Source organism: Kribbella sp. NPDC000426, from assembly GCF_040300265.1.
Lineage (GTDB): Bacteria > Actinomycetota > Actinomycetes > Propionibacteriales > Kribbellaceae > Kribbella.
The window spans coordinates 56,494-111,508 of sequence record NZ_JBEPDK010000002.1; the positions used below are offsets into that span (position 1 = coordinate 56,494).

Here is a 55,015-nt window from a genome sequence, read left to right on the forward strand (position 1 = left end):
CCGCGACGCGGTTGGCCATCTGCTGCGCGGTGCCGAACACGCCGCCGTGCTGCCGCTCCGGTGCACTACGGATCGCTTCGAGTGCCTTGGCCAGGGTGATGTCGGCGGAATCCCGCAGCACTTCGGGCTCGGTGGAGTTCACGTTGGTGAGCCACGAGTAGACGCGCTGCTGATCGGCTGCCGGGGGCTGCAGCGAGCAGCAGGCAGGTGAGCAGCAGCATGCCGGCGGAGTCGAAGAACGCGTCAGCGCGGGCGTCGGCGGCCCGGGAGGCGTAGACGAGCGGTGGGCCGCTCGCGGGCGGTGTCGTCGTCGACGACATAGCTGAGGGGTTGCATGACCAGGTGGGTTCCTCGCTGGCGACCTGTTGCTGGCAGAACTGCAACACCCCCATGGCATTTGTCTTGGTTGCGAGATTCGCGGTCGCCTCGGTCGGCGTCGAGGGCGATGCGTGTATTGGAGGTGACGATGACCGTGTCGGACGCCTCGACGATGGTAGGCGCGGCGTACTCGCCGGTCTTCCCACTCCGTGGCCAGCGGATGACGTCGATCACGTCCTCATAGGAGCTGAACGCTCCGGGCGTTGGCGATCAGGCCGAGCCGTTACAGGGTGCCTCCGATAGCTGCGCTACGGCGGAGCTGTGTCGTGTGACCTGCTCAGGCCAGCTGGAGATTCGCGCCGGGGATCCAGGTGATGTGGCCGTTCTCGTCTCGGACGCGGCCTAGCCATTCGCCGTTGTCGCGGATCCAGACGTCGAGTTCGCCGGTGGACCAGGCGGCGCGCTGTACCTGCTGAGCGGGGTCGACGTGGCGGATTGCGTCCGGCGGGCGCGGGCTGTGGGCGTCGTACTGGACGTCGAGGTCGGAGGCTAAGTCGTGTGCCCTCTTCTCGTCGTCGATCCCTGTTGCACGCCACCCGTTGACCGCACTGTCCCAGACGCCGAACCTGTCAGATCCGTCGTCGGCCGGGCGAACCGTGAACCGACCAAGCATGGGTTCAGAATAACCTCTCTTCGAACATATGTTCTAGTCGACTGGGCTAATGGAGCTCCGTCTCTGCTCCGTCATAGCTCCGTAAGATGACGGCAAGCGGTAGTCAAAGTCGCGAGTTGACGAGTGGTGACGCATGACCGCAGCCGGAACAGGTCGGCGACCTGGTCCAGCTGCTCTGAGAGTGGAAGTGGTCAGTTTTGCGAGGCTTTGAGCTCGTTCTTGTGCTTGTCGAGCCACGTCACGAAGGACTCCAGCTCCGGATTTAGCTCGCGAACCTTCGCCACGTCGCGGTCGCCGGTGAAGCGGGTGTGGTCTTCGGCGTAGAACTGGAACTTGTCCGCTGGTCACAGTAGGTCGGGGTCGTCGAAGGCGTGTTCTAGGGCTTGGGCGGCGGCGGGGTTGGCGGCTTGGCGGTGGAGGTAGATGTCTTGGGTGATGGAGACTTTGGCTTGGCCTAGTTGGTCGGCGATTTGGCGGGCGGTGTGGCCTGCTTGGTCGAGGGCGGTGGCGGTGGTTTTGCGGAGGGCGTGGGAGCGGATCCAGGCGAGTTTGTCGGAATCTGCGGGTTGGGTGGCTTGGTCGACCTGGGTGACTAGGTCCGGGTGGTCATCGAGGGTGATTCGGTAGGCCGTGAGCAGCTCGGTGACGAGTTGGTGGTCGACTTTGATGCGGCCGGTCTCGGCAAGCTCGATGCGTGTCTTTGGCCAGGCGAGCGTGTTGGCGACCTGTTCGCGTGAGAGGCCGGCTTGTCGGCGGAGGGTTCGGAGGGTGGTGCCTAGGTCGCGGCGGGCGGTGTTGCCGACGGGGGAGAGAGCGGTGCGGAGAGCTCGGCGGGTGTTGGAGGGGTCGCGGTAGCTGCCGATCATGTCGGCGAAGACAGGGTTGTCGAGGCGGATGCCGGCGGCGTGGCGGGTGCGGAGCATGGCGATGGCCCAGTTGGGGAGGTGCAGGACGCGTTCGCCGGCCTTCGATTTTGTGCTTTTGCGGATGAGGCCTTCGCCCTTGATGCGGGCGATGGTGTGAGTGATGGTGACTGCGCCGGTTTCGAGGTCGACTTGGTGCCACAGCACGGCGAGGGATTCGCCGATGCGTACGCCGGTTGCAAGCATGAAGGTTGCGAGGTCGGGGAGGTCGGCCTCGACGGCTCGGTCGTCGGCGGCGAGGCTCTTGCGGAGGAGGCTGACCTCCTCTCCGGTGAGGGCGCGGGGCGGGTTCTTGGGCGCCGCTTCGATGGTGTCGACCTCGCGGACGGGGTTGACGGTGAGGGCGCCGTAGCGGACGGCGAGTTTCATGGCGCCGGAAATGATCGCTCGGCAGGTCTTGGCGGTCGGGGCGCCGGCCGCGGTCTTGATCTTGGTCAGGACGGTGTCCAGGCGCGGGGTGGTGGCTTCGCCGATGCGGAGTTCGCCGAGGGCCGGGCGGATGTGGTTCTTGAGGGAGCGCCTGTAGGTGTCGAGGGAGGTGGGTGATCGTTTGCCGTCAGCGATCAGTCCCTCGAATCTCTTCTCCCAGAGGTCGAGGAGGTGGTTGATCTTGTGCATCGCCGTGAGTTCGCCGGAGGTGTTGGTCCTCGCTCGGTCCTGGAGTTTCTGGAGCAGCCTGCGTTCGGCTGCTGTCTTGGTCTTGCCGAATGCGGTCACGTCTCGGACGTGCCCGTCGTGGTCGCGGAAGTTGGCCTTCGAGAGGTAGCTAACGGCTTTGCCCTTGGCGTCGGTCTTCTCGATGCGCGTGGAGATGCTTCCCCAGGTTCCGATCGGCAGTGGCGCTCTCGACATGTCATGCCTCCAACCGGGGTGATGGTTGGCTGCTCAACGCTGCTCGCAACGCCGATTCCGAGAAGTCGGCAAGGATGCGAATCAGTGTGATGTGACGCACAGTCACGATCACTTGAGGATCAGTCTGCTGACTTGACAGGTCGGTCTGCGGCCGACTTCTGGCAAAGAGGGACGTAAAAGGGACGTTGCAGACATGAAGAAGCCCAGGACACTCTCGTGGCCTGGGCTTTTGTGCGCCGCCAGGGACTCGAACCCCGAACCCGCTGATTAAGAGTCAGCTGCTCTGCCAATTGAGCTAGCGGCGCATTTCTTGCTCTCGAACGAAGAGGATCGTAGCAGGGCTGTGGGGGAGAAGCGAAATCGGTTAGCGGGTGAGGATGGTCATGGCTGCGTTGTGGCCTCCCAGGCCGGAGACGGCGCCGCCTCGGCGGGCGCCGGAGCCGCAGATCAGGAGGTTGGCGACGTCGGTCTCGGTGCCCCAGCGGCCGGCTTCGGAGGGGTCGGTGACCCAGGGCCATTGGAGGTCGCCGTGGAAGATGTGGCCGCCGGGCATACCGACGGATGCCTCGATGTCGTACGGCGTTTTGGCCTCGATGCAGAGGTTGCCGTCGGCGTCGCGGGCGATGCAGTCCTCGAGCGGCTCGGCGAGGTACGACTCGAGGCCGGCCAGGACCCGGCGGGTGGCTTCGGCGCGTACCGAATCGTTGTCTGAGGCAAACAAGCGGGCCGGGAAGTGGACGCCGAAGACCGTCAGGGTCTGGTGGCCGGAGGCAATCAGTTCGGGGGACAGGATCGTCGGGTCGGTGAGCGAGTGGCAGTACACCTCGGACGGCGGCACGGCCGGCAGCTCACCGCGCAGAGCGGACTGGTACGCCGACTCGAGCTGGCTGTAGTCCTCGTCGATGTGGAACGTACCGGCGAACGCGCGTGCTGGGTCGTCACCCGTCTTCAGGGCCGGCAGGCGGCGCAGCAGGAGGTTGATCTTCAGTTGCGACCCCTCCGGCTTCTCCACGCCGGTCTGGCCACGCAGCGCAGCCAGTGTCGACGGTGCGACGTTCGACAGCACCCACGAGCAGTCCACTGACCGCTCACCGTCGCCGCCGAGCCAGGTGACCGAGCCGCGGACCCCGTCCACCTCCACGGCGGTCACTGACGAGTTGGTGACGAGTGCGGCGCCCGCACGCCGGGCCGCTGCGGCCAGCGCATCGGTGACCGCGCCAATGCCGCCGACAGGTACGCGCCACTCACCAGTGCCGTTGCCGATGAGGTGGTACAGGAAGCAGCGGTTCTGGATCAGCGACTTGTCGTGCAGGCCGGCGAACGTACCGATGACGCCGTCCGTCGCGACGACCCCACGGACGGTGTCGTCGGTGAAGCGCCGTTCGATGGCCTCGCCGAGTGGCCGCTCCACCAGTTCGTCCCAGAGCGCACCGTCCACGCGAGCGCGCATGTCAGCGGCGGTCTGGAGCGGCTCGAGCAGAGTGGGTGCTACGGCCTCGGCCAGCAAGCCGACAGAGCCATAGAAGTCCGCCCAGGCCTCGTACTCGGTGTCTCCGCCCGTCAACGCCCGGAACGACTCGCGTGTGACCGGACCCTCCGGCCGCTCGACCATCAGCCCGACGTCGCGGCCAGACCGGCGTACCGGGGTGTACGACGCGACCGCGCGCGACCGGAGGTCCAGGCCGAGGCCGAGGTCAGCGACGACCTTGTCGGGCAGCAGGCTGACCAGGTACGAGTACCGGGACAGGCGGGCGTCCACACCCGGGAAGACGCGCTCGCTCACCGCTGCGCCACCGGTGTGCGCCTGCTGCTCCAGTATCAGCGTGGACAGCCCGGACTGGGCCAGGTACGTGGCGGCGACGAGGCCGTTGTGCCCACCGCCGACTATGACGACGTCGTAGAAGTCCTTCATCCCACCGGCCAATCGAGCTCGTGATAAGCGGCGTCCCAGAACATCCATTCGTAGCGGCACGTCATCGCGAAGTGCTGGTGACAACGGTCCCGCTCCGCGGCTCCCACGTCCAGTCCGTCTGTCACGGCGAGCACCTGCTCGACGACCGCGTCGAACTCCTCCGAGCCGTACGTCTCGATCCACTTCCGGTACAGCGGGTCCGGTGAGGACCGCTTGAGCAGCTCCCGCCCGACGTCGCGGTAGATCCAGTAGCAGGGCAGTACGGCGGCCACGGCCTCGGCGTACGTGCCGGTGGCACACACAGCCGTCAGATAGGACATGTACGCCGTTGTGGTCGGACCGGAGCCGGCCGCGTCGACGTCCTCGGCGGTGATGCCCAGCGACTCCAGGAGGGACGTGTGCAGCTCCCGCTCGACCGCGATGGCGTTGGCGGCGTGCAGCGCGAACATGCTGACGGCGTCGTCGTCCGGAGCACGCCCCGCGACCAGGCTGAGCGCCCGGGAGTACGCGCGGAGGTAATGGCTGTCCTGGATGATGAAGTACCGGAACGCATCGTGATCGAGGGTCCCGTCGGTCAGGCCGGTGATGAAAGGGTGCCGGACTATCTCGTCGTACACGGAGGCGGCACCGCGGTCCCACAGCTCGCCGGAAAACGTCATCCCAACTCCTCGCCGTTGACTGCGACCGACCTTATCCACAGACGCGGCGGCGGTACGAGACGAATGTCACGTACGCGCCTTACTCTGAGGCATGAGTAGCCAGGGGGAGATGCCGCCGGATACGCCGCTGCTGCGGCGGATCCGCGCGTCGGTAATCGGTGACGACCAGGTCATGCCCGGGCCGTACGGTCCGCGACGGGTGACGTACGCCGATTACACCGCCTCCGGGCGCGCGCTGACCTTCCTTGAGGACTTCATTCGCGACGAGGTCCTGCCGCGGTACGCGAACACGCACACCGAATCGAGCGGGACCGGTCTGCAGACCACCCGCTTGCGCGAGGACGCCCGTCGGATCATCCACAACAGCGTCGGCGGCGACGACGAGACCGCGCTGATCTTCTGCGGCTCCGGCGCGACCGGGGCGATCGACAAGCTGATCGGGATCATGGGGCTGCGGATCCCGGCCGAGCTCGACGACATGTACCACCTGACCGATCAGATACCGCCGGACCAGCGACCGGTCGTCTTCATCGGGCCGTACGAGCACCATTCGAACGAGCTGCCCTGGCGTGAGTCGATCGCCGACGTGGTCGTGATCAGTCAGGACACCGACGGTCACATCGACATCGACCAACTGGAGTCGAGGCTGCAGGAGTACGTCGATCGGCCGGTGAAGATCGGATCGTTCTCCGCGGCCAGCAACGTCACCGGCATCGTCAGCAACACGCAGCGGGTCTCGGCGCTGCTGCACCGGTACGGCGCTTTGTCGTTCTGGGACTGCGCCGCTGCCGCGCCGTACGTCGAGATCGACATGTACGGCGGACGCGAGCAGGACCCGTTGTCGTACAAGGACGCGATCTTCCTCAGTCCGCACAAGCTGATCGGCGGGCCGGGGACTCCCGGCGTACTGGTCGCTCGGCGGGAGCTGCTGCGGAACCGGGTGCCGGACGTGCCGGGCGGCGGGACTGTCGCCTATGTGAATCCGCTCGAGCATCGGTATCTGGACGACCCGGTGCATCGCGAGGAGGGCGGGACGCCGGCGATCATCGGGTCGATCCGCGCCGGGCTTGCGTTCCAGCTGAAGCGGGCGGTCGGGATCGACGTGATCCGGGCGCACGAGGATGCATACCTGCGGCGCGCGGTCGAGGCGTGGACGGCGGAGCCGAATCTGCAGATCCTCGGCAACCTCGGCTCTGAGCGGCTGTCGATCGTTTCGTTCGTCGTGAAGGCTCCCTCCGGGCGGTATCTGCATCACAACTTCGTGGTCGCGCTGCTGAATGACCTTTTCGGCATCCAGTCGCGGGGCGGGTGCTCGTGCGCCGGGCCGTACGGTCACACTCTGCTCGGGATCGACATCGATCGTTCGCATCTGTTCGAGGAGGAGATCCTGCACGGCTGCGAGGGGATCAAGCCGGGCTGGGTGCGGGTCAACTTCAACTACTTCATCTCTGAAGCCGTGTTTGCGTACGTCGTCGAGGCGGTGAAGCTGGTCGCCCGCGACGGGTGGCGTCTGCTCGGCGACTACCGCTTCGACCCGTCGAACGGTCTGTGGCGGCATCATCGGGGGCCGGTCGAGCCGCCCATGCGCCTGTCGCAGGTCGGGTACGACGCCGACGGCAAGCTCAGGTATCCGCGCCACGATCACACCGCACCCGAGTCCGCGCTCGACGACTACCTCGCTGAGGCCCGGGATCTGCTCTCGACGTGTCAGCAGGTGAGCGATCCCGAGGGCCAGGTGAATACCGATTTCGATCACCTCCGTTGGTTCGACCTTCCGTCGCGTTGCCTGATCCGTGACTAGCCGGGTGCTCGGGGTTGATGCCTGCAAGAAGGGGTGGATCGGGATCGCGGGAGATCTGCGGGCGTACTTCGCTGTGACGATCGACGAACTGGTCGAGCGGGCTGAGGTTGATGGGTCGCTGGCTGTGGTCGGGATCGACATTCCGATCGGGCTGCCCGTGAGCGGAGCGCGCGAAGCGGACGTGTTGGCGCGGCGGGTCGTGGGGAGGCGGGCGTCGTCGGTGTTCGCGACGCCTGTGCGGGCGGCGTTGGAGGCCGGGACGCATGCGGAGGCGACGGCGTTGAACTTCGAGGCGACCGGGAAGGGCGTGAGTCAGCAGGCGTTCGCGTTGGCCAAACGGATCCTTGAGGTCGATGCGTGGGCGCCGGGTGCGCGCTGTGCGGTGATCGAGGTACATCCGGAGGTGTGCTTCGCGACGATGGCGGGTCGGCCGTTGTCCCATGCGAAGTCCACGTGGGCCGGTGGGGAAGAGCGGCGGCGGTTGCTCGCCGGCGTTGGGATGGGTGTGGTCGGGGATATCGGGTTGGCGGGTGAGGTGGCGGGCGTCGACGACGTACTCGACGCGGCCGCGGCTGCGTGGTCGGCCGGACGGTACGCAGACGGCCGAGCCCGCGCGTACCCGAGCCCACCAGAGAAGTTCCCCGACGGCCCGTCAGCCGCCATCTGGGCCTGACTCCCTAGCCAGCTGCTAGCTGGGGGCGGGGTGGGGTGGTTAGTGGGCTCCTGCTCTTTGGAGGGTGGTGGCTATTTGGGTGTAGTTGTGGGAGATGGCGTGCTGGAGGGGGGTTACGCCGTTGGCGTCGGGGAGGTTGGGGTTGGCGCCGGAGTCGATGAGGATCTGGACGATTTGTTGCCAGGGCTTGGTGCCTTTGCCGAGGATGATCGCCTCCAGGAGGGCGGTCCAGCCCAGGTTGTTGACGTGGTTGAGGTTGGTCTTGGTTTTGACGACGCGGCGGACGTAATGGACGTGGCCGCGTTCGCTGGCTGGAATGACTGAGATGCCGCCGAAGCGGTTGCGGAGGGTCAGGTCGGGGTTGGCCGGGAGAAGGGTCTCCAGCATCGCGACGCTGCCGGTGACGCCGGTGACGAGCCATGCGGAGTCTTGCCGGTCGTCCTGTGCGTCAGGGTCGGCGCCGAGCTGGACAAGCAGGCGGGCCGCGTCGACGTGGTCGTTGAGCGACGCGAGCAGGAGCGCGGTACGGCGGTGGCTGTCGCGCGACTCGAGCGGCGCGCCGGCGGCCAGCGTCACCGCGACCTTGTTCGCGTCTCCCGCGGCCGCAGCGCTGAGGAGCGCTTCGCTGGAGGATGGCGCAGGGTTGGTAGTTGCGGCGGGGGGTCGTTTTGTATCTAGGGCGGCGCTGACTGCGGTTTGGCCGCGGTCATTGGCGGCTTGTAGCGGGGTGGTGCCGTCGGTGGCGGCTGGTTTGGTGGGATCTGCGCCAGCGGCGATGAGGAGGCGGACGGTGTCGACGTACTGAGGTGTGCCCTTGCCGAGGATGACTGCCTCGTGCAGGGCGGTCCAGCCGAGGTTGTTGACATGGTCGACCGGTACGCCGGCCTGGATGAGGCGGCCGACTACCGCGGCGTGACCTCGTTCGGCGGCGCGGATCAGGGCGGTGCCGTGGTAGCTGTCGAGGCTGCGGACGTCGCCGCCATTGGCGAGGGTGAGATTGAGGAGCTCCAGGTGACCCTCGCTCGCGGCGATCAGGAACGCGCTCTGGACGGTGTCGTCGACTGCATTGACGTTCGCCCCCGCAGTGATCAGACGACGAGCCTCGGGGACATTGTTCTTCCACGCGGCGGCGATGAGCTGACTGTCAAGCGTGGACGGCACAGACGTGCTCCTCACTGGGGAAGGCGTAGACGACGAAGGCGACGCGCTGGGCGCAGTGCTGGTCTCAGTGGAACACGCGGTGGTCACCGCCATCAGCAGGACAGCGGCCACGGCGATCGGCCGGCGCTTCATCGCCGCGGCGGGGTCAGCGTGATGACCTGGTACGGCGGCACCGCGGTCGTCTCGTCGAACATGCTGTCGACCACCAGCAGCCGCCCCTGCGCAAGCTTAGCCGTCGTCAGCACCCGGTCGGGATCGGTCGGGGTCGCCGACACGAGCCGTGCGGTCCGTCCATCGGCCGAAAGATGCAACGTGCTCAGGACGCGGGAGAAGTTGCGCACGACCCAGAGGCTGTTGCCCTGCTGCACAAGCCCGTCCGCGTTGACCAGATCGGCCCCGACCGTATCGACACCGGTCACCGCACCGGTGCGGAGGTCGAAGCGCCACAGCTTCCCAACGTTGCCCTGGGCCACAACCAGCGCTCTGCGGTCCGGTGACAGCACGATGCCGCCCAGGTTGAAGCCCGTCGCCACCGGGATCGTCGCGGTCGCGTCCGCCCAGGTCTGGATGGTCCACTGGCCGTGCCGCTCGGCGACGCGGAAGATCTGCGGGGCATTCGAGTTCGTCACGTATGCCGCGCCGTCCGGTCCGATCACCAGATCGTTCAAGAACGCGTTAGGTACGCCGGTCCGCAGCGCCGCGAGCAGCCGGCCGTCGTGGTCGTACACCCACAGGTCCGGCGCGCCGGGGTGGTCGATCCCGTTCGGACCACCGGCGACGTAGACCCGGCCGCGGGCGTCGACGGTCACGCCGCGCGCGGTCCAGCGACTGTCGGTGCCGTCGCCCTTGAGCCACTCGGTCGCGGTCGTGGAGCGCAGCTGGCCGCGGTGGATCTCACCGCCGGTCGTCTCGGACACGTAGTAGCTCTGCGTACGGGCGTCGTACCCGATGCCTTCGAACTTCGATCCGCCGGCGTCACCGGGCAGCTCGTACGTACTCGGTCGAGTGGCGGAGGCAGTGGACGCGCCCACGCCGAGGAGTGTGGCTGAGAGCGCGAGGGTGGCGGAGACGGAGCGGACGGACATGCGGACCTCTCAAACGGTCGTGGATTTCGGTCTGCGCCAAGCTTCCGTCCGCGGGGGAGGGCGGTACGACGGGTGTTTGGCCACCATCAGATAGCCGAACGGATGATTCGGATCGCGGTCCGCCGGGCCTAACATCAGCTGAACCATGACCAGTACAAAGGCGATCCTGAGCCAGGTGAACCGACTGGCGACCGCACTGCATGCGGCGCTGGTCGTGCTGGTGCTGGCGTCGGCTGTCCGTTACCTGACGGGTCACGGCTTCGGCGACCGGGCGCCGTGGGTGCTTGCAGGAGCCGGACTGCTGCTGGCGACGTACGCGGCGTACCGGGTGCTGCCTGCCAAGGTGTGGCTCGCGTTGCTGGTTCTTGAGTGGTGCGCACTGGTCTTGCTGGCGCCGTCGTTCGCATGGTGCGCCGTGCCGCTGTCGTTCGTTGCTCTGCGCGTGCTGCCGTTCCGTGCGGCCTGCGTGGTCGTTGCGGGCATGGTGGTCGTCACCGTGGTGCAGTGGAGCCGCATGGCCGACCGGCTCGATCCGACGATCGTGCTGGGACCGGTCTGCATCGCCGTACTTGCCGTAGGCGCCTATCGGGCATTGGAGCGGGACGCGCTGGCCAGGCAGGCGCTCTTGGACGAGTTGCATGCGGCAGAGGGTGACCTGGCCGACGCACAGCACCAGGCCGGTGCTCTGGCGGAGCGGGCGCGGTTGTCACGCGAGATCCACGACAGCGTGGCGCAGGGGCTGTCGAGCATCAATCTGCTGCTGCAGGCGGCCGAGCGCGAGTGGGACGACAGACCGGAGGCAGCGCGTGGGCATGCGGCTCAAGCCGCAGCCACGGCACGTGATGGCTTGGACGAGGTACGGCGAGTTGTCCGCGACCTTGCGCCGGCCGAACTGGCCGCAGGTCTACCGGACGCTCTCCGGAAGAGCTGCGAGCGCCTGTCTGCCCACAGCGAGACCACGGTTCGCGTCGTGGTGCACGGTGAGCCGGTCGCTCTCGGGTCGGAGATGGAGACCGCGTTGCTGCGCACGGCACGCGGTGCGCTGGCCAATGTGCTTGAGCACGCGGAGGCGACCGAATCCGTTGTGACGTTGACGTATCAGCCAGATGCCGTCGTTCTCGACGTTGTGGATAACGGACGAGGCCTTCCGCGGATTTCAGCCAAGATGGACTCCGATCGCGGCCACGGATTGGCCGGGATTCGTGAACGGCTGAAACAACTGGGAGGAACGCTCGTGCTCGAAAGCGAACCGGGAGAAGGCACTGCCCTGGCTGCGTCGATCCCACTGATTAGTTCATCGAACTCTGCGTTGAAGGATCCGCTGCAGGATCCGTCCCAGACTCGACCTGCGGAGCAGCCGTGATCAAGGTAGCGCTCGTCGACGACCATCCTGTCGTGCGCGCGGGGGTCCGGGCAATCCTTGAAGGGCAGGAGGACCTGTCCGTGGTTGGTGAGGCGTCCGATGCGCGCAGTGCGGAGCAGCTTGTCGCCGCGTTGCACCCGGACGTCGTGCTGATGGATCTCAATCTTGGCGCGGGGCCGGGCGGCGCTGAGACGACTGCGCGGTTGCGCTCGTTGCCTGAGCCGCCGTATGTGCTTGTGCTGACGACGTACGACACCGAGGCCGACATCATGAGCGCGATCGATGCGGGGGCGTCTGGGTACCTGCTGAAGGATGCTCCGCCGGACGAGTTGTTCCGGGCGATTCGCGGTACTGCTCGTGGGGAAACCGTGCTTGCTCCGGCTGTTGCCGCTCGGCTGGTACGACGGTCAGGGCCGACGTTGACTGATCGCGAGGTGGAGATCCTTGGTCTGCTCGCGATGGGGATGTCCAATCGCACGTTGTCTCGCAAGCTGTTTGTCAGTGAGGCGACGATCAAGTCTCATCTCGCGCACATCTATTCCAAGCTGGAGGTCGATACGCGGGCTGCCGCGGTGGCTCGTGCGATTGAGCAGCGCATCATCCGTCCCGAGGGGCGGGCGGAGTGAGGGTCAGGGTGTGGTCCGGCGGTGCTGCTCGTCGAGGGTTGACTGGATCAGTGAGCGTGCGGCCCAGGTGGAGGCGTGGGTCTGGGCGTCAGGCGCGAGACCGCGCAGGTCCTGGAGGACGATGAGGGCTTCCCAGCCGACTACCATCGCGATCCCGGAGACGAGCTGCTCGAAGAGGTCGTCGTCCAGTTCGGCGCGGAGCGGGTCGAGAGCCCGCTCGATCCAGGCGATCCGCCGATAACCCCGCTTCGGCGCGCCGGCGTGCTCATCGCTGGTGACGGCGGTGGGGTTGCCGGGCGTGCTGTCGCCGACGGTGGGGTCAGCGGGGCTCGTGTCGTCGCGGGTGGTGGGCGTGGTGTTGCCCACGGTCGTGGCGCCCGAGGGTGAGTCGGTGGCGGGGGTGTCGATGGTTAGGCGGATGAGGGAGCGGCCGAGGGGGAGGGAGGAGGCGGCTGCGTCGGCCAGGGCTCGGATCATCGCGTCCACGCGGGCGATGGCGTCGACGCCCGCAGGTGGATTGGCGTGCGCGGTTGGGTCTGCGGGGCCAGGTGTGTCGGTGTGGGCGGAGGCTTCGGCTTGGTGGGAGGCGGCTTCTATGGCTGCGTCGATGTTGGTTTGGGTTAGTAGGCCGAGGGTTGCGTCTAGCAGCAGTTGGTCGAGGGTGGGGAAGTACTGGTAGATCGTGCGGCGGGAGACGTCGGCGGCTTCGGCGATTTCGTTGATGCCGGGTGAGGTCTGGCCCTGGCGGAGGAGGTCCGCGGCGGCGTTGACGATTGCGGCTCGGGTCCGGCGTCGCTGGCGAACGCGGCCGGACTCGGCTGCGGCACCGAGCGTCTGGTTCCGTACGCCGCCGTTGTCGCTCACCGGTTCCTCGATTCCTCTTGACGGGTGATGGCAGATGTGAGTATACCGGAGTGCAGTCATTGCACACCAGTGCAATAAAGGGGAGGAGTGGACATGAATCAGATGTCGGCGGAGCAGCGGATCGCGCCTACGGGGGACGGGCTGGTCACGTTGATGAATCGGTTCGCGGTGCGGCCAGAGCGGGACGAGGCGTTTCAGGCGCTGTGGACCGAGACCAGCAAGTACTTCATGGCGCAGCCGGGGTTCGTGTCGTTGCGTCTTCACCGGGTGATCTCGTCCGACGCGGAGTACCGGTGGGTCAACGTCGCCAACTGGCGGTCCGAGGCGGACTTCCGGGCGGCGCACGGGACCGACGAGTTCCGCCGTGTCGTGACCCGGCCCGAGTGGGCCGAGTTCCCGAGCGCGCCACTCTTGTTCGAGGTCGTCACGGCAGTCGGGTAGACCGCCGGCGGGGCATTAGTGTCGTGGTGTGAGCACCGAGGACGAGGCGGTCGGGAGCGAAAGCCTCCTGACAGTGCTGGTAGCGCTGTGCGCGAACCTGTTGATCGCAGCCGCGAAGTCGGTGGTCGCCGTGATCACCGGGTCCGCCTCGATGACGGCCGAGGCGGCGCACTCCTGGGCCGACACCGGCAACGAGATCTTCCTGCTGGTCGGGGAGCGGCGGGCGCAGAAGCCGGCCGATCAGACGCACCCGCTCGGGTACGGGCGGGTCGGCTACATCTGGTCGATGTTCGCCGCCTTCGGCCTGTTCACGGTCGGCGCCGCGGTCTCGGTCTGGCACGGCATCCAGTCGCTCCAGCACGGCGAGGCGGACGGTACGTCGTACGGCTGGGCGTACGCCGTGCTCGGGGTCTCGTTCGTGCTCGAGGGGATCTCGTTCACACAGGCGTTGAGGCAGACGAAAGCCGGTGCGCTGGAGCGGATGATCAGGCCGTGGCGGTACGTTCGACTCACATCGAACCCGGTACTGCGGGCCGTGTTCGTCGAGGACCTGTCCGCGCTGATCGGCATCCTGATCGCCGCGCTGGCGATCCTCATGCACCAGCTCACCGGCAACGCGGCCTGGGATGCGGTGGGGTCGATCGTGGTCGGCATCCTGCTCGGTGTGGTCGCGCTGTTCCTGATCAGCCGGAACATGGACTTCCTGACCGGCGAGGCGGTGACGCCGCTCGCGCGGAACCGGGTGCTCCGCGCGCTGCTCGCGCACGAGGACATCGAGCGGATCACGTTCCTGCACATGGAGTGGGTCGGCGCCGACCGGATCTTCATGGTCGCCGCGGTCGACGTCACCGGCAACGAGTCCGAGTCCGAGGTCGCCGCCCGCCTGTACGCGATCGAGGACGCGCTCAACGAACGCAAGGAGATCCAGCAGGCGATCCTCACGCTTTCCCGGCCCGGCGACGCCACCAGTCTCCAGCCGAGCCAGCTACCAGCCTGGTACGTCGACCCCGCTTAGGGCACGCTGGCGAGGAAGCGCTCGCGGTCCACCACGACCCGTTCCAGCTCGCCGTCCGCGATGAGCTGGCCGGCCGAGTTCGTGGCCCGGACCCGGAAGAGCAGTTGGCGGCCGTCCACAACAGGATCGTCCGCGACGATGTTCACGGTGTCGCCGACGCGGGTCGGCAGCCGGTGGCGGATGCGAACCGCCGTACCGACCGAGGTCTGAGCAGGATCGAGCACGCGCAGGGCGAGCTGGGCGGTCGCGTACTCCAGCCAGGTCAGCAGGCGCGGTGTGGCGAGGACCTCGACGTCCCCACTGCCGACCGCGAGCGCGGTGTCCGCGGGTGTCACTTCGTGGCGCACGGCAAGCTGCCCCTTCTCGGCCCGTCGACGGGTGTACGCTCCCGCCCGTGGAGCCCGTACACGTGGCAATTTCAGCGTTGGCTGCATTGTTGCCGATCACGAATCCGATCGGCGCGCTGGCCACCTTCGCGGGTCTGACCGAAGGCGTCGGCCGCGCGTCGATGAGGCGGCAGGCGGTGATGACCGGGGTCTACGTGCTCGGGATCCTGACCGTGTTCGCGCTGCTCGGCACGCTGGTGCTGGAGGGGCTCGGCATCGGCCTGCCGGCGCTGCAGATCGCCGGCGGCCTCGTTGTCGCGCATTCCGGCTTCGGGATGATCGTCTCCCGCGAGACGCTGACCGACGACGAGAAGACGCACGGCGTCGCGAAGCCCGACGTGTCGTTCTCGCCGATGGCGTTGCCGCTGATCGCCGGGCCGGGCGCGATCGGCGTGGTGATCGCACTGACCGCGCGCCACCCCGGGATCACGAACCGGCTGAGCGTGATCGTCGCGGGCGTCGTCGTCGCCGGTCTCGTCGCCGTCCTGCTGCGTTTCGGTACGCCGTTGGTCGACAAGCTCGGCCCGACGGGACTCGGCGCGCTCAGCCGGATCATCGGGTTCCTGACCCTGGCGATCGGCGTCGAGCTCGTGACGCACGGCGTACTCGCCGTGAAGTAATTCGCATTAGCATCGATTCCGGTGCAAGGCTGGTGGGATGACGATCGAGTACGACCGGCTTCAGGACGATGTGGCGCGTGGCTGGAACACCTGGGACACCCGCAGTGTGCTCACCCAGGTCCTGCTCCCGGACGCGCTCGGACTCTCCTTCGGATTGAAGGAGTACTACCGCGGTACGTCGCTGCGTACGACGCAGATCGGCCGCCGGACCGATGGCGCCGAGACCGTGACTCTCGGCCCGCACGCGTACGACGGCAGCTACACCGAGACCACGCTGACCTGGGCCGGCATCACGATCCGCGTCCAGACTGCGCACGCCGGCGAGGACCTGGTGGTGCTGGTGACGCCAACGGCCAACCAGCCGAAGAGCGCGCTGTTCACGGTCGGCGTCAGCTATCTCTGGAACCGCGCCGGCACGGTCGTCCGCGAGCCCGACCGCATCCGGGCCACTGCAGAACGCACCGTCGAGGTCTACGCGACCACGCCGCATGTGGACGACCCGTACTGCGACATCGACGGCCCGTACCTCGCCTTGGATCTGTCACAAGCTGTCGGCGTGAGCACAGGCCGGCCGCGCACCCTTGCCGAGATCGCCGACCTGATAGCGCCCGCAGCACAGAGCACGGCGAGCACGGCGCACCAGGAGATCGTCCGCGATTCGATCTCCTGGAACACCATCTACGAGCCGTCCAAGTCGCGCGTGATCACGGGTGTCAGCCGCCTCTGGAACGTCGGCAAGCGCGGCGGCTACGCGCTGTTCTGCTGGGACGCGTTCTTCAATGCTCTCCTGGCGGCGCCGAACAGCAAGGCCGTTGCCTACCTCAACGTCGTCGAGATGCTCCGTGCCGTCACCCCGGAAGGTTTCGTCCCGAACGTCGAGCAGGGCACCGGCCGCAAGACGTACGACGGTTCGCAGCCCCCGGTCGGGTCGATGACGGCCCTCGAGCTGTACCGGCGGTTCGATGACCGCTGGTTCCTGGAAGAGTGCTTCGACACGCTGCTGTCCTGGAACCGCTGGTGGTGGCGCGTCCGCCGCGACGGCGAGCTTCTCTGCGCGGGCTCGACCTACTTCGACCCCGAGTACCCGTCGCCGCAGGACATCCCGCGGATCCATCAGCACTTCGGTGCGACCTGCGAGAGCGGCTGGGATGGGCATCCGGTTTTCGACGACGTGCCGTTCGACCAGAACAAGAGCCTGCTGGCGGCGCACGATGTCGGCCTCAACAGCCTGTACGCCGTGGACTGCGAATCGCTCGCGGAGATCGCGGAAATCCTCGGCGCGACGGATGCGGCCTCCGAGTTGCGGGCACGGCACGACACCGTCGTCGAAGCGATGGAGACCTTGTGGGACGAGACCACTGGCATCTATCGCAGCCGGCGAACCGACACGGGCCAGCTCACCCAGCGGTTGTCGACAATGAGCTTCTACCCGCTGCTGGCCGGGGTCGGAGTTCAGCGACAAGGCCGCATGCTGGCCGAACACCTGCTCGCCGATGACGGGTTCGGCGGCGAGTGGATCCTGCCGACCTCTCCACGCAAGGAGAAGATCGAGCTCAAGGACACGTCGTACTGGGAGCTGCGCGCCTGGCCGCCGGTGAACTTCCTTGTGTACCTGGGCCTGCGGCGGGCGGGGGAGAAGGACGCCGCGGCCTGGCTCGCCGAGGGCAGCGCACGGCTCGTGCTGAAGGAGTGGCGCGAGCACCGTCACATCCACGAGAACTACTCGAGCGTGCATGGCGCCGCCTGCGACAAGCCGAACAGTGAGCCGTTCCAGTCGTGGGGCGCGCTGCTCAGCCTGATCGTGTTGATGGAGCGGGGCGAGGTCACGTTGTTCGACGACGAGAGGTGGCAGGGATGAGTCTGCTGAGTGGCGTGGTCGTGCCGTTGGTGACGCCGATGTCAGCGCCCGGGGTGCCATCCGCCGACGCCGCGGAGAAGTTGCTCACGGCAATGGCTTCGGTCGGCGTACGTCGGTTGATGCTGCTCGGCAGCAACGGTGAAGGCCCGCTGATCCCGGCCGAGGAGTCCGGCGAGTTCACGGCCGGCGTGGTGAAGCGCTGGCGGGACCTGGTGCCCGGCGGGACGATCCTGGTCAACGTCACAGCACCCGGTACGGCGGAGGCCGCGCGGCGCACGGATGATGCTGCCGCGGCGGGTACGGATGCGATCGTGTCGAGCCCGCCGACCTTCTTCAAGCATCGCCCCGACGAGGTGGTCGCCCACTTCGAGGCCTTGAGCCGGCGGGGTCTGCCGGTCATCGCCTACAACACGCCCCGCTCGACGCTGCTCACCCCGGAGTCTGCAAGCGGCGCGCAGCCCTACCTGGCCGGCGTCAAGGACTCGTCCGGCGACCCGGAGATGCTGCGGTACCTGCTCTCGCTCGGGATCGAGGTCAGCCAGGGAGACGAGCAGGGCCTGGCAGACGCCGTACGCGCTGGTGCGCACGGCATCACGCCAGGCATCGCCAACCTCGCACCCGGGCTCGCACTGCAGATGGTTGCCCCGGGCGCTGATCTCGATCACCTGCAGGAGCTGTCCACTGCGCTGACGAAGATCCACACGGTGCGCCCCGGCGTACCGACGGTCAAAGCACTGCTGAACACACGCGGCCTGTGCCCACCCCACTGTGCGCCGCCGCTCGCCCCCTGCACGACCGATGAGGTCCGCCACCTGACGGACCTCATCGGCCCAGTGGAAGATCACCTGCTCCCGCGAGCTACTTCGTCTTGGCCTTAAGCGACGACTTGCCCGCCGGCTTGAGGGTGTTGACCGCCGGGAGCTTCCAGGACTTGCTCTTGGCCAGCTCGGACAGCTCGGACCCGGACAGGATCGGGTTCTGCCGGGTGTGGTTCTGGCCCTTCTCATCCGGCGCGTTGTAGCTGGTGAGGTTGATGTTGCGGCCGTCTTTGCGGAACAGCGTCACGTAGCGGCTGACGACGCCGTGCTGCGCCTGGCGGCCGTCCGTGTACTCCGGTGAGACCGGCGAGACGTAGAGCACCGAGCCGTCGGCTAGCCTGGTGCAGCCCGAACGGACAGGCACGCACGGGTTGCCCTCGCCACCGCCGGACAGCATCACGTCGACCCGCGCACCGCCCTTGCCGTCGTCAGCGACGTACGCCGCACCCGCGAAGTCCCCGCCGCCCCAGGTCTCAGGCTTGCTGAGCTTCAGCCCACGCGCCGCAAGCAGCGTCCGCAGTGTGGCGAGCGTCTCCGTTGGTGTGACCGATGCAGGCGGAGTCTTGGTCGACGACTTCACGGATGGCTTGGTCAGCGGAGCAGCAGTGCCGGCAACTCCAGCATCAGCCGGGGAGCTCAGCAGCTGGATCCCTCCGCCAATGAGCCCGGCAGTGGCCAACACGGCACCAGCGCCACTCGCAGTGAGCAGTACGGTACGACGCCGCCGCTGCCGCAGCCCTTGCGCGACAGACCGCTCCAGCAGGTCGGCTGTAACCGGCTCGAGGTTCTCGGTGGCCCGGTTCATCAGGTCGGTGAGTTGGGTGTTCATGTCTTCTCCTCGGTTCAGTGCGCGATCAGCTGGACGGCCTCGTCACCAAGAACTGCCCGAAGGCGGTCCAGGGCGCGAGCGGTGCGTGTACTGATCGCACTGGCGTTCTTGCCAAGATCAAGCGCCACCTGCTCGACGCTGCGATCTTCGAAGAACCGCAGCACCAACACGGCGCGATCCAACGGCGCCAGTTCCCGAAGCGCCCCCTGCAAGGCCAGACGCAATTCCACGTCCCCCGCCCGCTCCACCACCTCGGGCACAACCTCAGTAGGCCGCTCAGACCAACTCCGCCGACGCCGCTGAGAGATGTAGGTGCGGACCAAAGCCGTCCGCGCATAAGCCCCAGGACTGTCGACCCGATGCCAGGTCTTCAGCAGGTTCGCGAGCGTGTCCTGCACCAGATCCTCAGCATGATGCCGATCCCCACACAGCAACCAGGCAGTCCGATACAACTGAGGTATCCGAGCCCGAGCAAACTCCTCAAACTCCTCGGTAGATCTCATCCACACCCTCTCGTCGATGCGTCACCCCTAAAGACGCACCAACCCCAGGCCGAGATCACACCCAACTCAGAACACTTTTGCCAGCACCCAAACCGCAAACGCAAGAAACCCCACCACGAAGGTCACAAGCACGACAACCCCGTACCCGAACCACATACTCCCGGACCCCTTCACCCCCACATCCTCCCATCCCCAAAGCGGTGACCGAACTGCCAACCCAGCCACCGCCGCCGAGCGAAGCACCCAACCCAGCCCCCGCCGCCGAGCGAAGCACCCAACCCAGCCCCCGCCGCCGAGCGAAGCACCCAACCCAGCCCCCGCCGCCGAGCGAAGCGAAGGCGCAGGGGGTGCGGGTGGCGGAGCCCCCGCTTGCGGCAAGCGAAGCGCAGCCGCACAAAATGACGAAGCCGACCCCGGCCTGCCGCGAAAGCGACTGGCAAGGGTCGGCCATCGGGTGAGTGACGGGACTCGAACCCGCGACCACCTGGACCACAACCAGGTGCTCTACCAGCTGAGCTACACCCACCATTGCCGTCTGAACCGCGACGGCTGAGCAATCATAGCGACGAACTGTCCGGAGCTGAAATCGAGGTGTCAGGAGCCGGTTTGGGTGTCCTGGACGGGTGCCGCGATGAGGCTGGCGGCGGCCCGGGCGGCGTTGGAGTCGGGCCCGGGCTGGGGCACGAAGACGGTCTGCCGGTAGTACCGCAGTTCGTCGATGCTTTCGCTGATGTCGGCGAGGGCGCGGTGGTTGCCGTTCTTGGCCGGGGTCGCGTAGTAGACGCGGGGATACCACCGGCGGACGAGCTCTTTGATGGAGCTGACGTCGACGTTGCGGTAGTGCAGGTGTGACTCGACCCGGGGCATGTCGCGGACGAGGAAGGTCCGGTCGGTGCCGACGGAGTTGCCGGCCAGGGCGGCCTTGCGCGGCTCTTTCACGTACGACGTGATGAAGTCGAGCACCTGCTGCTCGGCGTCGGCGAGCGGGATGCCGTTGGCGAGCTCTTCGAGCAGCCCGGAGGCGGTGTGCATGTCGCGGACGAAGTCGCCCATCTGCTCGAGTGCGGCCGGTGGTGGAGCGATCACCAGGTCGATTCCGTCACCGAGCACGTTCAGTTCGTAATCGGTGACGAGCACGGCGACCTCGATCAGGGCGTCTTCCGCCAGGTCGAGGCCGGTCATCTCGCAGTCGATCCACACCAGCCGGTCGTTCATGGGCACCCACCTTACGGCGAGCCGCCGACACTCCTGCGACGGCGTGCCCTGTCAGCGCGGCGCGTACCCCACGTGGATGCTGCGGACGGACAGTACGGCGAGGTCCCGGCGGCGTCCGAGGTAATACGGTCCGTCGGCGTCCAGCAACTGCTTCCAGGCCGCCAGGTCCTCCGGATCGAGCCACTCCTGGTCGGCAACAACGTGCCCATGACCGTGACCGTGTCCATGACCGTGCCCCTCGCCGGCCATCCGCGCGATCCGCGTCCGGAACGCCTGTACGACGCCGTCCAGCCGCTCCTGAGTCAGCGGCGCCGGTGTCTCGGTCAGCACGCTCCGCGTGGTCGCGTCGGTCAGCCCGGCCCGGGTCAGCGCCTCGGTCCACCCGTACGGCATCGGCACCGACCCCGGCAGTGACTCCCGCATCACCTTGAACCACCTGTCCTGCGCCAGGTCCAGCCGCAGCTCCAGCCCGGGCTCTCCGACCCCGAGGTCCCACGGCAGGTACCGGGCAGGCAGTCCGCCCTCGGCGAGCGCCAGCCGTCCGCCCGGCGCCAGCAGCGAGGCCAGCGCGTCCACAGCGGCCTGCTGGTCGGCAGCGTGGTGCACCGAGGCCGACGCCCAGATCAGGTCGGCCGGCGCGTCGATTGCCCGACGCAACGGCTCTGCACCCTCGTCCATCGACGCCAGCTCGCAGCGAACCAGTCCGGCGGTGTGCTGCCGAGCCTGCTCCAGTACGTCGGGATCCGCGTCGACAGCGACCACCGTCGCACCAGGAAGAGCCTCCGCCAGTGCCTTGGCCATCCCTCCGCCGCCACAGCCGATGTCGGCCACGACCTTGTCGCCGTCCCGCACCAGACTGCGCGCCACTGCCGCGTTCCAGTCGCCTTCGCCCTCCGCGGACGCACGCAGCCGCCCGGCCTCTTCAGCCCAATCGATCTCGATCATGCCGACAGTCTGGTCCCACCACCGGGCGCATCAAGCCTGATGTTGCCGGACCGGCAAAGCGCGTACCGAAGAACGGGTAGTGCGGCCGCGACACGCCGAACCCGAGCTCGGCCGCACGCCTGACGCACCCGCAGCGGCCCGACCACTACCCGTCGTTCGGTACGCCGACCCGGCGCTACGGTGGCGCAGTGATCACGACCGCGCGCCTGACCCTGCTCCCATTGAAGGTGGAGTACGCCGGGCAGATGGCGAAAGTCCTCGCCGACCCCAGCCTCTACACGTTCACTGGTGGCGAGCCGCCGACCGTCGAGGCTCTAGAAGCTCGCTATGCGCGGCAGATCGAAGGGCCGGGCCGTGACGACGAGGAGTGGCTCAACTGGGTGATCCAGCACGATGACGACCTGATCGGCTACGTGCAAGCGACGATCACGAGCGGTACGGCGGAGATCGCCTGGGTCATCGGCACCGCGTGGCAGGGCCGGGGATATGCGAAAGAAGCAGCCCAGGGACTCGTCACCTGGCTACAAGCACAGAACATCGACCGGATCGTCGCGCACGTCCATCCGGATCACACTGCGTCGGCCGCTGTGGCAGCGGCGGTAGGTCTCGCGCGCACCGACGTGGTGGAAGACGGCGAGTACCTGTGGAGTACCGAACGGCAGGCCCGGTGACCCGGGCCTGCCGTCAAGCACTTCAGATCGGGCGAACGTTCTCCGCCTGCAGACCCTTCGGGCCCTGAGCGATCTCGAACTCGACCTTCTGGTTCTCGTCCAGCGAGCGGAAGCCCTGCGTCTGGATCGCCGAGTAGTGGACGAACACGTCAGCGCCGCCGTCCTCCTGGGAGATGAAGCCGAAGCCCTTCTCGCCGTTGAACCACTTCACTGTTCCCAAAGCCATGATTTTCTCCTGATACGACAAAACGCCCGGCGGATCACAAATCCGCGGGCGCTTCGAAACGAACGTGGAACTGCAAAACATCAACCGGATAGACCCTAGCACGCTGGGTGAGTCATCAGCCATCCCTGACCGCGACGCGCGTCGTACTCGTCCGGAGTACCGGACCAGACCTGCGTGCATCCGGAGGTGCCGCACTCGCAGGCGAACGGGTACGGCGGCAGCTCGGCCAGCCCGATGTCCGCCTGCCACAACCGCCCCTGCCGGCACGCCGCCAGGTTCTCGTACCGCCGCTGGCGCGCCACCTCGTCACCAGCCTCCAGCCGTGGCAGCGGACCCAGCGCCGCCTCGACAGCGGCCGAGATGGCCGCCCAGTCCGGCGTGGCTGGAACCTCGATGACGGCGCGTCCCCGCTCGGCCGCCTCTCGCCGTACCCGATCGGCCAGTACGGCGTCCCGCGCCAGCAGACTCTCCAACCGGGCGCGACCAGCTGGGTCGTCCGCCCGGGCCAGCCGCTCCTCCCGGGCGCGCCTGGTCTGCTCCGCGTCCGGCACCAACCACACTGCCGCCGTGACGTCGTCAGCCATCGACGGGAAGAGCTGCGGCCCTTCGACCAGCGCAGGTACGTCGCCCAGCGCACGCTCCCGCACGTCCTCGGCGACGAGCTCCAGCCGCAACCGCGCGATCTGCACGAAGGCATCTGCGGCGTACTGCGGCCCCTCGGCCAGGTCCTCCGCGAGCGGCCGGGCCGGCGGCATCCGGTCCAGGTGTGCGTACGTCCACAGGTCGATCGGGTGCAGCGGCAGGTCACCCCGCCGCGCCAGGTCCCGAGCGATCGTCGACTTCCCCGCGCCTGGCGCGCCACCGATCCAAACCATCATCCGGCCATCCTGCCAACCGGAGGGTCAACGCACGTACGTCGCCAGCGAGGCTGCGCCGGCCGGTACGACGGACTCGAGCCGCAGGTGGACGGGGAGGTCCGACGGGCCGAACATCCGCTCGCCGCTGCCGACGACCGACGGCAGCGTCATCAGCCGGTACTCGTCGACGAGGTCCGCGGCCTGCAGGGCCCGGATCACGCTCACACTGCCGGTGACCGCGATCGTCCGCGGCTCGGACCGCACGTAGTCGGCCAGCGAGCCTTCCATCAGCGTCGAGTTGGGGAAGGCCGACAGGTCGGTCAGCGTGTGCGAGGCGACCACCTTGGCCATCTTGTTCATCCGGGTGGAGAACTCGTCGGTGCGGTTCGGCCAGAGTTTGCTGAACAGTTGCCAGGTGTTCTTGCCCAGCAGCAGCACCCCGGTGTCCATCAGGTCACCCAGCCGGAACTTGTCTCCGCCGTGCGTCTCCGGGCCGTGCCGGAACGCCCAGCCGCCGCCCGGCGTGCCGCCGGAGCCGTCGGGGTCGGTGACGATGCCGTCGAGGCTGACGAATCCGGTGACGATGACGTGGCCCATGGCCCCTGCTCCTTCGGTCGAGTGATTCACACCCGTACTTACTGTCCGGCCGGCCCCGATTCATCGGTGCCGGCCGGACTTTTTGGCGAGCGCTTGCCGCCGAGTGTGATCTTGACCGCATTCACCGTCCGGCCTACTGTATGCCGTATACAAAACCCGGAAGGCAGGGACCCTATGAGAGTTGCGGTTCTCGGCGCCGGCGCGATCGGTGCGTACGTCGGTGCGGCGCTGCACCGTGGCGGGACCGAGGTCCACCTGGTGGCCCGCGGCGCGCATCTGGAGGCGATCCGCTCGCACGGCGTACAGGTGCTCAGTCCACGCGGTGACTTCGAGGCCAGGACACCGGCCACCGACGATCCGGCCGAGATCGGTCCGGTCGACTATGTCTTTCTCGGGCTCAAGGCGAACTCGTACGCGAGCGCCGGCCCGCTGCTCCAGCCGCTCCTGCACGACCGCACGGTCGTCGTGGCCGCGCAGAACGGCATCCCCTGGTGGTACTTCCACGGCCTGAAAGGACCGTACGAAGGCCGCCGGATCGAATCGGTCGACCCGGACGGCTCGGTCACCCGCGTCATCGATCTCGACCGTGCGGTCGGCTGCGTCGTCTACTGCTCCACCGAGCTGGCCGGCCCAGGCGTCGTACAGCACCTGGAAGGCACCCGGTTCTCGATCGGTGAACCCGCGGGCGGCACGTCACAGCGGTGTGCGGAGTTCAGTACGGCGATGATCGCCGGCGGGCTGAAGTGTCCGGTCGAGGCGGACATCCGCACCGACATCTGGATCAAGCTGCTCGGCAACGCGGCGTTCAACCCGATCAGCGCGCTCGCCCGGGCGACGATGGTGGAGATCGCGACACATCAGGGCACCCGGCAGATGGTCCGGATGATGATGGAGGAGTCGCTCGAGATCGCCGCGGCCCTCGGCTGTCACCCGGAGATCTCCGTCGACAAACGCCTCGACGGCGCCGAACGCGTCGGTGAGCACAAGACGTCGATGCTCCAGGACCTGGAGAAGGACAAGCCGCTCGAGCTGGACGTCATCCTCGCCGCGGTCGTCGAGCTCGCCGACCTCACCGATATCAAGGCGCCCACGCTGCGCGCCGTACACGCCGTCGCCGACCTACTGGCCAGCAAGGTCGGCGTTTAGACCAGGTGGGTCCGGCAAACAGCGACGTCGGACCCACCTGTTCCAGCTACAGCTCCAGCGGGCCGAGTGACGGTCCGGCGACGAAGTGGGCCACCGGGTCAGCCATGACGTCGAGCTCGAGTACGACGAGTTCGTTGGTGCCGGGTCGCAGGAGAGGCCCTGGCACGTACAAGGTTTGCTGCGGGCCGCGGCGCCAGTACCTGCCGAGGTTGAACCCATTCACCCAGGCAAACCCCTTGCCCCAAGCAGCGGTCGACAGGAAGTGATCCACCGGCGTCTCGACGTCGAACGAGGCCCGCCAGGCTGTGGGACCGACACCGGGCGCATCCGGAACCACGGAGTCCCACAGAGCAGGTACGGCGTCGAGCTCGATTGGGCAGGCGGACCACTCGGTCAGCTCAACCCCGTTGAGCTGAACCGGACCGATTAGACCCTTGGGCTCACCGATCCGCTGGCCGTAGTTCACGCGGCCCTGGTCCTCGACCAGGATCTCCAGGTGCCCGCCGTGCGGGAGCATCAGCGCCCGGTCGTGCCGCTCCCGGTCGAGCACTCCGACGGGAGCGCCGTCGAGGAACACGTACGCGCGGTCCCGCACCTCACCCACGCTCAACAGCACCGGGTCCTCGGCCGCAACGTCGGTCCGGAACAGCACCAGCCGAGCGTCCAGCTCATCCAGCGTCGGCATCGCAGAGTGCTCGCTCGACGACCCCCACGGATCAGCCAGCAACCGCAGTGGTGAGCCCAGCGCCGCAGACGTCTCCGGTGCCGCCGTTCCCGAAGCCGGGACAGTGTCGGGAACAGGTGCGTACCGGGAGATCACCTCTCGAAACGCGTGATACTTCAGCGTCGGATGCCCAGCCTCGTCCAGCGGAGCGTCATAGTCGTACGACGTGATCGTCGGACGGTAGACGCCCTTGTCGTTGGCCCCACTGGTCAGTCCGAAGTTCGTACCGCCCTGCAGCATGTAGATGTTCACCGAAGCGCCGGCCGCGAGCAGTGCGTCCAGTTCGGCGGCCGCCTCGGCCACGCTGGTCGTGTGGTGCGGTCCGCCCCAGTGATCGAACCACCCGTCCCAGAACTCCATGCACATCAACGGTCCGGTCGGCTGGTGTCTCCGCAGCGTCTCCAGCCGTTCGGCGACCCGCGATCCGAACGACCCGGTCCGCAGTACGCCGTCCAGCCCGCCGGCCGCGAGCATCGCGTCGACAGGTTGGTCCACAGTCACCAGCGGCACCGTGATCCCACAGCCGCGGATGATCTCGGCGACAGCCTTCAGGTACGTCGCGTCGTCGCCGAACGCGCCGTACTCGTTCTCCACCTGGACCATCAGCACCGGTCCGCCGGCGGAGACCTGCAGCGGCGCCACGATCCGCAGTACGTCGGACAGGTAGCGCGAGACCGCGGCCATGAACCGCGGTTCGTACCGGCGGACCCCCAGGCCCGGCTCCCGGAAGAGCCAGGCCGGAAGTCCGCCGTTGTCCCACTCTGCGCAGATGTACGGGCCGGGGCGGACGATCGCGTACAGGCCGGCGGCGGCCACCTCCCGCAGGAAGCGCTCGAGGTCGAGCATCCCGGAGGTGTCGAAGGTGCCCGGCCGTGGGCTGTGCGCGTTCCACGGCACGTACGTCTCGATGGTGTTGAGCCCCATCAGGCGGGCCTTCTCGATCCGGTCGGCCCAGCTGTCCGGGTGCACGCGGAAGTAGTGCAGTGCACCGGACAGGATCCGGAAGGGCCGGCCGTCGAGAAGGAAGTCGGACTCACCAATCGTGAACATGGATCAGCCGTTGACCTGGAAGCCCTGCTGGTTGCCATAGGTGACCAGTGCGTCCTGCCAGGACTTCAGTCCGGCGTTCAGGTCGGACTTCGACTGGTATGCCTTGCCCACGGTGTCGCCGTAGATGCTGTTGGCGTACAGCTCGTAGGGCAGGTAGCTCCAGCCCTTCACCACGTTGCCGGCCGCAGCGGTCAGCACCTGGTTGATCTTCTGGCCACCGAAGTACGCACTGGCCTTGTCCACGAACGCCGTGTCCTTGAGGTCCGCAGTGGTCGCCGGGAAGCCACCACTGGCGAGGAACGGCTTCACGCCCTCGTCGTGGTTCAGCCACCGCACGAATGCCGCCGCCAGCGCCGGGTTCTTGCTCTGCTTCAGCACGGACTCGGTGCTACCGCCGTTCTCCGCGGTCGCCGGCTGGCCGTCGTACGTCGGCATCGGGGCGACCCGCCACTTGCCGGCGCCGGCCTTGACCGAGGCCTCCATCACGCCGGGCATCCACGCCCCGGTCGGCAGCGTCGCGATGGTGCCGTCGCCGAGCGCCTTGAACCATTCGTCGGTCCAGCCCGGGATCTGCGACACCAGACCGCCCTCGACGAGCTGGTTCCAGGTGCCGGTCCACTTCTTCGAGCCGTCGTCGGCCAGGTTGATGCTGACGTTCTTGCCGTCGGTCTTGAACGGCTGGCCGCCTGCCTGCCAGATCATGCTGGTGGTGAAACCGGCGTCACCGGAGTCGTTGGTGATGTACGCCTTGGGGTTCGCAGCGTGCAGCTTCTTCGCAGCTGCGACGTACTCGTCCCAGGTCTTCGGCACGGCGATGCCGTACTTGTCGAAGACCTCCTTGTTGTAGAACAGCGCCATCGGCCCGGAGTCCTGCGGCAGCCCGAACAGGCCGCTGCCCGCGTGCACGGCCGCCCAGGTGGAAGCGGTGTACGCGGACTCGTACTGGCTGAAGCCGTACTGTCTCAGGTCGACCAGCGAACCGGGCAGTGCGAACTGGGGGAGCGCCTGGTACTCGATCTGGGCCACGTCCGGCGCGCCGGAGCCGGCCTTGATCGCGTTCTGCAGCTTGGTGTAGTGGTCGTTGCCGGTCCCGGCGTTGACGTAGTTGACCTTGACGTTCGGGTACTGCTTCATGAACGCGTCGACCTGTGCCTGCGCGGACGGCGTCCAGCTCCAGTACGTGATCTCGCCGCCGGCCTTGAGCGCGGCGTCGACCGCGTCGGCCGAGCCGCTGGTTGTGCCGCCGCCGGCGTTGTCGTTCGACGACCCGCCGCCGCAGGCCGCCACCGCCGCCAGGGCGATGACCGCGGCCCCGGCAACCACCAGCTGCCGGATGCCCCACCGATGTGCCTTCATCTTGTTGCCTTTCACTTGACCGAGCCTGCGGACAGGCCGGACTGCCAGAACCGCTGGAGTAGAAGGAAGGCGATCACCAGAGGAACGATGGTCAGCAACGACCCCGTGATCACCAGGTTGTAGATGGGGCGGGCCCCGACGCCGGTCGCTTGGTTGCTCCACTGGGTGAGGCCGACCGTGAGCGGGTAGAGGTTGGGTTTGCTGAGCATGATCAGCGGCAGGAAGTAGTTGTTCCAGGTCGACACCACTGCGAACAGCAGCGTCGTGACGATGCCCGGGGCAAGCAGTCGCAGCGCCACGGTGAAGAACGTCCGTACTTCGCCGGCGCCGTCGATCCGCGCCGCCTCGAGCAGCTCGGGAGGTACGGCGTCGGTCGCGTAGACCCACATCAGGTACAGCCCGAACGGGCTGACCAGCGACGGGATGATGATCGCCCACACGGTGTTCGTCAGCCCGAGGTTCGAGAACATCAGGAACGTCGGTACGGCGAGCGCCGTACCCGGGACCGCGACCGCTCCGAGCAGTACGGCGAAGACCGCGCGCCGGCCGGCGAACTTGTACTTCGCCAAGCCGTAGCCCGCCGCCGTCGCGAGTAGCGTCGCGCCGCCCGCGCCGACGACGACGTACAGAACGGTGTTGCCGAGCCAGCGCAGGAAGATGCCGTCGTTGTAGGTCAGCGTGTCCTTGATGTTGCTGAAGAACGCGAAGCTCTTGCCGAACCACAGGCCCGGCGTCGACAGCAGGTCGTCCTGGGTCTTCGTTGCACTCAGCAACAACCAGAGCAGCGGGACGAGCGTGTAGATCAGGTACAGCACCATCGCGCCGGTCAGCAACCTTGAGCGCTTCGGCCGCAGGGGAGAAGAAAGGACACTCACAAGGACTCCCGGGATCCGCGCAGCTGGACGACGTACGCGATGATCGCGGTGATGACGCCCATCACGATCGCGATCGTGGCCGAGTAGTTGAACTGCTGGCCGGCGAAGGACAGGTTGTAGGCGTACATGTTCGGCGTGTAGTACGTCGTGATCACGTTCGGCGCGAGCGTGCGCAGGATGTTCGGCTCGTTGAACAGCTGGAAGCTGCCGATGATCGAGAAGATCGTCGCGATCACGATCGCCCCGCGCAGCGCCGGCAGCTTGACCGCGCGGATGGTCCGGAATGTGCCGGCCCCGTCGATCGCCGCCGCCTCGTACAGCTCACCGGGCACCGTGCGCAGCGCCGAGTAGAAGATCAGCATGTTGTAGCCGACGAATTCCCAGGTGACGATGTTGGCGATCGACGGCAGCATCCAGCTCGCGCTGAGCGGCTGGATCGCGGTCGTGCCGAACAGGTCGTTGAGGTTCGCGGCCAGCCCGAAGTTGTCGCCGTAGATGTAGCCCCACATCAGCACCGCGACGACGCCCGGTACGGCGTACGGCAGGAAGATCACGATCCGGAAGAACCCGGCCGCGTGCAGCCGGGCGCTGTCGATCGCGAGCGCGGCGAGCAGGGCCAGGATGAGCATGATCGGCACCTGGACCACCAGGAACGCCGCCACCCGGCCGAACGCCTCCCAGAACTTCGGGTCCTGCAGCGCTTCGGTGTAGTTGTCGATCCCGACGAACACCTTGCCGCCGAAGAAGGCCTGGTTGCGGTAGAGGCTGAGATAGATCGCGTACCCGATCGGGGCCAGGAACGTCAGCGCGAACACCGCCAGGAACGGGCCGACGAAGATCCAGCCCTTGCCGTCCTGCGCCGCGCGCCGCCGTTTCCGGCCGGCCGCGGACACCGGCCGTACTTGCCCGGCCGACTCGTGAGCCATGGACTCCGCCATGTCCGTCGACCTCCTTTCGCCCTCACGACGCCGCCGCCCGCGCTGCGACGCGCGGATGTTGACGTCAACATCGACGCGGCGACGGTAACGTGTTTACGTCAACATGTCTACACTGCGGACACAACCGAGGAGGCGGGATGTCAGCGGAGGAATCACTGGGGAAGCGGCGGCGGGGTCCGTCGATGGCTGACGTAGCCCGGCTGGCCGGCGTCTCCGGGCAGACTGTCTCGCGGGTCGCGAACGATCGGCACAACGTCGACGCGGAGACCCGCGACCGGGTCCGGGCCGCGATGAACCAGCTCGGCTACCGGCCGAACAGTGCGGCCCGCGCGTTGCGGAACGGCGAGTACCGCAGCATCGGCGTGATCGTCTTCGAGCTGCACAGCTTCGGTACGACGCGCACGCTCGACGCGATCGCCACCGCGGCCACGATCCGCGGGTACTCGATCAACCTCGTCCCTGTCCTCGACGTCACCCAGAGCGCGGTGACGAACGCGTTCGGCCGGCTGGGGGAGCAGGCGGTCGATGGCGTGATCATCCTGATCGAGGCGCACACGCTCGACGCGGCCGGCGTACGGCTGCCGGAGGGACTGTCGGTCGTGGTCGTCGACTCGAGCGCGCACTACGACTACCCGATCGTCGACACCGACCAGCGGCAGGGGGCGCGGCTCGCGACGGAGCATCTGCTCGACCTCGGGCACAAGACGGTGTGGCATCTCGGCGGTCCGCCGACCTCGTTCGCGGCGGACCGGCGCCGGCGGTCGTGGGAGCAGACGCTGATCGATCACGGGCGCGAGGTACCGCCGGTGTTCGACGGGGACTGGTCGGCGACGTCCGGGTACGAGGCGGGCTGCCGGCTCGCTGCGGACGATCAGGTGACGGCGGTCTTCGTCGCCAACGACCAGATGGCGCTGGGTCTGCTGCGCGCGCTGTACGAGCGGGGGCTTTCGGTGCCGGACGACGTCAGCGTGGTCGGCTTCGACGACATGGAAGAGGCGGCTCATTTCTGGCCGCCTCTGACCACCGTCCGTCAGACCTTCACCGAGGTCGGCCGGCAGAGCGTCGACGCGCTGATCGCCGAGATCCACTCCGGCGAGCACCACAACGCCCCGGTCGCCGTCCCGACCGAACTCGTCATCCGCAAAAGCACCGCCGCCCCCCGTTCCGTTTGATCAAGCGGGGAGCGGCGCTGCAAGCACGGCGCGCATCAACGCGGCCGTCTCGGAGGGAGTCTTGCCGACGCGTACGCCGGCCGCCTCGAGGGCTTCTTGCTTGGCGGCTGCCGTGCCGGAGGAGCCGGAGACGATCGCGCCGGCGTGGCCCATCGTCTTGCCCTCCGGCGCGGTGAAGCCCGCGACGTAGCCGACGACCGGCTTGGTCACGTTCTCCTTGATGAACGCGGCCGCCCGCTCCTCGGCGTCGCCGCCGATCTCACCGATCATCACGATCGCGTCGGTGTCCGGGTCGTCCTGGAACGCCTGCAGCGCATCGATGTGCGTGGTCCCGATGATCGGGTCGCCGCCGATACCGATCGCCGACGAGAACCCGAAGTCCCGCAGCTCGTACATCATCTGGTAGGTCAACGTGCCCGACTTGCTGACCAGGCCGATCCGTCCGGGTCCCGCGATGTCCGCGGGAATGATCCCGGCGTTCGCGCGCCCCGGGCTGATGATCCCCGGGCAGTTCGGGCCGATGACCCGTGTCCCGTTCGCCTGCGCGTGCGCGAAGAACGCCGCCGTGTCCTGCACCGGCACGCCCTCGGTGATCACCACGACCAGTGGTACGCCGGCGTCGACCGCCTCGATCACCGCGCCTTTGGTGAAGCGCGGTGGCACGAACACCACCGACACGTCCGCGTCCGTCGCCTTCACCGCGTCGGCACACGATCCGTACACCGGGATCGACCGCTTCGCGAAGTCGATCGACAGGCCGCCCTTGCCCGGTGTCACGCCGCCGACGATGTCGGTGCCGGCGGCAAGCATCCGGCTGGTGTGCTTCTGTCCCTCGGACCCGGTCATGCCTTGTACGACGACCCGGCTCTTCTCGGTCAGGAAGATCGCCATCTCTAGTTTCCCTTCTGCGCGGCGAGCTCGGCTGCCCGCGCCGCCGCGCCGTCCATCGTGTCCACCACGGTCACCAGCGGATGGTTGGCCTTGGCAAGGATCTTGCGACCCTCGTCGACGTTGTTGCCGTCCAGTCGCACAACCAGTGGTTTGTCGGCCTGCTTGCCGAGCAGCTCGAGCGCCTGCACGATGCCGTTCGAGACAGCGTCGCACGCGGTGATCCCGCCGAACACGTTCACGAACACGCTGCGGACCTGCGGGTCGGACAGGATGATCCCCAGTCCGTTCGCCATCACCTCGGCCGAAGCGCCGCCGCCGATGTCGAGAAAGTTCGCCGGCTTCACGCCGTACTGCGAACCCGCGTACGCGACCACGTCGAGCGTGGACATGACCAGCCCGGCGCCGTTCCCGATGATGCCGACCGAGCCGTCGAGCTTGACATAGTTCAGGCCCTTCTCGACCGCCGCGGCCTCCAGTGGGTCCGCTGACGCGTGGTCCTCGAACGCGGAATGATCCGCGTGCCGGTACGCCGCGTTGTCGTCGAGAGTCACCTTGCCGTCGAGTGCTTCGAGCGAACCGTCGCCCAGCTTCACCAGCGGGTTCACCTCGACCAGAGACGCGTCCTCGGCGACGAACACGTCCCACAACTTCCGTACGACGTCCCGCGCGCCGACCGGGAACCCGGCGGCCGCGACGATCTCCGCCGCCTTCGCGTCGTCGACACCGACCGCCGGATCGATCGGCACCTTCGCGATCGCGTCCGGGTTCGTGTGCGCGACCTCCTCGATCTCCACGCCGCCGTCGGTACTCGCGATGCACAGGTACTCGCGGTTGGCGCGGTCGACCAGAAAAGAGAAGTAGTACTCGTCGGCGATGTCCGCGGCGGGGGCGAGCAGCACGCGGTGCACGGTGTGCCCCTTGATGTCCATCCCGAGGATCTCGCCCGCTCTCGCCACGGCCTCGTCGGGCGTCGCGGCGAGTTTCACGCCGCCGGCCTTGCCGCGGCCGCCGGTCTTCACCTGCGCCTTCACCACCACCCGGCCGCCGAGTTCTCTGGCCGCGTCCGCCGCCGCGGCCGGATCCTCGATCACCCGGCCGAGCGTCACCGGGACGCCGTGCCGGGCGAAGAGTTCCTTGGCTTGGTACTCCATCAGGTCCACGTCGCCTCCTCAGTATGTGCGGACGACTGTATGCGGTATGCAATCTGGTCACAAGAGCGAGGTCGCAACACCCCAGGTCTGGACAGCCACGGTGTCGGGGGAGTACCACAGACTTCATACGGTATGCAGTAGTCAGGAGGCGAGATGGATCACGTGACGCCCCACGATGTGCGTGATGTCTACGGCCGGCGGTACCGGATCGGGGAGGATGCCCGTGAGCTGACCGGGCACTCCAGGCGCTGGCAACTCTGGGCGGCCTGGGCCTGCATGGTCGCGATCAGTCCGCTGCAATATTCGTTCGGCACCGCCGCGCTCGGCCTCGACCGCGGCTGGGGTGCGACGCAAACCCTGTGGTTGCTGGCGATCTTCGTTGCCTGCCAGGCGCTGGTCGCGATCCCCGCCGCCTGGATCCAGCGGGTACGCCGGGCCACGCCGACGCAACTCGTCGTCCTCGGCGGTGTGCTGGCCGCGACCGGTCTTGCGACCCTTGCCCACGCGCACAGCTACGTCGCGGCGATCGTCGGCTACGCGCTCGTCGGAGGTATCGGTGCAGGCCTGGTGTACTCCGCCTGCATCACCACGTCGGCACGCTGGTTCCCGGATCGACGTACTGCGACGATCGGGTTCGTGACCGGTGGCTTCGCCGTCGGCGCCGTACCGAGTATCGCGCTGCTGGCGATCTTCGAGTCGAGTCAACGAGCCGTCTTCGATGTGACCGCCCTGGTCGCACTGCTGATCGTGCTCGTCGCCGGCGGTCTGTTGAAGGATCCGCCCAGGTACTGGTGGCCCGCAAACCTCGACGCCCAGGCCTGGGCGGTCGATCGGAAACTGAACCGCAGCATCCCGAACAATGCGCCCGCCGTCCGGCACTACCGCCCCGCAGAGGCGATGAGGACCGGCGCGCTGCCGTTGATGTGGTTGCTCTTGGCAATCAGTACTGCGTTGTCGCTGCTCGGCATCGCGTTCGTTGCCAGCTACGCGGTGACGGCCGACTTCGGGCTCGCGATCGCGGCTGCCGCTGCCGGAATGCTTGCTGCCGTCAACGGTCTCGGGCGCTCGTCGGCAGGTCATCTGTCGGACCGGTTCGGCCGCAGGAGAGTGCTGGCCGCCGTACTGATGATCGAAGGCTTCGCGCACGTCGGCCTGGTGGTTGCCGGCAGCGGCTGGGCGTTCGTGATCTGCGCGATGTTCGCCGGCCTGGGTGGTGGCGCGTTCTACGCGATCATGGCCAACCTCGTCCTCGAGTTCTTCGGCGAGAACAGCCTCCTGCAGAACCAAGCGATCCTGTACTCCGCGAAGGCCATCGGTGGCCTGATCGGCATCGGCGCCGCTGCATCGTTGATCGCGGCCGTCGGCTACCGTCCGCTGTTCCTCGGTGCGGGCCTGCTCGGCGTGCTGACCGCGTTGAGTGTGCGCCTGCTGAAACAACCAGGGCGGCCCGCACTGTCGGTCCGGCAGCACCTCGGTACGCCGGTGGCGGGCGAGTGAACGGATACGGAGTGGCCCATCGGCCGGACCCGTGTTTGATGGAACTTGTCTCTCGCCTGGCGCGAGAGCCTTGGACCGATCGTCCGGCGTGCGTACACCCGGTGTTGAGTGCGGTGGCGCGCGCGGTCCACGACCACAGCAGTTCCGCCGGACGTCGAGAGCTGTTGCCGCTCGCGCCGCTGTTCCTCGATACCGCGCGGCCCGGTTTCGAGCCGTCCGCCCGGCTGGTCGCGCTCTGTGTCTCGACCGCGCTGGCCGGCGGCGAGATCACGGGGGACGAACGGCGAAGGCTGGCGGCCGCCCATCGAACCGCACTTCACCTACTGGGCTCGGAGGAACACCCGGCCGGGGCGGCCCGTTGGTGGTTGCCGGTTCTGGGTCAACGGAGTGAGGCCTTCTACCGGACCTTCGTCGCAACGGAACACGCGGCCGAAGCGGTGGCGGTCGCCGCGAGAACGGCGAACGACGTACGACTCAGGAGTCTGCTGAAGTTGTGCCTAGGGGCTCAGCCCAGACCTTCGTGCTCTGCCTCGGCCCAGAAGTCCGGGTCGTAGTCGCCGTCGGGGATCACCACGAGCTCGCCCCGGTGCGGCGCGCGGACCTGCTGCTCGAGCCGGCGCAGGTCCGCCGTACAGCGCTCGAGATCGTCCATCAACCGCAGTACGTCGAGATGCGGGCCGATCCGATTCCTCAACGCCATAAGGGATTTCTCCAGGGCGAGGAGGGCGGCACGGGTCCGTTCGAGTTCCTCGGAAATGGTCATCTCGGCCTCCTCGACGCGAACTCTGGACAACCGCCACCGCGTGGGATAAGACTACGACTACACCATACGGTATGCAATCTACATTCAAGCCGACGAACGAAGCTCGGCCCCTTCCGAGGAGAGGACTGCAGATGGCGCAGACAGTGTCGGAGACCCAGCCCGTCGCCGAAGTGAAGGAGCCGGAGACCATCTCAGGTGGTCACCTGGTCGCCAAGGCGCTGAAGGCCGAGGGGATCGACGTGATCTTCACGCTCTGCGGCGGTCACATCATCGACATCTACGACGGCTGCGTGGACGAGGGCATCGCCGTGGTCGACGTCCGGCACGAGCAGGTCGCCGCGCACGCCGCGGACGGATATGCACGCGTGACAGGTAAGCCCGGGTGCGCGGTCGTCACCGCCGGCCCGGGGACGACGGACGCGGTCACCGGTGTCGCGAACGCGTTCCGCGCCGAGAGCCCGATGCTGCTGATCGGCGGCCAGGGCGCACTCAACCAGCACAAGATGGGGTCCCTGCAGGACCTGCCGCACGTCGACATGATGACGCCGATCACCAAGTTCGCCGCGACCGTGCCGCACACCGCGCGCGCCGCCGACATGGTGTCGATGGCGTTCCGCGAGTGCTACAACGGCGCGCCCGGCCCGTCCTTCCTGGAGATCCCGCGCGACATCCTGGACAACTCGGTCCCGGTGGAGTCCGCGACGGTGCCCGAGGCCGGCCACTACCGCGCGTCGACGAAGAGCATCGGCGATCCGGCGAGCATCGAGGCGCTGGCCGATCTGCTGGTGCGGGCCGAGAAGCCCGTCGTACTGCTCGGCACCCAGGTGTGGACCGCCCGCGGCAGCGACGCGGCGACCGAGTTCGTGCGGACCCTCGACGTACCGGCCTTCATGAACGGCGCCGCCCGCGGCACCCTGCCGCCCGGCGACCCGCACCACTTCCACTTGTCCCGTCGGTACGGGTTCAACAACGCCGACCTGATCCTGATCGTCGGCACGCCGTTCGACTTCCGGATGGGGTACGGGCGCCGGCTGCCGAAGGGCGCGACCGTCGTACAGATCGACATGGACTACCGCACCGTCGGCAAGAACCGCGACATCGACCTCGGCCTGGTCGGCGACCCGGGCGCGATCCTGTCCGCGGTCACCCAGGCGGCGTCGGGCCGGCTGCACAAGACCGACCGCAAGGCCTGGTTCGCGGAGCTCCGCGCGGAGGAGGACGCGGCGTACCAGAAGCGGCTGCCGCGCCAGCTGTCCGACGCGAACCCGATCCACCCGCTGCGGCTCGCGCACGAGATCAACGAGTTCCTCACCGAGGACTCGATCTACATCGGCGACGGCGGCGACATCGTCACGTTCTCCGGCGGCGTCGTCCAGCCCAAGTCGCCGGGCCACTGGATGGACCCGGGTCCGCTCGGCACGCTCGGCGTCGGCATCCCGTTCGTGCTCGCGGCGAAGTACGCGCGACCGGACAAGGAGGTCGTCGCGCTGTTCGGCGACGGCGCTTTCTCATTGACCGGTTGGGACTTCGAGACGCTGGTGCGCTTCAACCTTCCGTTCGTCGGTGTCGTCGGCAACAACTCCTCGATGAACCAGATCCGCTACGGCCAGGAAGCGAAGTACGGCCATGACCGCGGCCGGATCGGCAACACCCTCGGTGACGTCAAGTACGACGAGTTCGCCCGGATGCTCGGCGGGTACGGCGAAGAGGTCCGCGACCCCAAGGGCATCGGGCCGGCCATGCAGCGCGCCCGCGAGTCGGGGCTGCCGTCGCTGATCAACGTCTGGGTCGACCCAGACGCCTACGCGCCCGGAACCATGAACCAGACCATGTACAAGTAAGGGGACCCAGCATGACGAAGGCCCTCGAAGGTGTCCGCGTCCTCGACATGACCCACGTGCAGTCCGGACCGTCCTGCACCCAGATCCTCGCCTGGCTCGGCGCCGACGTGATCAAGCTCGAGGCACCGACCGGCGACATCACCCGCCAGCAGCTGCGCGACCTCCCGGACGTCGACAGCCTCTACTTCACGATGCTCAACTGCAACAAGCGCAGCATCACGCTGAACATGAAGTCGGACCGGGGCAAGGAGATCTTCACCGACCTGGTGAAGAACTCCGACATCCTGGTGGAGAACTTCGCGCCGGGCGCGATCGACCGGATGGGCTTCACCTGGGAGCGGCTCCAGGAGCTGAACCCCGGCCTGATCTTCGCCTCGATCAAGGGCTTCGGCCCGGGCCGCTACGAGAACTTCAAGGCGTACGAGGTGGTTGCCCAGGCGATGGGCGGCGCGATGAGTACGACGGGGTTCGAGGAGGGACCGCCGACTGCGACCGGTGCACAGATCGGCGACTCCGGCACCGGCATCCACCTGGTCGCCGGCATCCTCGCCGCTCTGTTCCAGCGGACCCACACCGGCAAGGGCCAACGAGTGACCGTGGCCATGCAGGAGGCCGTGCTCAACCTGACCCGGGTGAAGCTGCGTGACCAGCAGCGGCTCACGCACGGACCGCTGAAGGAGTACCCGAACGACAACTTCGGCGACGAGGTGCCGCGCTCGGGGAACGCCTCCGGCGGCGGACAGCCCGGCTGGGCGGTCCGGACCGCGCCGGGTGGGCCGAACGACTACATCTACGTGATCGTCCAGCCGCCGGGCTGGGCGCCGATCGCCAACCTGATCGGCAAGCCCGAGCTGGCCGAGGACCCCGACTGGGCGACGCCGGCCGCGCGGCTGGACAAGCTCGACAAGATGTTCGCGCTGATCGAGCAGTGGACCGAGCAGCACACGAAGTTCGAGGTGATGGACAAGCTCAACGCGCTGAACGTGCCGTGCGGGCCGATCATGTCCACCGCCGAGCTGATCGCGGACGAGACGCTGGCCGACCTCGGCGCCGTGGTCGAGGTCGAGCACCCGCAGCGCGGCATGTTCAAGACCGTCGGCTGCCCGATCAAGCTGTCCGACTCGCCGGTCGAGGTACAGACCTCGCCCGGACTCGGCGAGCACAACTCCGCCATCTACGGCGCGCTCGGCATCGACACCGCCGAGCTCTCCGAACTCAAGGCCGCCGGCGTCATCTGACAAGGGAGATCTCTGTAATGACCCCCGTAATGACCTATGACAAGGCAGCAGTCCGGACCATCCTCGACCAGGCTCTGGCGGACGGCCGTACCTCGCTGAGCGCGCCCGAGGCCAAGCAGGTCGCCGACGCGTACGGCATCCCGACACCGGGCGAGGGACTGGCCACGACTGCCGAGGGAGCCGCCGGTCTCGCCGCCGAGATCGGGTTCCCCGTCGTCCTGAAGATCGTCTCGCCGGACATCCTGCACAAGACCGAGGCCGGCGGCGTGGTCGTCGGCGTGGCCAGCGCGGACGCGGCGCGAGAGGCGTTCGACAAGATCCTCGCCAATGCGCGCGCCTACAAGGCGGACGCGGCGATCACCGGCGTCCAGGTGCAGAAGATGCTGGTCACCGGCGGTGACGTGCAGGAGGTCATCGTCGGCGCGGTCACCGACCCGACGTTCGGCAAGGTGGTCGCGTTCGGGCTGGGCGGCGTACTCGTCGAGGTGCTCAAGGACGTCACGTTCCGGCTCGCTCCGCTGGCCGCCGACGAGGCGCGGGCGATGGTCGACGGGATCGACGCCCACGAGATGCTCGAAGGGGTCCGCGGGGCCAGGCCGGTCGACAAGGACGCCGTGGCGGACCTGATCAAGCGGCTGTCGGACCTGGTCACGGACTTCCCGCAGTTCGCCGAGGTCGACCTGAACCCGGTCCTGGCCGGGCCGGACGGCGCTACCGCGGTGGACTTCCGGATCATCGTGGACGCCGAGGCCGGCCAGCCGGTGGAGCGGTTCAGCCAGGAGGAGATCCTGACCGCGATGACCCGGATCATGCGGCCGCGCGCGGTGGCCGTGATCGGGGCGTCCAACGAGGACGGCAAGATCGGCAACTCGGTGATGAAGAACCTGGTCAACGGCGGGTACGCCGGGGACATCTACCCGATCAACCCGAAGGGCGGCGAGGTCCTCGGGCTGAAGGCGTTCCCGTCGATCCTCGACGTACCGGGCGACGTGGATGTCGCGGTGTTCGCCGTACCGGCCAAGTTCGTCGCCGGGGCGCTCGAGCAGTGCGGGCAGAAGGGGGTCGCGGGCGCGATCCTGATCCCGTCCGGGTTCGCCGAGACCGGCGAGCAGGAGCTCCAGGACGAGGTCGTCGCGATCGCCCGTGAACACAATGTCCGAATCCTGGGACCGAACATCTACGGCTACTACTATCTGCCCGAGAGTCTGTGCGCGACCTTCTGCACGCCGTACGACGTCCGCGGGTCCGTTGCCCTGTCGTCGCAATCGGGTGGCATCGGCATGGCCATCCTCGGTTTCAGCCGGTCCAGCCGGATGGGCGTCTCCGCGATCGTTGGGGTAGGCAACAAGGCCGACATCGACGAGGATGACCTCCTGACCTTCTTCGAGAGCGATGACAACACCAACCTGATCGCCATGCATCTTGAGGACTTGAAGGACGGCCGGGCGTTCGCCGAGACGGCGGCCCGGGTGTCCAGGAAGAAGCCGGTCGTCGTGCTGAAGGCCGGCCGGACGTCCATGGGTGCGCGGGCGGCCAGCTCGCACACCGGCGCCCTGGCCGGCGACGACAAGGTGTACGACGACATCCTGCGGCAGAGCGGGGTGGTGCGGGCGCCGGGGCTGAACGAGATGCTCCAGTACGCCCGCGGGATCCCGCTGCTGCCGACGCCGAAGGGCGAGAACGTCGTCATCATCACCGGCGCGGGCGGCTCCGGCGTACTGCTGTCGGACGCCTGCGTCGACAACGGGCTCACGCTGATGGACATCCCGGCCGACCTGGACGCGGCGTTCCGCAAGTTCATCCCGCCGTTCGGTGCCGCCGGCAACCCGGTGGACATCACCGGTGGCGAGCCGCCGTCGACGTACCGGAACACGGTCGCGCTCGGGCTGTCCGACGAGCGCATCCACGCCTTGATCCTGGGCTACTGGCACACGATCGTGACGCCGCCGATGGTGTTCGCGAAGCTGGTCGCCGAGGTGGTCGAGGAGTTCCGGGCCAAAGGCATCGACAAGCCGGTGGTGGCCTCACTGTCCGGCGACGTCGAGGTCGAGGAAGCCAGTCAGTACCTGTTCGACCACGGTGTGGTCGCGTACCCGTACACCACCGAGACGCCGGTCCAGGTCCTCGGTGCCAAGTACCGCTGGGCCCGCAACGCCGGTCCGCTCGGCTGATTGGAGGAAATGCGCGCGCGGGGGAGGAGTTCGATCCGCTAGTTGGCGTCACTGTAAGGAGTCCGCCTTGGACGTCACGAGCAAGACCTCAGAAGTTCCCGAAGAGCCGGCCGCGGCTGCTGTGACCGAGAAGGTCTGGAAAGCGGGCAGGCTCGAACCGATGCCGATCCGGAAACTTCCGGACGCACCACCCTCGCTGCACATCCTCGGCCCGACCGTGTTCCTGGTCGCGCTCGGGGTGGGCATCGGGGAGTCGTACATGTGGCCCCGGCTCGTCCTGGTGTTCGGGCCGGATATCCGCTGGTTGTTCATGATCGGTGTCACGCTGCAGGCCTTCGTCCTGCTGGAGATGGCCCGGTACGCGATGGCGACCGGGGAGAGCATCTTCTTCGGTGCGGCCCGGATCTTCAAACCGCTGATGTGGTTCTTCTACGCGGCGGCGATTCTCATCTACATGTGGCCGGGTCACCTGTCCGCCGGCGCGGGCGCGTTCGAGGAGATCACCGGCATCCCCTGGCAGGTTTCCGCGTGCGTGGCTCTGGTGCTCGTCGGAATCCTGTTCAGCATGCTCTCGGTGATCTACAACTTCCTGGAGAAGTTACTCGGTCTGCTGATCGGCGTGCTGGTGGTCGGTACGTCGGTGATCGCGGCGATCGTCGGCAGCTGGGACGACGTGGCGAAGACCCTCGGCGGGATGTTCGCGTTCGGGTATTTCCCGCACGAGGCGATGAACTCGACCTGGTTCCCGGTCGTCGTCGGCGCCTGTGCCTTCGCCGGCCCGTCCGGGATGCAGCAGATGTGGTACACGCTGCAACTGCGGGACAGCGGTGCCGGGATGGGGGCGCACATCCCGAAGATCCGCGGTCTGCGGACCGCGGGCGAGGCGGAGTCGATGCCGTCGCGCGGGTTCATGTTCGACACCGAGGACCCGGCCGAGATGGCGAAATGGAAGGGCTGGCGCAAGTGGGTCACGTTCGACGCGATCCTGCTCTTCTGGGGTATCACGATGCTGGTCACGATCTCGTTCACCGTGCTGGCCATGTCGGCGGCCCGGCAGAACCCGGACGTGGCCCAGCTGATCGAGGGCGGTGACCGCGACGCGGCACTGAGGGCGATGTCCGACGCCTTCGCCGCGGCCGGCTCGCCGATCCTCGGGACGCTGTTCTTCGCCTTCATCGCGCTGATCGGCCTGAACGCGACCCTGGGTCTGTTCGACTCGTTCTCGCGCGGCCAGGCGGACATGACGTACTACTTCGTCCCCGGGGCGAAGCGGTTCAGCATGTCGCGGCTGTACGCCGGGTTCCTGTGGGGCGTGATCCTGTTCGGGATCCTGATCCTGCTGTTCGGGCCGGCCGACGGTCCGGCCGGGATCCTGGACACGCTGGCGTTCCTGTCGACGTTCGCGATGGGTGCGTACTGCATCGTGCTGCTGCTCACGAACAACATGCTGCTGCCGAAGAAGATCCGGCCCGGCCCGATCCGGAACGTGATCATCGGCTTCGGCGCGGTGTTCTACCTCGGCATGCTGTTCTACTGCCTCTTCCGCTTCGGCGTGGCAGTGGGCTGACGTGAGCCGGTTGAAGCAGTTGGCGGAGTTCAGCGTCCCGGCCCTGTCGGTCGGCGCCGCAGCGGGGTTGATCGCCGGAGGGCTGGCCGCGTTCGTCGGCCAGCCCGCCGGCTGGGCAGTGGTCACCGGGTTCGGTCTCGGCGTACCGCTGATGCTGTTCGGCGCCGGGTACGCCGTACTGCTTGCCCTCGGCAAGGTCCCCGCCGGGGTGTTCGCGCCGGCGGCGGTCTACTGGGTGATCGGCTTCCCGGTCTCCCTGTTCGTCCACGCGATCGTCACCGAATGGGCGGTCGCCGGTACCCCCGGCGTACCGCCCGAACCGTGGAAGTTCCTCGCCTTCCGTGCGCTGATCAGCATGGGCTTCGCGATCGGCTTCCTCTGGATGCACGAACAGCTGGGCCGCCACTGGTGGCCTCGCATCCTCGACCGCAATCCGTACGCGCGCAGAGTGGTCGAACAGTACGTCCACCTGGCCGCAGCCCTGGAGGCCCGCAAGGCCGCCACGGGCCGGGGCCGGGGCCGCACCAAACGCACCGCCTGATTTCCCTGCCGGTCGCCCGCAACCCTTCGGGGTTGCGGGCGACCGTTTTGCTGTGTGCCCGAGGCCGGTACTCGGTGATACTGTATAGTGGTACTCGGTGATACGGAGTACTGAGAGGACCGATTCGGGATGGACGACCTGACGGAGATGCTGAAGGGCACGTTGGAGGGCTGTGTGCTCGAGATCATCGGCCGCGAGGAGACCTACGGCTACGTGATCACACGGCAGCTGAACGAGCTCGGGTTCGCCGATGTCGTCGAGGGGACGGTCTACACGATCCTGATGCGGCTGGAGCGGAACGGGCTGGTGCAGGTGGCGAAACGCCCGTCCGGGATGGGGCCGCCGCGCAAGTTCTACTCGCTCAACGACGTAGGGCGCGCGGAGCTCGGGAAGTTCTGGACGAAGTGGGAGTACCTCTCGTCGCGCATCGACAAACTCAAGGAGGGTGGGAGATGAGTTTCTGGGACACCATCACCGGCAACGACCTCACCAGGGAATACAAGGCGTTCGAGGTCCGGGCCGCGGCATTGCCGGCCGACTACCGGGCCGCCTGGGAGCAGATCAAGGCCCATCTGTCGCCGTACTCCGGCTTCACGGGTCGCAACCTGATGCCGATCCTCGACGGAGCCCTGGGCCTGCTCGAGGAGACGGCGGCCGACGGGCAGAGCGTCGACGACGTACTGGGTGACGACATCGCCGGCTTCTGTGCGGCGCTGGCCGGCGGAGAAGGGGCTCGCAGCTACCGCGACCGCTGGCGCGAGCAGTTGAACCGCAACGTCGCAAGGAAACTGGGCCGGCTAGGAGGCTGACGTGGGCATCCAGGACATCATCGAAGGCAAGAAGCAGTGGCGAGCTCATCTGGCGAGGGTCAAGGCGCTCCCGCCGGATTACCAGATCGTCTACAAAGAGATCCAGAAGTACCTGTTCAAGGTCGGCCCGACCGACCTGACCGAGGGCAACCTGCTCGCCGGAATCGTCGACTTCTTCGAAGAGGGCGTCGCCGCGGGCAAGGGAGTCATCGAACTGATCGGCCCCGACGTGGCCGCCTTCTGCGACGACCTCATCAAAGACTCCCGCACGTACGCGGAGATCTACCAGGAGTCCGTCGCCAAGGAGAAGCAGTAGCCGTCGTCAGGTGGTGCGGCGACGGCGGCGGGGTGCGGCCTCCGGCTCGGGGGCCTCGGTGGGCTCTGCGCCGGACTGGAGGTCGTGGTACGCCTTGCGGGTGTGCTCGGTGTGCTCGCGCATGATCTGGGCGGCCTTGTCCTCGTCGCCTTCGCTGATCGCCTTGACCAGGCGGTTGTGTTCGCGCCAGGAGGCTGCGCCGCGGACCGGCGCGACCGGCGTGTAGTACCAGCGGACGCGACGGTCCACCTGGGCGGCGAAGTCGACCAAGAAGCGGTTGCCGGACATCTCGGTGATCAGGCTGTGCAGTTCACCGTTGGTGCGGACGGTGCCGTCGATGTCGCCGGACTCCTGGTACGCCGTACCGACCTTGCACAACTCGCGCAGCTTCGCCACGTCTTCCTTCGTGGCGTGGCGCGCGGCGAGGCGGGCGGATTCGGACTCCAGGGCCGCGCGGGCTGCCAGCAACTGGTCGACCTCGTCCTCGGCGGGGACGTGCACCATCGCGCCGAAGCCGGGGCGCAGGTCCACCCAGCCCTCGTTGTTCAGGCGCTGCAGGGCCTCGCGCACCGGTTGCCGGGACACGCCGAGCAAACCGGCCAACTCGACCTCGACCAGATGGCGGCCGCGCTCGAGGGTGCCGTCGATGATCATCTCGGTCAGGGCCTCGTACACCGATTCCCGCAACGGCGTCGGCCGCTTGACGTGCCGCACCCCGGCCGGTTCCGCACCCGCCCCTGGCCCTGCGCTGATCGTCGTCATGAGGTCCCTTCCCGAAAACAGCACGGCACTTGGTAGACAGTCTACCAAGTGCCATGCCCTGACATATAGCCGCCGCCCGGTCTCAGGCGGCCGACTCGTCCGCGTGCCGGTCGTCGTCGCGCGCGGCCGTCACGTTGCGGGTCATGTCGCCGGTCATGTCGCCGGTGACCTGGTCGGTCGTCCCGCCGGTCGTCTGGCCGGTCAGCTGGGCGAGTTCGGCGTCCAGATCGAGCGGGTTGGACAGCTCCTGCTGCAGCTCCGGGGCATCCGGGAACTGCGGGCGAGCCGCCAGAGCGCCGAACCTACGTGTGAAGATCATTTCTACCCTTCCTTGAATTCTGGCTTCTGTATACATTCAACCAGGTGTACTGACCGGTTATGCCCGCGTCTCACGTGATCCGGCTTACACCCGGGTCGAGTACGAATGCGCTCCGGCGCCGGCCAGTCGCCCGCCGTCGACGATCAGGTACTCGTCGCGGATCGGCGTACCGGCGAGCCATGACTCCAGGATCTCCCGGGTGCCGGCGGCGTACCGGGTCTGGGCGGACAGCGACGAGCCGGAGATGTGCGGCGTCATGCCGTGGTGCGGCATGGTCCGCCACGGGTGGTCGGCCGGCGCGGGCTGCGGGAACCAGACGTCACCGGCGTACCCGGCCAGCTGTCCGCTCTCCAAGGCGCGGACGATCGCGTCGCGGTCGGCGATCTTCGCTCTCGCGGTGTTGATCAAGTAGGTCCCGCGCTTCATCGTCGCGAGCAGCTTGTCGCCGAACAGCGCCTCGGTCTCCGGGTGCAGCGGCGCGTTGATCGTCACCACGTCGCACTGCGGCACCATGTCGGCCGCGCTCTGGTGGAAGGTCAGTCCGAGTTCCCGCTCGACCGATTCCGGGAGGCGGTGCCGGTCGGTGTAGTGCAGCTTCACGTCGAACGGCGCCAGCCGGCGCAGTACAGCGGTCCCGATCCGGCCGGCCGCGACCGTACCGACGTGCATGCCTTCGAGGTCGTACGAGCGGGCCACGCAGTCCGCGATGTTCCAGCCGCCATCCCATACGGTTTGGTATGCCGGGAGGTAGTTGCGGACGAGTCCGAGGATCATCATCACCACGTGCTCGGCGACGCTGATGCTGTTCGAATAGGTGACCTCGGCAACGGTCATGCCGTGCTCGATCGCCGCGTCCAGGTCGACGTGGTCCGAGCCGATGCCGGCGGTGATGGCGAGCTTCAGGTTCGGCGCCTTCGCGATCCGCTCGGCGGTCAGGTACGCCGGCCAGAACGGCTGCGAGATCACCACATCGGCATCGGTCAGCTCACGATCGAGGACCGACTCTTTGTCGGAGGTGACAACCAGCGTGTGTCCCTGATCCTCGAGGAATCGCCGCAGCCCGAGCTCGCCGGACACGCTGCCGAGCAGGGCGCCCGGCGTGAAGTCGATCGCCTTCGGCGACGGCGCGGTCTGACCGCCGGGGTAGCCGGCGATGGCCGGGATGTCGTCCCGCGCGTACGACGTCGGGTAGCCCGCCACCGGGTCGTCGTAGAGGACGCAGACTATCTTCGCCATGATGGGAATCTCCTTGTTCTGAAGGGATTTCCACCATCGCGGTGTCACGGTCCGACGGTCAAAGACTTGCTCGCTATGTCGAGATAGCCGGAATCCATCAGATGCAGGTCGAGCAGATCATCGAGCGCTTTGTGTACTCCGGCCTGTCGCGCGACGTCGAGCAATGCCCGCGCCAGCACGGGCTCGGGACTGCGCGCCGCGATCACCAGGCCGACCCGCGGCCCGTGCGCCGGTCCCTTGAGCGGCACGACTCGCATCCCGTCCGGCACGCCGAACATGTGCAACCAGGCGTGCGAGATCACGGTCGACCAGTGACTACCGTGCAGATGACTGTACAGGCCGGACACGGTGTCGCTCTCGATGGCCGGGCTCGCCGTCACGCCGTCGTCGGTGAAGTAGCCGTTCATGATCCGGCGGTTGCGCATGTCGGGGGAGAGCAGGCAGAGCGGCAGTTCGGCGACCTCCGCCCAGGTGGCGACCGGCTGTTCGGCCAGCTTGCTGTGCGTCGGCGTCAGCAGTAGATAGCGCTCTTCGTACAGCGGGGTCTTCCGTACCTGGCCGAGCGTGTCGTCGTCGAGGTACGTCATCGCGACATCGAGATCGAACTCGGCCAGCTTCTGCGTGATGTCGCGTGACGACAGCGACTCCAGTGTCACGCGGGCGTTGGTATGCCGTTCGCAGAAAGGTGTCGTGAGCAACGAAACCACCGGCATGGCGGTCGGGATCGCGCCGAGCCGGAGGGTGCCGTTGAGCCCGCCGCGCATCACCGACAACTCGTGCCGGAGGGCGTCCTGCTCGGAGAGGATGCGCTGCGCCCAGAGCAGCACCCGCTCGCCCTCGGGGGTCAGGCCCTCGAACCGCCGGCCGCGCCGCACGATCGGTACGTCGAGCTCCTGCTCGAGCTTGCGGATCGCGGCCGACAGCGACGGCTGGGAGACGTAACAGGCTTCCGCCGCCCGGGCGAAATGCTTCTCGCGGGCGAGGGCGACGAGGTACTCCAGCTGGCGGAGCAGCATCAACGAACCCGGGACGGTGTGCAGTCGTCTGTATACATAATCCAACTGTAGTGAGGTGCGCCGTCGCCCGGAAGATCTCGGCGTGTTGTGATGTGGATCACAGGGTGTCTTTCCGGCACGGATCCGTTCGACGGATGGGCAGAGATCTCTCGGGCAAAGGAGCTGTGATGCAGAAGGTGGTTTCCAAGGACGGCACCGAACTCGCCTACGACACGTACGGCAGCGGGCCGGTCCTGGTACTCGTCGCGGGCGGGTTCACCGAGCGCTCGCGGTACGTCGACGACGCCAAGGCGCTGTCGTCCGCGTTCACCGTGGTGAACTACGACCGGCGCGGCCGCGGTGACTCCGGCGACACCCTGCCGTACGCCGTGGAGCGGGAGTGGGAGGACCTGGCCGCGATCCGCTCGGCGACTGGTGCGCAGTACGCGTGTGCCTACTCGTCTGGGTCGATGGTGCTGCTGCAGGCCGGACTGCCGTTCGAGAAGCAGGCGGTGCTGGAGCCGCCGTTCCGGGTCGGCGGGGCACCGGCGGTGCCGGTCCGGTACATCGAGCGTTTGCAGGAGTTCGTCGACGCCGGGAACCCCGGTGGTGCGGCTGAGCTGTTCATGGTCGAGGCGGTCGGGCAGCCGAAGGAGATGGTCGACCAGATCCGGCAGACGCCGATGTGGGCTGGCATGGAGGCGATCGCGCACACGCTCGTGTACGACGGGCTGCAGATGGGCGACAGCGCCGTACCGCGTGAGCTGTTGGCGTCGGTCGACGTACCGACGCTGGCGATGTACAGCAACGCCAGTCCGGACTGGTTGAAGGAGGCGGCGCGGCAGGCGGCCGATGCGCTCGCGCACGGGGCGCTGGAGGGACACGACGGGACGTTCCACACGCTGCCGCCGGAGACGATGGCGCGGGTGCTGACGGGCTACTTCCTGAGCGCGTGAACCGGTTGGACCCGATCCAGTAGGCGTTTGAGCCTTGGCGCGAGCGGCCGCTCGACGCCGTAGTGCAGTGCGGCCGCAACGCCGATCATACCGAGCATCGTGGCGGCGACCAGGAGGACGTGGTTCACCTGGTCGCCGAGGCGCTCGAAGATGATGAAGCCGATGTGCGCGTGGACGAGGTAGAGCGGGTAGGTGAGCGCGCCGAGGATGGCGAACCACGGCCGGCCGAGGCGGCGGGTCAGCTTCAGTGCGACGGCCAGCATGATCGCGAAGATCGCGATGATGATCGCGACGACGGCGGTCCGGTGGATCTCGGTGTGGTAGCGGATGCCGACCCGGTCCGCGAAGCCGATGCCGCGGTAGATCGCGTTGCCGAGTGCGATCGCGACGATGGCGAGGGTCTGCCGGGTGGCGCCGTACCGGTGGATCAGGCAGAGCGCCATCCCGGCGATGAAGTAGTGCGAGAACTGGGTGTTGAGCACCAGGTCGGTTGCGTGCGGCAACATTCCGGTCTGGAAGACGAGCGTGGCCGCGAGCCAGGCCCAGCAGAAGATCGTCACCCGGCGCGCGGTGATGCCGATCCAGGTCAGGACCAGGATCATCGCGTAGAACCTGATCTCGGCCCACAGCGTCCAGTAGACGACGTCGACGTTCTGGATGTTCGGCAGCGAGTTGAACATCGTCAGATTCGCCAGGTACTGGTTGAGCGTGACCGGGAACCGTCCTTGACTGAAAGCGACGGACACGAACGCCGTGAGGCTGACGGCGATCCAATATGCCGGATACAGCCGGACCGCCCGTGAGATGACGAACGACCGCGGGCTGCGGTCCCAGGCGCTGAGTAGGACGACGAATCCGCTGATCGTGAAGAACAGGTCGACGCCGAGATAGCCGTACCGCGCGATGAGGTCCACGTGCGGGAAGTGCATCGCGGACGTTCCATCGGCGTACGACGAGAACAGGTAGTGGTACGCCATCACCGCGAACGCGGCGACGATTCGCAACAGGTCAACCTCGTGAAGCCGTCCCCGCGAGCCGTCCACAGCCACCCTTCCGTCGCGTTTCCGGCACTACTACATCGCGGTCGGCCGTCGCGATCGTCAGCCCATGGCACGATCCGGTCGTGCGACCTACGGATGACTCGGGGCATCATCCGAAGCTGACGCGGTCCAAGTAGTAGCTCAGGAGGTCCTTGTCGCCGTTCACCTCGATCCTGCTATCGCGACGCTTGTACAGCTGCAGCAGCACCTCGGTGAGCGGTCCGCGTACGACAACCGCGGTCGGCTCGTCGCTGTGGCGCCAGCGGATCGCGTCCCCGGTCAGGTCGACCACCCAGGACTGCTCCGGAGCCGCGAACTTCAGCGTCCGGCCCGGAGCGAGCAGCTCGCGCATCCACGGGTGCACCTCGAAGTGGAACGGGAGGGCGCCGAGCTCCATCCACTCGTCGATCCCGTCCGCGGCGACGTCTGGTGCCAGCTCGTACTCGATGCCGAGCGCGAGGGCCGCGTCCGCGCGATGCATCGCGGTCTCGTGCGCCATCCGCCGAGCCGTGAACCGCGTGGTCGGGTTGTCGATCGGCATCTTGATCGGTACGTCGGGACCCGCGGTGCGCAGTGCGTCCGCCAGCTCACGCGCTCCGGCGACGATCCAGCCGGCGAGCTCGTGGACCGCGTCGTCGGTGCAGTCGGCAGGCTCGGAGTACCAGTGCGTCGGGTCGCGGAACTCGTCGTCCGGCGGTGCCTCGCCGGTCCGCGCGACGACGGTGGCCTCGCGGTGGGCTCCGCCGACGTGGCGAACCAGCTGGCCTACGTTCCACCCGGGGCACGACGGGACCGCCGTACCCAGGTCTTTGCCCGGTCTGCCGGTCAGGTGCCCGGCCAGCAGCTCGGTCTGCTGGACGATCAGATCGCAATGCCGCTCGTACTCCATGTGCGTCTCCTCAGCCTCAGTTGTCCTCTGGTCGGAGCCGCGGAGCACAGATTGACATCAATTCGGCAGACGCATCGGCATCAGGATGTAGGCGGAGTCCGGTGTGGGCGTGTCGCCCGGAGCGCTGAGGCCGGTCAGGTTGGCCGGCTTGGTCGTCTGGGTGAAGGCGAAGTGGGCGATCGGCGTACCGAGCGAGCCGAGGCCGTCCAGGAGGTAGCCGGCGTTGAAGCCGGTCACGACGGGCTCGCCGGTCAGCGTGACCTCGACGGACTCCGACGCCTGCGCCTCTTCACCGTTGCCGGCGTCGAGCGTCGCCAGCCCGTCCGCGAACGTGAGCCGCACCGGCGCGGACCGCTCAGCCACGAGCGCGACGCGTTTGACCGCTTCGACGAGGGCGGCGGTGTCCACGGTCACCGTGCTGGTGATCGCGTTCTCCACCGGGATCAGACTGCGGACCTTCGGGAACTCGCCGTCGATGAGGCGGCTGGTCGCATGCCTGCCGCCGCCCTCGAACCCGATCAACCCGTCCCCTGTGCGGGTCGAACCGAGCGCGAGTGTCAGCTCATGACCGGTCATCGCCTTCGCGACCTCGGCGAGCAGCTTCGCCGGGACCAGTGCGTTGGCCTCGACTCCGGCATCGACCGGCTCCCACGGGAATGAACGCAGTGCCAATCGGTATCGGTCGGTGGCAAGCAACGAGATCGTCGAGCCACGGATCTCGAGCCGGATCCCGGTGAACACCGGCAGCGTGTCATCGCGACCCGCCGCGCTCACCACCTGCGAGACGGCCCGCGCGAACACGTCCCCGTCGACCACTCCGCTGGCCTGGGGAATCTCCGGCAACGGCGGATACTCGTCGAGCGGCAGCGTGTGCAGCACGAACCTCGCTGCGCCGCTGCTCACCTGAACCCGAGCGGCCTCACCACTCAGATCCACCGAGTCCCGCGGCATACTCCGGCAGATGTCCGACAGCAGCCGCCCGGACACCAGTACCCGCCCTTCGTCGGCCACCTCCGCCGGCACACTCACACGCGCCGAACTCTCGTAGTCGAACCCGGACAACGTCACCTGCCCGTCGGCCGCCTCCACCACCATCCCCGCCAGAATCGGCACACTCGGCCGACTGGGCAACCCACGCGCCACCCACCCGACCGCCTCAGCCAGCACCTCACGCCCGACTCGCACCTTCATGCCGCACTCCTCCCCTTCTCGAAGTACGACCCAATCAGCTGGCACCGACAATTCTTCAACCGAAGCTGATCCGGGCGATCTGATCAGCCTGCCCACGACTCAGCACGAGCGCCGAGGCAGCTCCGGGTACGACGTACGCCGGATCTTCGATTGCTCGTGCGACCAGATCAGGCCACCGCTGGCAGTGCGTCGCCATGCTTCCCGACCGTACGACGCGGCCTCGGGCCCACTGGCCTGAGCGGGCCACGTCACCTGGTACGTCGAGGAGGATGAGGTGGAGGGGCAGTCCGGCTCGGCGCGCGCGCCAGCCGAGCAGGCGGCGTACCCAGGGCCTTGTCGCGCAGTCATGTACGACGAGGGGACCTCCGGCTGGGCGGATCGCTGCTAGCACGCGCACGTAGTACATGAGGTGCAGCAGCGGGCGCCACCATGCATACGGGAGCCGGCCGAGGAGCGGCATCCAGCGGGCGCGCAGGCGCTCCGAGTCGAACACTCGTACGCCGCCGTGGTCCGCGCCGACCGGGTAGAGCCGGCGGAGCAGAGTGGTCTTCCCGGCACCGGGAATCCCGGCGAGGATCACCAGGGCGTCCGCGGCGTACCGCAGGTCCCGCAACCCGTTCGTCGTATGAAGGACACCCACAACTCCCGAAGCCACCACACCGGCCCTTCTGTCACCCGTCAGTACAGATAAGACGAACCAGCCCACACCACCGCTCCGTGAGAAGACTGAGAAGTGCTTAGGAACTCGCTGAGGGAATGCCATCCTGTTCTCGGCGCAGAGGAGGCCGAGCGATGGAATTCCTGGTCACGATGACCACGCAGGTTCCGGACGGGGTCACGGAGGCGGAGGTCGACGAGGTACGCGGCCGGGAGGCGGCTCACTCACGCGAGCTCGCCGCAGCCGGCCAGCTGCTGCGGCTGTGGCGCCCGCCGCTCCAGCCAGGTGAGTGGCGCACCTTCGGTCTCTTCGAGGCGGACGACGCTGACCAACTGGAGCTGGTGCTGTCCGGGATGCCACTCCGCATCTGGCGCCACGACGACGTCATGCCGTTGACGCCCCATCCGAACAACCCCGTCTCGCCGACCCCGCTGAGCGCGGCGGCAACGGAGTACTTCGCTGTCTTCAAGCTGACCGTCCCGGACGATGCACCGCCGGCGCTCGTCGAGGAGAGAACAGCCGGCGAGGCCAGCAGGACCCGGGAACTCGCAGCCGACGGCAAGCTGATCCGACTCTGGAGACGAGCCGACGGCCCTGCCCTCGGCCTCTGGCAGGCAGATAGCCCCGATGAGCTGAAGGCGATCCTGGAGTCGCTACCCCTCGCCCCGTGGCTGGACACCCAGACGATCCCACTGACCCCGCACCCGAGCGACCCGGGCCGCCAAGCAGCCTGACCCACGACAGAAATTTGCGCGCCCGGCAGTGTTGTGGTTCAACACATACCGGACGGGTGTCTCACGACATACCGGACTGATGTCTCAAGACATCGGAGACAGGTTTGTTGATGTTCGGGGATGTCGAAGGCCCGGTTGGTGATCACCGCGATCACGGTGGAGAAGCGGTCGGTGGCGGAGGTGGTCGCGGAGTACGGCGTGGCCCGCTCGTGGGTGTATGAGCTGCTGGCGCGGTGGCGGGCCGAGGGGCAGGCGGCGTTCGAGCCGCGGTCGCGGCGGCCGAAGACCTCGCCGCGGGCGACTAAGGCCGCGACGGTGGAACTGGTGCTGGCGCTGCGCAAGCAGCTGGCCGAGCAGGGTCTGGACGCGGGCGCGGACACGGTCGGCTGGCACCTACTGCACCACCACCAGGTCAGGCTGTCGCGGGCGACGATCCACCGCATCCTCACCCGTGCCGGCGCCGTCGTACCGGAACCGGCCAAGCGGCCCAGGTCGTCGTACCTGCGGTTCGCCGCCGAGCAACCCAACGAGTGCTGGCAGTCCGACTTCACCCACTACCGGCTGCGCGGCGGCCGGGACGTCGAGATCATCAGCTGGCTCGACGACCACTCCCGCTACGCCCTCCACGTGACCGCGCACCGCCGGATCACCGGCCAGATCGTGCTCACTACGTTCCGCGAAACCATCGCCTTACAAGGGATCCCGGCCTCGACACTCACCGACAACGGCATGGTTTACACGACCCGGCTGTCGGGCGGGAAAGGCGGCCGCAACGGCCTCGAGAGCGAGCTACGCCGCCTGAACATCACCCAGAAGAACTCCCGACCCAACCACCCCACTACCTGCGGGAAGGTGTGTGAAGACTTGGGTCGGTGCTGCATCGGGCCGGTCTGACCCCGGCCAAGGTATGACCATGGTGTCCTGCGTTCGATTTGTCGGCCGGTCCCGGTGCAGCGTCGTGGCGCGCACCGGCCGAACGGATCTGACCTGATAGGAGCTTGGACTAGAAGCCCCGTCACAGACCTGTCGCCCGTCCGGCCGGTTCGCCCCATCCGTCAGTTCAGCCCTAGCGGAGGAGCGGGTCCCAGCATGACAACGGCACTGGCGACTGTCACCGTGATCGGTGGAGTCGATACCCACAAGCACACCCACTACGCAGCTGTTGTCGACATCCACGGTCGGCTGTTGGGGCACCAGGAGTTCCCTGCCACCGACCCCGGCTATCAGCTGCTGCTGGGCTGGATGCGTGGCCATGGGGACGTGCAGGCGATCGGCGTCGAGAGCACCGGCTCGTTCGGGGCGACGTTGACCCGGGCACTCACGCGGGCCGGTGAGCGCGTGGTCGAGGTGAACCGGCCGAACCGGTTGGCTCGGCGCATGGACGGCAAGTCCGACCGGCTCGATGCAGAGCAGATCGCTCGCGCGGTCCTGGGACAGACTTCGACCGCGACGCCGAAGGCCAAGTCCGGCGCCGTGGAGGTGATCCGAACCTTGCGCGTCACCCGCGCCAGCGCGGTGAAGGCCCGAACCCAGGCGTTCAACACACTGTGGGGCGTCATGATCGGTGCGCCTTCGCCCCTGCGCGATGAGCTGGTGATGCTTACGAAGCGAACCTTGGTCAACCGGTGCCTGCGGCTGCGGCCCGAGACCGACGACCTCCTCACCCTCATAGCCACCCCTGAACGGCTGCTGATGGCCGCGGTGAAGACATCGCTGCGGGATCTGGCGCGTCGCTGGAAGGCACTCGACGAGGAGGTCAAGACACTCAACCGTCAGATCGAGGCGATGGTCCGGGCCACCGCGCCCGAGCTGCTCGAGTTGCACGGTGTCGGCGTCGAGATCGCCGGCCAGTTCCTGGTCACCGTCGGCGACAACACGGCCCGGATCCGCAGTGAGGCAGCCTTCGCGAAACTCTGCGGAGTGGCTCCCCAGCCCGCCAGCAGCGGCCGCACCACCGGCCGCCACCGACTCAGCCGCAGCGGAGACCGCGCAGCCAACAGTGCGCTCTACATCATCACCATCGTCCGCATCCGCCACCACCAACCCACCCGCGACTACGTCGAACGCCGCACCGCCGAAGGACTCACCAAACGCGAGATCATCCGCTGCCTCAAGCGCTACATCGCCCGAGAGATCTACAGCAAATTGCCCCAACCAACAACCGCCACACCGGCCACCACGAACACACCAGCCCCGGCCGCTTGACGAACATAGGAGCATCGAGCGGTTCCAGCAAACGATGAAGAAATGGCTGCGCGCCCAACCGATCCAGCCGGCCACCCTGGCCGAGCTCCAGAT

General features: G+C 67.5%; 58 protein-coding genes and 2 tRNA genes (2 of these 60 running past the window's edge). 27 read left to right on the top strand and 33 right to left on the bottom strand.

The features are described 5' to 3' along the window. Positions 1 to 211, top strand: the end of a protein-coding gene (locus ABT313_RS08105; RefSeq protein ID WP_350852143.1) for a hypothetical protein. It extends 263 nt beyond the left edge of the window; 211 of the gene's 474 nt are visible here — the last part of the coding sequence; its start codon lies off the left edge, out of view; its stop codon occupies positions 209 to 211. 32 nt (positions 212 to 243) lie between these two features. On the opposite strand, the gene ABT313_RS08110 is transcribed toward ABT313_RS08105, so the two are convergent. From ABT313_RS08110 to tenA, 6 genes are all read right to left on the bottom strand, one after another. Further along, the gene (locus ABT313_RS08110; protein WP_350850010.1) at positions 244 to 552 is read right to left on the bottom strand and encodes a hypothetical protein; all 309 of its coding nucleotides are present in this window, start codon (positions 550 to 552) and stop codon (positions 244 to 246) included. A gap of 103 nt (positions 553 to 655) precedes the next feature. Next, entirely contained in the window at positions 656 to 991 is a 336-nt protein-coding gene (locus tag ABT313_RS08115) for a hypothetical protein (RefSeq protein WP_350850011.1), read from the bottom strand. Positions 992 to 1,335: 344 nt separating this feature from the next. Then, positions 1,336 to 2,766 carry a helix-turn-helix domain-containing protein gene (locus ABT313_RS08120; protein WP_350850013.1) on the bottom strand — a complete coding sequence of 477 codons (1,431 nt, stop codon included), beginning with the start codon at positions 2,764 to 2,766 and terminating at the stop codon, positions 1,336 to 1,338. A gap of 232 nt (positions 2,767 to 2,998) precedes the next feature. Then, positions 2,999 to 3,071, bottom strand: a tRNA-Lys gene (locus ABT313_RS08125). Positions 3,072 to 3,130: 59 nt separating this feature from the next. Beyond that, positions 3,131 to 4,678 carry a phytoene desaturase family protein gene (locus ABT313_RS08130; protein WP_350850015.1) on the bottom strand — a complete coding sequence of 516 codons (1,548 nt, stop codon included), beginning with the start codon at positions 4,676 to 4,678 and terminating at the stop codon, positions 3,131 to 3,133. After that, positions 4,675 to 5,337, bottom strand: a complete 663-nt coding sequence (gene tenA, locus ABT313_RS08135; RefSeq protein WP_350850017.1) for a thiaminase II — start codon at positions 5,335 to 5,337, stop codon at positions 4,675 to 4,677. Before tenA ends, ABT313_RS08130 begins: the two co-directional genes overlap by 4 nt. A 91-nt stretch (positions 5,338 to 5,428) precedes the next feature. Between tenA and ABT313_RS08140 the strand changes: the two genes are divergently transcribed. Together ABT313_RS08140 and ABT313_RS08145 are read left to right on the top strand one after the other, a co-directional pair. Next, positions 5,429 to 7,138, top strand: coding sequence for an aminotransferase class V-fold PLP-dependent enzyme (locus tag ABT313_RS08140; protein WP_350850019.1), 1,710 nt, complete (start codon positions 5,429 to 5,431; stop codon positions 7,136 to 7,138). After that, positions 7,131 to 7,811, top strand: a complete 681-nt coding sequence (locus ABT313_RS08145) for a DUF429 domain-containing protein (protein WP_350850021.1) — start codon at positions 7,131 to 7,133, stop codon at positions 7,809 to 7,811. Before ABT313_RS08140 ends, ABT313_RS08145 begins: the two co-directional genes overlap by 8 nt. A 39-nt stretch (positions 7,812 to 7,850) precedes the next feature. On the opposite strand, the gene ABT313_RS08150 is transcribed toward ABT313_RS08145, so the two are convergent. Both ABT313_RS08150 and ABT313_RS08155 read right to left on the bottom strand, forming a co-directional pair. After that, the gene (locus tag ABT313_RS08150) at positions 7,851 to 8,972 is read right to left on the bottom strand and encodes an ankyrin repeat domain-containing protein (protein WP_350850023.1); all 1,122 of its coding nucleotides are present in this window, start codon (positions 8,970 to 8,972) and stop codon (positions 7,851 to 7,853) included. 128 nt (positions 8,973 to 9,100) lie between these two features. Beyond that, a complete protein-coding gene (locus ABT313_RS08155) occupies positions 9,101 to 10,057 on the bottom strand; it encodes an SMP-30/gluconolactonase/LRE family protein (RefSeq protein ID WP_350850025.1) in 957 nt (318 codons plus the stop codon). Positions 10,058 to 10,271: 214 nt separating this feature from the next. Here ABT313_RS08155 and ABT313_RS08160 point away from each other — a divergent pair, with 214 nt between their 5' ends. Together ABT313_RS08160 and ABT313_RS08165 are read left to right on the top strand one after the other, a co-directional pair. Further along, entirely contained in the window at positions 10,272 to 11,420 is a 1,149-nt protein-coding gene (locus ABT313_RS08160) for a sensor histidine kinase (protein ID WP_350850027.1), read from the top strand. Next, positions 11,417 to 12,046: a response regulator gene (locus ABT313_RS08165; protein ID WP_350850029.1), complete on the top strand. Its 630-nt coding sequence runs from the start codon at positions 11,417 to 11,419 to the stop codon at positions 12,044 to 12,046. The genes ABT313_RS08160 and ABT313_RS08165 overlap by 4 nt, the downstream gene beginning before the upstream one ends. A gap of 3 nt (positions 12,047 to 12,049) precedes the next feature. Here the strand turns inward: ABT313_RS08165 and ABT313_RS08170 are convergent, their stop codons facing one another. Then, positions 12,050 to 12,910 carry a TetR/AcrR family transcriptional regulator gene (locus ABT313_RS08170; protein ID WP_350850031.1) on the bottom strand — a complete coding sequence of 287 codons (861 nt, stop codon included), beginning with the start codon at positions 12,908 to 12,910 and terminating at the stop codon, positions 12,050 to 12,052. A 93-nt stretch (positions 12,911 to 13,003) separates the two neighbouring features. Here ABT313_RS08170 and ABT313_RS08175 point away from each other — a divergent pair, with 93 nt between their 5' ends. Together ABT313_RS08175 and ABT313_RS08180 are read left to right on the top strand one after the other, a co-directional pair. Beyond that, the gene (locus tag ABT313_RS08175; RefSeq protein WP_350850033.1) at positions 13,004 to 13,351 is read left to right on the top strand and encodes an antibiotic biosynthesis monooxygenase family protein; all 348 of its coding nucleotides are present in this window, start codon (positions 13,004 to 13,006) and stop codon (positions 13,349 to 13,351) included. A gap of 28 nt (positions 13,352 to 13,379) precedes the next feature. Then, positions 13,380 to 14,366, top strand: a complete 987-nt coding sequence (locus ABT313_RS08180) for a cation diffusion facilitator family transporter (protein ID WP_350850035.1) — start codon at positions 13,380 to 13,382, stop codon at positions 14,364 to 14,366. Here the strand turns inward: ABT313_RS08180 and ABT313_RS08185 are convergent. Then, positions 14,363 to 14,713, bottom strand: a complete 351-nt coding sequence (locus tag ABT313_RS08185; RefSeq protein ID WP_350850037.1) for a thioesterase family protein — start codon at positions 14,711 to 14,713, stop codon at positions 14,363 to 14,365. The two genes, ABT313_RS08180 and ABT313_RS08185, sit on opposite strands and share 4 nt — an antisense overlap. Positions 14,714 to 14,760: 47 nt before the next feature. On the opposite strand from ABT313_RS08185, the gene ABT313_RS08190 reads away from it, so the two are divergent. Genes ABT313_RS08190 through ABT313_RS08200 form a run of 3 tightly spaced genes read left to right on the top strand, consistent with a single transcriptional unit; the run spans position 14,761 to position 18,108 of the window. Beyond that, positions 14,761 to 15,372 (top strand): MarC family protein, encoded by a 612-nt coding sequence (locus ABT313_RS08190; RefSeq protein ID WP_350850039.1) that lies wholly within the window; start codon positions 14,761 to 14,763, stop codon positions 15,370 to 15,372. Positions 15,373 to 15,409: 37 nt separating this feature from the next. Then, positions 15,410 to 17,230, top strand: coding sequence for an MGH1-like glycoside hydrolase domain-containing protein (locus tag ABT313_RS08195; RefSeq protein ID WP_350850041.1), 1,821 nt, complete (start codon positions 15,410 to 15,412; stop codon positions 17,228 to 17,230). Continuing rightward, the gene (locus ABT313_RS08200; protein ID WP_350850042.1) at positions 17,227 to 18,108 is read left to right on the top strand and encodes a dihydrodipicolinate synthase family protein; all 882 of its coding nucleotides are present in this window, start codon (positions 17,227 to 17,229) and stop codon (positions 18,106 to 18,108) included. The genes ABT313_RS08195 and ABT313_RS08200 overlap by 4 nt, the downstream gene beginning before the upstream one ends. Here ABT313_RS08200 and ABT313_RS08205 read toward each other — a convergent pair. From ABT313_RS08205 to ABT313_RS08225, 5 genes are all read right to left on the bottom strand, one after another. Beyond that, positions 18,089 to 18,877 (bottom strand): hypothetical protein, encoded by a 789-nt coding sequence (locus ABT313_RS08205; protein WP_350850044.1) that lies wholly within the window; start codon positions 18,875 to 18,877, stop codon positions 18,089 to 18,091. The two genes, ABT313_RS08200 and ABT313_RS08205, sit on opposite strands and share 20 nt — an antisense overlap. A 14-nt stretch (positions 18,878 to 18,891) precedes the next feature. Beyond that, the gene (locus ABT313_RS08210; protein WP_350850046.1) at positions 18,892 to 19,380 is read right to left on the bottom strand and encodes a SigE family RNA polymerase sigma factor; all 489 of its coding nucleotides are present in this window, start codon (positions 19,378 to 19,380) and stop codon (positions 18,892 to 18,894) included. A gap of 453 nt (positions 19,381 to 19,833) precedes the next feature. Further along, positions 19,834 to 19,906 (bottom strand) — tRNA-His (locus ABT313_RS08215). A 68-nt stretch (positions 19,907 to 19,974) separates the two neighbouring features. Next, positions 19,975 to 20,595 (bottom strand): oligoribonuclease, encoded by a 621-nt coding sequence (gene orn, locus ABT313_RS08220; protein WP_130445356.1) that lies wholly within the window; start codon positions 20,593 to 20,595, stop codon positions 19,975 to 19,977. A 51-nt stretch (positions 20,596 to 20,646) separates the two neighbouring features. Continuing rightward, on the bottom strand, positions 20,647 to 21,540 hold the full coding sequence (locus tag ABT313_RS08225; RefSeq protein ID WP_350850048.1) for a class I SAM-dependent methyltransferase: 894 nt from the start codon (positions 21,538 to 21,540) through the stop codon (positions 20,647 to 20,649). 188 nt (positions 21,541 to 21,728) lie between these two features. Here ABT313_RS08225 and ABT313_RS08230 point away from each other — a divergent pair, with 188 nt between their 5' ends. After that, complete coding sequence (locus ABT313_RS08230; protein WP_350850050.1) at positions 21,729 to 22,211, top strand: GNAT family N-acetyltransferase; 483 nt, start codon at positions 21,729 to 21,731, stop codon at positions 22,209 to 22,211. 22 nt (positions 22,212 to 22,233) lie between these two features. Here the strand turns inward: ABT313_RS08230 and ABT313_RS08235 are convergent, their stop codons facing one another. From ABT313_RS08235 to ABT313_RS08245, 3 genes are all read right to left on the bottom strand, one after another. After that, entirely contained in the window at positions 22,234 to 22,437 is a 204-nt protein-coding gene (locus tag ABT313_RS08235) for a cold-shock protein (RefSeq protein ID WP_134096839.1), read from the bottom strand. A gap of 95 nt (positions 22,438 to 22,532) precedes the next feature. Continuing rightward, positions 22,533 to 23,315 carry a hypothetical protein gene (locus ABT313_RS08240; RefSeq protein WP_350850053.1) on the bottom strand — a complete coding sequence of 261 codons (783 nt, stop codon included), beginning with the start codon at positions 23,313 to 23,315 and terminating at the stop codon, positions 22,533 to 22,535. A gap of 24 nt (positions 23,316 to 23,339) precedes the next feature. After that, positions 23,340 to 23,891, bottom strand: coding sequence for a dihydrofolate reductase family protein (locus ABT313_RS08245; protein WP_350850055.1), 552 nt, complete (start codon positions 23,889 to 23,891; stop codon positions 23,340 to 23,342). Between the two features lie 174 nt (positions 23,892 to 24,065). Here ABT313_RS08245 and ABT313_RS08250 point away from each other — a divergent pair, with 174 nt between their 5' ends. Beyond that, on the top strand, positions 24,066 to 25,037 hold the full coding sequence (locus ABT313_RS08250; protein ID WP_350850057.1) for a 2-dehydropantoate 2-reductase: 972 nt from the start codon (positions 24,066 to 24,068) through the stop codon (positions 25,035 to 25,037). A 46-nt stretch (positions 25,038 to 25,083) separates the two neighbouring features. Here the strand turns inward: ABT313_RS08250 and ABT313_RS08255 are convergent, their stop codons facing one another. The 4 genes from ABT313_RS08255 to ABT313_RS08270 are packed head-to-tail and all read right to left on the bottom strand — an operon-like array spanning position 25,084 to position 29,980. Next, complete coding sequence (locus tag ABT313_RS08255) at positions 25,084 to 26,811, bottom strand: glycoside hydrolase family 35 protein (RefSeq protein ID WP_350850059.1); 1,728 nt, start codon at positions 26,809 to 26,811, stop codon at positions 25,084 to 25,086. A gap of 3 nt (positions 26,812 to 26,814) precedes the next feature. Further along, positions 26,815 to 28,182 (bottom strand): ABC transporter substrate-binding protein, encoded by a 1,368-nt coding sequence (locus ABT313_RS08260; protein ID WP_350850061.1) that lies wholly within the window; start codon positions 28,180 to 28,182, stop codon positions 26,815 to 26,817. After that, positions 28,179 to 29,042 (bottom strand): carbohydrate ABC transporter permease, encoded by an 864-nt coding sequence (locus tag ABT313_RS08265; protein ID WP_350850063.1) that lies wholly within the window; start codon positions 29,040 to 29,042, stop codon positions 28,179 to 28,181. Before ABT313_RS08265 ends, ABT313_RS08260 begins: the two co-directional genes overlap by 4 nt. After that, on the bottom strand, positions 29,039 to 29,980 hold the full coding sequence (locus tag ABT313_RS08270; RefSeq protein WP_350850065.1) for a carbohydrate ABC transporter permease: 942 nt from the start codon (positions 29,978 to 29,980) through the stop codon (positions 29,039 to 29,041). The genes ABT313_RS08265 and ABT313_RS08270 overlap by 4 nt, the downstream gene beginning before the upstream one ends. A gap of 182 nt (positions 29,981 to 30,162) precedes the next feature. On the opposite strand from ABT313_RS08270, the gene ABT313_RS08275 reads away from it, so the two are divergent. Further along, the gene (locus ABT313_RS08275; RefSeq protein WP_350850067.1) at positions 30,163 to 31,152 is read left to right on the top strand and encodes a LacI family DNA-binding transcriptional regulator; all 990 of its coding nucleotides are present in this window, start codon (positions 30,163 to 30,165) and stop codon (positions 31,150 to 31,152) included. Here ABT313_RS08275 and sucD read toward each other — a convergent pair whose 3' ends face one another. Beyond that, positions 31,153 to 32,043: a succinate--CoA ligase subunit alpha gene (gene sucD, locus ABT313_RS08280; RefSeq protein WP_350850069.1), complete on the bottom strand. Its 891-nt coding sequence runs from the start codon at positions 32,041 to 32,043 to the stop codon at positions 31,153 to 31,155. A 2-nt stretch (positions 32,044 to 32,045) separates the two neighbouring features. Further along, positions 32,046 to 33,203, bottom strand: coding sequence for an ADP-forming succinate--CoA ligase subunit beta (gene sucC / locus ABT313_RS08285; RefSeq protein ID WP_350850071.1), 1,158 nt, complete (start codon positions 33,201 to 33,203; stop codon positions 32,046 to 32,048). 144 nt (positions 33,204 to 33,347) lie between these two features. Between sucC and ABT313_RS08290 the strand changes: the two genes are divergently transcribed. Beyond that, a complete protein-coding gene (locus ABT313_RS08290; RefSeq protein ID WP_350850073.1) occupies positions 33,348 to 34,691 on the top strand; it encodes an OFA family MFS transporter in 1,344 nt (447 codons plus the stop codon). Positions 34,692 to 35,196: 505 nt separating this feature from the next. On the opposite strand, the gene ABT313_RS08295 is transcribed toward ABT313_RS08290, so the two are convergent. Beyond that, positions 35,197 to 35,454 carry an Rv0250c family protein gene (locus ABT313_RS08295; RefSeq protein WP_350850075.1) on the bottom strand — a complete coding sequence of 86 codons (258 nt, stop codon included), beginning with the start codon at positions 35,452 to 35,454 and terminating at the stop codon, positions 35,197 to 35,199. Positions 35,455 to 35,585: 131 nt separating this feature from the next. Here ABT313_RS08295 and ABT313_RS08300 point away from each other — a divergent pair, with 131 nt between their 5' ends. The 8 genes from ABT313_RS08300 to ABT313_RS08335 all read left to right on the top strand — a co-directional run bounded on the left by ABT313_RS08300 (position 35,586) and on the right by ABT313_RS08335 (position 43,937). Further along, positions 35,586 to 37,295 (top strand): thiamine pyrophosphate-binding protein, encoded by a 1,710-nt coding sequence (locus tag ABT313_RS08300; protein WP_350850077.1) that lies wholly within the window; start codon positions 35,586 to 35,588, stop codon positions 37,293 to 37,295. 11 nt (positions 37,296 to 37,306) lie between these two features. Next, on the top strand, positions 37,307 to 38,533 hold the full coding sequence (gene frc / locus ABT313_RS08305; protein WP_350850079.1) for a formyl-CoA transferase: 1,227 nt from the start codon (positions 37,307 to 37,309) through the stop codon (positions 38,531 to 38,533). A 29-nt stretch (positions 38,534 to 38,562) separates the two neighbouring features. Beyond that, positions 38,563 to 40,704 (top strand): acetate--CoA ligase family protein, encoded by a 2,142-nt coding sequence (locus tag ABT313_RS08310; protein WP_350850081.1) that lies wholly within the window; start codon positions 38,563 to 38,565, stop codon positions 40,702 to 40,704. A gap of 67 nt (positions 40,705 to 40,771) precedes the next feature. Beyond that, positions 40,772 to 42,271, top strand: coding sequence for an Nramp family divalent metal transporter (locus tag ABT313_RS08315; protein ID WP_350850083.1), 1,500 nt, complete (start codon positions 40,772 to 40,774; stop codon positions 42,269 to 42,271). Between the two features lies 1 nt (position 42,272). Next, positions 42,273 to 42,812: a hypothetical protein gene (locus ABT313_RS08320; protein WP_350850085.1), complete on the top strand. Its 540-nt coding sequence runs from the start codon at positions 42,273 to 42,275 to the stop codon at positions 42,810 to 42,812. Positions 42,813 to 42,941: 129 nt separating this feature from the next. Next, positions 42,942 to 43,268: a PadR family transcriptional regulator gene (locus tag ABT313_RS08325; protein WP_350850087.1), complete on the top strand. Its 327-nt coding sequence runs from the start codon at positions 42,942 to 42,944 to the stop codon at positions 43,266 to 43,268. Then, a complete protein-coding gene (locus ABT313_RS08330; protein WP_350850089.1) occupies positions 43,265 to 43,621 on the top strand; it encodes a DUF1048 domain-containing protein in 357 nt (118 codons plus the stop codon). The genes ABT313_RS08325 and ABT313_RS08330 overlap by 4 nt, the downstream gene beginning before the upstream one ends. Before the next feature lies 1 nt (position 43,622). Further along, complete coding sequence (locus ABT313_RS08335; protein ID WP_350850091.1) at positions 43,623 to 43,937, top strand: DUF1048 domain-containing protein; 315 nt, start codon at positions 43,623 to 43,625, stop codon at positions 43,935 to 43,937. 6 nt (positions 43,938 to 43,943) lie between these two features. Here the strand turns inward: ABT313_RS08335 and ABT313_RS08340 are convergent, their stop codons facing one another. From ABT313_RS08340 to ABT313_RS08355, 4 genes are all read right to left on the bottom strand, one after another. Next, on the bottom strand, positions 43,944 to 44,699 hold the full coding sequence (locus ABT313_RS08340; protein ID WP_350850093.1) for a GntR family transcriptional regulator: 756 nt from the start codon (positions 44,697 to 44,699) through the stop codon (positions 43,944 to 43,946). A gap of 82 nt (positions 44,700 to 44,781) precedes the next feature. Beyond that, positions 44,782 to 45,018 carry a hypothetical protein gene (locus ABT313_RS08345; RefSeq protein ID WP_350850095.1) on the bottom strand — a complete coding sequence of 79 codons (237 nt, stop codon included), beginning with the start codon at positions 45,016 to 45,018 and terminating at the stop codon, positions 44,782 to 44,784. A gap of 84 nt (positions 45,019 to 45,102) precedes the next feature. After that, on the bottom strand, positions 45,103 to 46,254 hold the full coding sequence (locus tag ABT313_RS08350) for an NAD-dependent formate dehydrogenase (RefSeq protein WP_350850097.1): 1,152 nt from the start codon (positions 46,252 to 46,254) through the stop codon (positions 45,103 to 45,105). A gap of 44 nt (positions 46,255 to 46,298) precedes the next feature. After that, positions 46,299 to 47,270 carry a LysR family transcriptional regulator gene (locus ABT313_RS08355; RefSeq protein WP_350850099.1) on the bottom strand — a complete coding sequence of 324 codons (972 nt, stop codon included), beginning with the start codon at positions 47,268 to 47,270 and terminating at the stop codon, positions 46,299 to 46,301. Between the two features lie 167 nt (positions 47,271 to 47,437). Between ABT313_RS08355 and ABT313_RS08360 the strand changes: the two genes are divergently transcribed. After that, on the top strand, positions 47,438 to 48,205 hold the full coding sequence (locus tag ABT313_RS08360) for an alpha/beta fold hydrolase (protein ID WP_350850101.1): 768 nt from the start codon (positions 47,438 to 47,440) through the stop codon (positions 48,203 to 48,205). Here ABT313_RS08360 and ABT313_RS08365 read toward each other — a convergent pair. The 4 genes from ABT313_RS08365 to ABT313_RS08380 form a co-directional block, all read right to left on the bottom strand. Next, complete coding sequence (locus tag ABT313_RS08365; RefSeq protein ID WP_350850103.1) at positions 48,187 to 49,254, bottom strand: acyltransferase family protein; 1,068 nt, start codon at positions 49,252 to 49,254, stop codon at positions 48,187 to 48,189. The genes ABT313_RS08360 and ABT313_RS08365 overlap by 19 nt on opposite strands. Positions 49,255 to 49,354: 100 nt before the next feature. Further along, on the bottom strand, positions 49,355 to 50,134 hold the full coding sequence (locus ABT313_RS08370) for a maleylpyruvate isomerase family mycothiol-dependent enzyme (protein WP_350850104.1): 780 nt from the start codon (positions 50,132 to 50,134) through the stop codon (positions 49,355 to 49,357). 57 nt (positions 50,135 to 50,191) lie between these two features. Next, the gene (gene dnaN, locus ABT313_RS08375) at positions 50,192 to 51,325 is read right to left on the bottom strand and encodes a DNA polymerase III subunit beta (protein WP_350850106.1); all 1,134 of its coding nucleotides are present in this window, start codon (positions 51,323 to 51,325) and stop codon (positions 50,192 to 50,194) included. A 55-nt stretch (positions 51,326 to 51,380) separates the two neighbouring features. Continuing rightward, positions 51,381 to 51,965 (bottom strand): AAA family ATPase, encoded by a 585-nt coding sequence (locus ABT313_RS08380; RefSeq protein WP_350850108.1) that lies wholly within the window; start codon positions 51,963 to 51,965, stop codon positions 51,381 to 51,383. A 152-nt stretch (positions 51,966 to 52,117) separates the two neighbouring features. Here ABT313_RS08380 and ABT313_RS08385 point away from each other — a divergent pair, with 152 nt between their 5' ends. The 4 genes from ABT313_RS08385 to ABT313_RS08400 all read left to right on the top strand — a co-directional run. Further along, on the top strand, positions 52,118 to 52,717 hold the full coding sequence (locus ABT313_RS08385; RefSeq protein WP_350850109.1) for a muconolactone Delta-isomerase family protein: 600 nt from the start codon (positions 52,118 to 52,120) through the stop codon (positions 52,715 to 52,717). A 120-nt stretch (positions 52,718 to 52,837) separates the two neighbouring features. Continuing rightward, on the top strand, positions 52,838 to 53,611 hold the full coding sequence (locus ABT313_RS08390; RefSeq protein ID WP_350850111.1) for a DDE-type integrase/transposase/recombinase: 774 nt from the start codon (positions 52,838 to 52,840) through the stop codon (positions 53,609 to 53,611). A gap of 195 nt (positions 53,612 to 53,806) precedes the next feature. Next, entirely contained in the window at positions 53,807 to 54,922 is a 1,116-nt protein-coding gene (locus tag ABT313_RS08395) for an IS110 family RNA-guided transposase (RefSeq protein WP_350850113.1), read from the top strand. Between the two features lie 13 nt (positions 54,923 to 54,935). After that, on the top strand, positions 54,936 to 55,015 hold the 5' portion of the coding sequence (locus ABT313_RS08400; protein WP_350852082.1) for an integrase core domain-containing protein. The gene runs 385 nt beyond the window's last position; only the first 80 of its 465 coding nucleotides appear in the window; it begins with the start codon at positions 54,936 to 54,938; the stop codon falls past the right edge of the window.

Bases quoted from the DNA above. Each gene is read 5' to 3' on its own strand.
- ABT313_RS08330 (WP_350850089.1), top strand. From the start codon at position 43,265: ATGAGTTTCTGGGACACCATCACCGGCAACGACCTCACCAGGGAATAC.
- ABT313_RS08360 (WP_350850101.1), top strand. From the start codon at position 47,438: ATGCAGAAGGTGGTTTCCAAGGACGGCACCGAACTCGCCTACGACACG.
- ABT313_RS08155 (WP_350850025.1), bottom strand. From the start codon at position 10,057: ATGTCCGTCCGCTCCGTCTCCGCCACCCTCGCGCTCTCAGCCACACTC.
- ABT313_RS08345 (WP_350850095.1), bottom strand. From the start codon at position 45,018: ATGATCTTCACACGTAGGTTCGGCGCTCTGGCGGCTCGCCCGCAGTTC.
- ABT313_RS08310 (WP_350850081.1), top strand. From the start codon at position 38,563: ATGACCTATGACAAGGCAGCAGTCCGGACCATCCTCGACCAGGCTCTG.
- ABT313_RS08355 (WP_350850099.1), bottom strand. From the start codon at position 47,270: ATGCTGCTCCGCCAGCTGGAGTACCTCGTCGCCCTCGCCCGCGAGAAG.
- ABT313_RS08350 (WP_350850097.1), bottom strand. From the start codon at position 46,254: ATGGCGAAGATAGTCTGCGTCCTCTACGACGACCCGGTGGCGGGCTAC.
- dnaN (WP_350850106.1), bottom strand. From the start codon at position 51,325: ATGAAGGTGCGAGTCGGGCGTGAGGTGCTGGCTGAGGCGGTCGGGTGG.
- ABT313_RS08300 (WP_350850077.1), top strand. From the start codon at position 35,586: ATGGCGCAGACAGTGTCGGAGACCCAGCCCGTCGCCGAAGTGAAGGAG.
- ABT313_RS08240 (WP_350850053.1), bottom strand. From the start codon at position 23,315: ATGATGGTTTGGATCGGTGGCGCGCCAGGCGCGGGGAAGTCGACGATC.
- ABT313_RS08195 (WP_350850041.1), top strand. From the start codon at position 15,410: ATGACGATCGAGTACGACCGGCTTCAGGACGATGTGGCGCGTGGCTGG.
- ABT313_RS08275 (WP_350850067.1), top strand. From the start codon at position 30,163: ATGGCTGACGTAGCCCGGCTGGCCGGCGTCTCCGGGCAGACTGTCTCG.
- ABT313_RS08175 (WP_350850033.1), top strand. From the start codon at position 13,004: ATGAATCAGATGTCGGCGGAGCAGCGGATCGCGCCTACGGGGGACGGG.
- ABT313_RS08130 (WP_350850015.1), bottom strand. From the start codon at position 4,678: ATGAAGGACTTCTACGACGTCGTCATAGTCGGCGGTGGGCACAACGGC.
- ABT313_RS08115 (WP_350850011.1), bottom strand. From the start codon at position 991: ATGCTTGGTCGGTTCACGGTTCGCCCGGCCGACGACGGATCTGACAGG.
- ABT313_RS08295 (WP_350850075.1), bottom strand. From the start codon at position 35,454: ATGACCATTTCCGAGGAACTCGAACGGACCCGTGCCGCCCTCCTCGCC.
- ABT313_RS08245 (WP_350850055.1), bottom strand. From the start codon at position 23,891: ATGGGCCACGTCATCGTCACCGGATTCGTCAGCCTCGACGGCATCGTC.
- ABT313_RS08120 (WP_350850013.1), bottom strand. From the start codon at position 2,766: ATGTCGAGAGCGCCACTGCCGATCGGAACCTGGGGAAGCATCTCCACG.
- ABT313_RS08205 (WP_350850044.1), bottom strand. From the start codon at position 18,877: ATGAACACCCAACTCACCGACCTGATGAACCGGGCCACCGAGAACCTC.
- ABT313_RS08225 (WP_350850048.1), bottom strand. From the start codon at position 21,540: ATGATCGAGATCGATTGGGCTGAAGAGGCCGGGCGGCTGCGTGCGTCC.
- ABT313_RS08370 (WP_350850104.1), bottom strand. From the start codon at position 50,134: ATGGAGTACGAGCGGCATTGCGATCTGATCGTCCAGCAGACCGAGCTG.
- sucD (WP_350850069.1), bottom strand. From the start codon at position 32,043: ATGGCGATCTTCCTGACCGAGAAGAGCCGGGTCGTCGTACAAGGCATG.
- ABT313_RS08290 (WP_350850073.1), top strand. From the start codon at position 33,348: ATGGATCACGTGACGCCCCACGATGTGCGTGATGTCTACGGCCGGCGG.
- ABT313_RS08385 (WP_350850109.1), top strand. From the start codon at position 52,118: ATGGAATTCCTGGTCACGATGACCACGCAGGTTCCGGACGGGGTCACG.
- ABT313_RS08210 (WP_350850046.1), bottom strand. From the start codon at position 19,380: ATGAGATCTACCGAGGAGTTTGAGGAGTTTGCTCGGGCTCGGATACCT.
- ABT313_RS08340 (WP_350850093.1), bottom strand. From the start codon at position 44,699: ATGACGACGATCAGCGCAGGGCCAGGGGCGGGTGCGGAACCGGCCGGG.
- orn (WP_130445356.1), bottom strand. From the start codon at position 20,595: ATGAACGACCGGCTGGTGTGGATCGACTGCGAGATGACCGGCCTCGAC.
- ABT313_RS08255 (WP_350850059.1), bottom strand. From the start codon at position 26,811: ATGTTCACGATTGGTGAGTCCGACTTCCTTCTCGACGGCCGGCCCTTC.
- ABT313_RS08200 (WP_350850042.1), top strand. From the start codon at position 17,227: ATGAGTCTGCTGAGTGGCGTGGTCGTGCCGTTGGTGACGCCGATGTCA.
- ABT313_RS08390 (WP_350850111.1), top strand. From the start codon at position 52,838: ATGTCGAAGGCCCGGTTGGTGATCACCGCGATCACGGTGGAGAAGCGG.
- ABT313_RS08250 (WP_350850057.1), top strand. From the start codon at position 24,066: ATGAGAGTTGCGGTTCTCGGCGCCGGCGCGATCGGTGCGTACGTCGGT.
- tenA (WP_350850017.1), bottom strand. From the start codon at position 5,337: ATGACGTTTTCCGGCGAGCTGTGGGACCGCGGTGCCGCCTCCGTGTAC.
- frc (WP_350850079.1), top strand. From the start codon at position 37,307: ATGACGAAGGCCCTCGAAGGTGTCCGCGTCCTCGACATGACCCACGTG.
- ABT313_RS08325 (WP_350850087.1), top strand. From the start codon at position 42,942: ATGGACGACCTGACGGAGATGCTGAAGGGCACGTTGGAGGGCTGTGTG.
- ABT313_RS08140 (WP_350850019.1), top strand. From the start codon at position 5,429: ATGAGTAGCCAGGGGGAGATGCCGCCGGATACGCCGCTGCTGCGGCGG.
- ABT313_RS08235 (WP_134096839.1), bottom strand. From the start codon at position 22,437: ATGGCTTTGGGAACAGTGAAGTGGTTCAACGGCGAGAAGGGCTTCGGC.
- ABT313_RS08270 (WP_350850065.1), bottom strand. From the start codon at position 29,980: ATGGCGGAGTCCATGGCTCACGAGTCGGCCGGGCAAGTACGGCCGGTG.
- ABT313_RS08395 (WP_350850113.1), top strand. From the start codon at position 53,807: ATGACAACGGCACTGGCGACTGTCACCGTGATCGGTGGAGTCGATACC.